Annotated in this window: 35 protein-coding genes (2 of these 35 running past the window's edge); 20 read left to right on the top strand and 15 right to left on the bottom strand. The window is 66.5% G+C overall.

Annotated features, from left to right (window positions below):
• The 3 genes from SM191_RS06050 to SM191_RS06040 form a co-directional block, all read right to left on the bottom strand.
• Positions 1 to 2,244, bottom strand: the 5' portion of a protein-coding gene (locus SM191_RS06050; protein WP_341505387.1) for a TonB-dependent receptor. It extends 369 nt beyond the left edge of the window; the window shows 2,244 of its 2,613 coding nt (coding positions 1-2,244); its start codon is at positions 2,242 to 2,244; its stop codon lies off the left edge, out of view.
• Positions 2,245 to 2,540: 296 nt separating this feature from the next.
• Positions 2,541 to 4,631, bottom strand: a complete 2,091-nt coding sequence (locus SM191_RS06045) for an oxidoreductase (RefSeq protein WP_341505386.1) — start codon at positions 4,629 to 4,631, stop codon at positions 2,541 to 2,543.
• 15 nt (positions 4,632 to 4,646) lie between these two features.
• Positions 4,647 to 6,161: an APC family permease gene (locus tag SM191_RS06040; protein WP_341505385.1), complete on the bottom strand. Its 1,515-nt coding sequence runs from the start codon at positions 6,159 to 6,161 to the stop codon at positions 4,647 to 4,649.
• Between the two features lie 298 nt (positions 6,162 to 6,459).
• Here SM191_RS06040 and SM191_RS06035 point away from each other — a divergent pair, with 298 nt between their 5' ends.
• The 5 genes from SM191_RS06035 (at position 6,460) to SM191_RS06015 (ending at position 13,754) form a co-directional block, all read left to right on the top strand.
• On the top strand, positions 6,460 to 7,380 hold the full coding sequence (locus tag SM191_RS06035) for a LysR family transcriptional regulator (protein ID WP_341505384.1): 921 nt from the start codon (positions 6,460 to 6,462) through the stop codon (positions 7,378 to 7,380).
• A 59-nt stretch (positions 7,381 to 7,439) separates the two neighbouring features.
• Positions 7,440 to 8,996, top strand: coding sequence for a tetratricopeptide repeat-containing sulfotransferase family protein (locus SM191_RS06030; RefSeq protein ID WP_341505383.1), 1,557 nt, complete (start codon positions 7,440 to 7,442; stop codon positions 8,994 to 8,996).
• A 203-nt stretch (positions 8,997 to 9,199) separates the two neighbouring features.
• The gene (locus SM191_RS06025) at positions 9,200 to 10,423 is read left to right on the top strand and encodes a cytochrome P450 (protein WP_341505382.1); all 1,224 of its coding nucleotides are present in this window, start codon (positions 9,200 to 9,202) and stop codon (positions 10,421 to 10,423) included.
• 178 nt (positions 10,424 to 10,601) lie between these two features.
• Complete coding sequence (locus SM191_RS06020) at positions 10,602 to 11,396, top strand: tyrosine-type recombinase/integrase (protein WP_341505381.1); 795 nt, start codon at positions 10,602 to 10,604, stop codon at positions 11,394 to 11,396.
• Positions 11,397 to 12,008: 612 nt separating this feature from the next.
• Entirely contained in the window at positions 12,009 to 13,754 is a 1,746-nt protein-coding gene (locus SM191_RS06015) for a M66 family metalloprotease (protein ID WP_341505380.1), read from the top strand.
• An 8-nt stretch (positions 13,755 to 13,762) separates the two neighbouring features.
• On the opposite strand, the gene SM191_RS06010 is transcribed toward SM191_RS06015, so the two are convergent.
• Positions 13,763 to 14,080: a hypothetical protein gene (locus SM191_RS06010; protein WP_341505379.1), complete on the bottom strand. Its 318-nt coding sequence runs from the start codon at positions 14,078 to 14,080 to the stop codon at positions 13,763 to 13,765.
• Between the two features lie 302 nt (positions 14,081 to 14,382).
• Between SM191_RS06010 and SM191_RS06005 the strand changes: the two genes are divergently transcribed.
• The 3 genes from SM191_RS06005 (at position 14,383) to SM191_RS05995 (ending at position 20,486) form a co-directional block, all read left to right on the top strand.
• Complete coding sequence (locus SM191_RS06005; protein ID WP_341505378.1) at positions 14,383 to 16,575, top strand: alpha-galactosidase; 2,193 nt, start codon at positions 14,383 to 14,385, stop codon at positions 16,573 to 16,575.
• A 121-nt stretch (positions 16,576 to 16,696) separates the two neighbouring features.
• Entirely contained in the window at positions 16,697 to 19,456 is a 2,760-nt protein-coding gene (locus tag SM191_RS06000; RefSeq protein ID WP_341505377.1) for a TonB-dependent receptor, read from the top strand.
• Positions 19,457 to 19,478: 22 nt separating this feature from the next.
• Positions 19,479 to 20,486, top strand: a complete 1,008-nt coding sequence (locus SM191_RS05995) for an aldose epimerase family protein (RefSeq protein ID WP_341505376.1) — start codon at positions 19,479 to 19,481, stop codon at positions 20,484 to 20,486.
• Here SM191_RS05995 and SM191_RS05990 read toward each other — a convergent pair.
• Genes SM191_RS05990 through SM191_RS05970 form a run of 5 tightly spaced genes read right to left on the bottom strand, consistent with a single transcriptional unit; the run spans position 20,481 to position 25,824 of the window.
• Positions 20,481 to 21,197 carry an SDR family NAD(P)-dependent oxidoreductase gene (locus SM191_RS05990; RefSeq protein ID WP_341505375.1) on the bottom strand — a complete coding sequence of 239 codons (717 nt, stop codon included), beginning with the start codon at positions 21,195 to 21,197 and terminating at the stop codon, positions 20,481 to 20,483. The two genes, SM191_RS05995 and SM191_RS05990, sit on opposite strands and share 6 nt — an antisense overlap.
• Positions 21,191 to 22,336, bottom strand: a complete 1,146-nt coding sequence (dgoD, locus tag SM191_RS05985) for a galactonate dehydratase (RefSeq protein WP_341505374.1) — start codon at positions 22,334 to 22,336, stop codon at positions 21,191 to 21,193. The genes SM191_RS05990 and dgoD overlap by 7 nt, the downstream gene beginning before the upstream one ends.
• Before the next feature lies 1 nt (position 22,337).
• Entirely contained in the window at positions 22,338 to 23,318 is a 981-nt protein-coding gene (gene araH / locus SM191_RS05980) for an L-arabinose ABC transporter permease AraH (RefSeq protein ID WP_307002151.1), read from the bottom strand.
• Positions 23,315 to 24,835 (bottom strand): L-arabinose ABC transporter ATP-binding protein AraG, encoded by a 1,521-nt coding sequence (araG, locus tag SM191_RS05975; RefSeq protein WP_341505373.1) that lies wholly within the window; start codon positions 24,833 to 24,835, stop codon positions 23,315 to 23,317. Before araG ends, araH begins: the two co-directional genes overlap by 4 nt.
• A complete protein-coding gene (locus tag SM191_RS05970) occupies positions 24,832 to 25,824 on the bottom strand; it encodes a substrate-binding domain-containing protein (RefSeq protein ID WP_341505372.1) in 993 nt (330 codons plus the stop codon). The genes araG and SM191_RS05970 overlap by 4 nt, the downstream gene beginning before the upstream one ends.
• Positions 25,825 to 25,900: 76 nt before the next feature.
• Between SM191_RS05970 and SM191_RS05965 the strand changes: the two genes are divergently transcribed.
• Both SM191_RS05965 and SM191_RS05960 read left to right on the top strand, forming a co-directional pair.
• Positions 25,901 to 26,758, top strand: a complete 858-nt coding sequence (locus SM191_RS05965; RefSeq protein WP_341505371.1) for an SMP-30/gluconolactonase/LRE family protein — start codon at positions 25,901 to 25,903, stop codon at positions 26,756 to 26,758.
• Between the two features lie 43 nt (positions 26,759 to 26,801).
• Positions 26,802 to 27,530, top strand: a complete 729-nt coding sequence (locus tag SM191_RS05960) for a FadR/GntR family transcriptional regulator (protein ID WP_341505370.1) — start codon at positions 26,802 to 26,804, stop codon at positions 27,528 to 27,530.
• Here SM191_RS05960 and SM191_RS05955 read toward each other — a convergent pair.
• Positions 27,527 to 29,752, bottom strand: a complete 2,226-nt coding sequence (locus tag SM191_RS05955) for a penicillin acylase family protein (RefSeq protein ID WP_341505369.1) — start codon at positions 29,750 to 29,752, stop codon at positions 27,527 to 27,529. The two genes, SM191_RS05960 and SM191_RS05955, sit on opposite strands and share 4 nt — an antisense overlap.
• Before the next feature lie 69 nt (positions 29,753 to 29,821).
• On the opposite strand from SM191_RS05955, the gene SM191_RS05950 reads away from it, so the two are divergent.
• Positions 29,822 to 31,195 carry a hypothetical protein gene (locus SM191_RS05950; protein ID WP_341505368.1) on the top strand — a complete coding sequence of 458 codons (1,374 nt, stop codon included), beginning with the start codon at positions 29,822 to 29,824 and terminating at the stop codon, positions 31,193 to 31,195.
• Between the two features lie 157 nt (positions 31,196 to 31,352).
• Positions 31,353 to 32,540 (top strand): alpha/beta hydrolase-fold protein, encoded by a 1,188-nt coding sequence (locus tag SM191_RS05945; RefSeq protein WP_341505367.1) that lies wholly within the window; start codon positions 31,353 to 31,355, stop codon positions 32,538 to 32,540.
• Between the two features lie 35 nt (positions 32,541 to 32,575).
• Here SM191_RS05945 and SM191_RS05940 read toward each other — a convergent pair whose 3' ends face one another.
• Positions 32,576 to 33,550, bottom strand: a complete 975-nt coding sequence (locus SM191_RS05940; RefSeq protein WP_341505366.1) for an SMP-30/gluconolactonase/LRE family protein — start codon at positions 33,548 to 33,550, stop codon at positions 32,576 to 32,578.
• Positions 33,551 to 33,807: 257 nt separating this feature from the next.
• Between SM191_RS05940 and SM191_RS05935 the strand changes: the two genes are divergently transcribed.
• The gene (locus SM191_RS05935; RefSeq protein WP_445949817.1) at positions 33,808 to 35,178 is read left to right on the top strand and encodes a glycoside hydrolase family 27 protein; all 1,371 of its coding nucleotides are present in this window, start codon (positions 33,808 to 33,810) and stop codon (positions 35,176 to 35,178) included.
• A gap of 71 nt (positions 35,179 to 35,249) precedes the next feature.
• On the opposite strand, the gene SM191_RS05930 is transcribed toward SM191_RS05935, so the two are convergent.
• Positions 35,250 to 36,389: a 1,4-beta-xylanase gene (locus SM191_RS05930; RefSeq protein ID WP_341505365.1), complete on the bottom strand. Its 1,140-nt coding sequence runs from the start codon at positions 36,387 to 36,389 to the stop codon at positions 35,250 to 35,252.
• A gap of 151 nt (positions 36,390 to 36,540) precedes the next feature.
• On the opposite strand from SM191_RS05930, the gene SM191_RS05925 reads away from it, so the two are divergent.
• The 6 genes from SM191_RS05925 to SM191_RS05900 all read left to right on the top strand — a co-directional run bounded on the left by SM191_RS05925 (position 36,541) and on the right by SM191_RS05900 (position 51,926).
• Positions 36,541 to 37,512: a family 43 glycosylhydrolase gene (locus SM191_RS05925; RefSeq protein ID WP_341505364.1), complete on the top strand. Its 972-nt coding sequence runs from the start codon at positions 36,541 to 36,543 to the stop codon at positions 37,510 to 37,512.
• A gap of 189 nt (positions 37,513 to 37,701) precedes the next feature.
• A complete protein-coding gene (locus SM191_RS05920; RefSeq protein ID WP_341505363.1) occupies positions 37,702 to 46,653 on the top strand; it encodes a BapA/Bap/LapF family large adhesin in 8,952 nt (2,983 codons plus the stop codon).
• Between the two features lie 177 nt (positions 46,654 to 46,830).
• Complete coding sequence (locus SM191_RS05915; protein WP_341505362.1) at positions 46,831 to 48,096, top strand: TolC family protein; 1,266 nt, start codon at positions 46,831 to 46,833, stop codon at positions 48,094 to 48,096.
• Complete coding sequence (locus tag SM191_RS05910) at positions 48,093 to 50,234, top strand: type I secretion system permease/ATPase (RefSeq protein WP_341505361.1); 2,142 nt, start codon at positions 48,093 to 48,095, stop codon at positions 50,232 to 50,234. Before SM191_RS05915 ends, SM191_RS05910 begins: the two co-directional genes overlap by 4 nt.
• Positions 50,231 to 51,418 (top strand): HlyD family type I secretion periplasmic adaptor subunit, encoded by a 1,188-nt coding sequence (locus SM191_RS05905; RefSeq protein WP_341505360.1) that lies wholly within the window; start codon positions 50,231 to 50,233, stop codon positions 51,416 to 51,418. The genes SM191_RS05910 and SM191_RS05905 overlap by 4 nt, the downstream gene beginning before the upstream one ends.
• 70 nt (positions 51,419 to 51,488) lie before the next feature.
• Positions 51,489 to 51,926 (top strand): MarR family transcriptional regulator, encoded by a 438-nt coding sequence (locus SM191_RS05900; protein ID WP_341505359.1) that lies wholly within the window; start codon positions 51,489 to 51,491, stop codon positions 51,924 to 51,926.
• 16 nt (positions 51,927 to 51,942) lie between these two features.
• On the opposite strand, the gene SM191_RS05895 is transcribed toward SM191_RS05900, so the two are convergent.
• Positions 51,943 to 54,153: a TonB-dependent receptor gene (locus SM191_RS05895; RefSeq protein ID WP_445949820.1), complete on the bottom strand. Its 2,211-nt coding sequence runs from the start codon at positions 54,151 to 54,153 to the stop codon at positions 51,943 to 51,945.
• Positions 54,154 to 54,264: 111 nt separating this feature from the next.
• On the opposite strand from SM191_RS05895, the gene SM191_RS05890 reads away from it, so the two are divergent.
• Positions 54,265 to 56,754 carry a sulfite reductase flavoprotein subunit alpha gene (locus tag SM191_RS05890; RefSeq protein ID WP_341505358.1) on the top strand — a complete coding sequence of 830 codons (2,490 nt, stop codon included), beginning with the start codon at positions 54,265 to 54,267 and terminating at the stop codon, positions 56,752 to 56,754.
• Here SM191_RS05890 and SM191_RS05885 read toward each other — a convergent pair.
• Complete coding sequence (locus SM191_RS05885) at positions 56,751 to 57,572, bottom strand: IclR family transcriptional regulator (protein ID WP_341505357.1); 822 nt, start codon at positions 57,570 to 57,572, stop codon at positions 56,751 to 56,753. The genes SM191_RS05890 and SM191_RS05885 overlap by 4 nt on opposite strands.
• 63 nt (positions 57,573 to 57,635) lie before the next feature.
• On the bottom strand, positions 57,636 to 57,671 hold the 3' end of the coding sequence (locus SM191_RS05880) for a zinc-binding alcohol dehydrogenase family protein (protein ID WP_341505356.1). 981 nt of this gene lie beyond the right edge of the window; 36 of the gene's 1,017 nt are visible here — the last part of the coding sequence; the start codon falls outside the window, past its right edge; the stop codon is at positions 57,636 to 57,638.

Here is a 57,671-nt window from a genome sequence, read left to right as displayed (position 1 = left end):
ACGGATGGCGACGATCGGCCTGCCGCCATATTGCGGCAGGTCGATGATCTCGAAAGACCGCGTGAGCCGCGCATCCGTATAGGCATAGCCAGCCGATAAGGTGAGCGCGTCGCTCACCCGCGCCGTCCATTCGATCTCGCCCCCGCGACTGCGCGCCTCACTACCATTGAAGACCGCGGGAATCGCCGAGGGCGTCAGCGCCTCGAATTGGAAAGCGGACCAATCGATCTGGAAAAGAGCCAGTGTGAAATCAACACGACGCCGCACCGAACCCTTGAATCCGATCTCGTAATTCCTGGCGAAATCGGGCTCGAACGACTGGTAGGCCGGTAACGACGCGAAATTGCCGCTATTCGCCACCGTATTGGCTCCCCCGCGCCGGAAGCCCTCCGAATAGGTCGCGTACACCCTTATGCCAGGGCTCGGTTCGTAGGATGTGTTGAGCTTCTTGATCGCGCGGTGAAAGGACCGCGTCCGAGAGACGAAGCTGCCGCCCCGTTGCTGGCCAGGTGAAAAGCCATCCCCGCAATATAGCCCGCATATGGGGTATTCCTGGCGATAGCTGTTCGCGAAGCGTTGCCAGAATACGCGCACACCGCCCGTAACCTGCCATTTGGGCGTAAGATGCCAGGTAACCTCGCCAAAAACCGCCTTTTCCTCAAACGTGATCCGCCGGTCCGCATGCCAGTTCAGGTCACCGGCTTCAGGGTTCGCATGAAAGCGGGTCGTGGCATTGGAAAATGCCAAGATTCCCGGGTTGGACTGATGGACGATGTCCCGCTGTCGGTCCTTGGAATAATAGACCCCGGCCACATAATCGATGATGTTCGAACCTTCGGAAGCCAATCGAAGCTCCTCGGTGAAGACCCGATTGCGGCGTTCGTTAAGGGTTGGGGCCATCAGCCGGGGATAATAATTGTAGAATGAGGCCAGCGGATAGCCGCCAGCCGGGTTCGAGACGTTCAGATAAAGATCCGTATTATTGGTCAGGAAATCCACTTGGTTGTCGGCATAGGTCGTTGTCGACGTGACCGTCGCGAAGCCAAGATCCATACTGGCATCGAGGCTGACGAGATCAACATCACGATCATTATATTGCCTGATGAAGCTTGTGCTGCGATACTTTCCTCCATCCGGCAGGAACGTCGCGCCATTGGGATAAAGCCCGCCCGCCGGAGTGGTCGTATCGCGGTTTCGCCCTCTGGAGCCGGGAAAGTTGGCGACGCTGTAATCGACCGTCTGCCCCTGCCAGAAGCTGTTGACGGACTGCGCATCGTCGACCGCCGTCCGCTCATGATGATAGGTCAGATCGACGACGACGGCCTCGCTCGCCTCCCAGCGCAACGTCCCGCGCGCGAACCAGCTGGCGGAGCTGTTGGTATCTTTGCGGGGGGCGAGCACGAAACCGCTGGCGATATCCGACGCGACACGGCGGCTTGGAATGCCGAAGGGATCTTGGGTGTCCGTCGCGACCAGTCCTACGGCATCGATGAAGCCCGCCAGGCGCTGGTATCCCCCGACGGCACGAAGCGTGATGGCGCCCGAAATCGGAAGATTGAAAACGGCGCCGAGGTCGTAATTGGGCGAACCCGCACGCTCGCTCCAGCCGAAGCCCGAACGCGCCTCGGCGAGAAATTGCCCAGATTGCGGCTTCTTCGGGATGAATCGCAATGTGCCGCCGACCGAGCCGGAACCGTAGAGCGTACCCTGCGGGCCACGCAGCACCTCGACGCGCTCGATGTCGTTCATCGTGAGTGCGAAGAAGACAGGAACATTGCCGAAATAGGTCGACACAGGCGACACGGTCTGCGTCGTCCCGCCCGTGCCGATCCGGCTCTGGGACTGGGCATTCAGACCCCGCATGACGACGTTGTTGCCGCTGCCGTATAGCGCTGGCCCCTGATCGTTCTGGACCAGTCCGGGAACGAGCCGGATGACGTCGTTGACGGAAGACGCACCCGTCCTCGACAATGTGTCTGCGCTCAATGCGGTGATGTTGTACGGTACATCGAGAACAGTTTGCGACCGCCGCCCCGCCGTGACGACAATCTCTTCGGATGGCCCCTCCTCTTCCTCGTGCGCCGAAACGACCGTGACTTGCGCCACCGCAGGGTCGGTTCCCAACGAGATGATCGCTGTCGCACACAAAAACCCGAGTTTGCCCGAAACCCGATCACTCCCACGACGCATGCACTTCCCCCAAGCTTTGCGTCCAGACGAACGGGAGGTCCGCCGCCCGCTCACCACATCAAGCGGGCAAGGGATTAATCGGCCACCCTAAAACGTAAAATCGAAAAATCCGAACCAATGCGTAGATTAAACCTAACGCTTCGGGAGAAAGTCGCCATCTCGCGTCACATCAGTTTACAGCCCTTAATATGCGACATCTCCTGCTTATTTTGCGGGGATCAGCTGTCAGCATTGGGACCGGGAGGATCAGCTTTCCACGACGAGAATATCTATTCCTCGGTATGTGTTAGCGACGGCCACCACCGGTTTGTGGATTTTGGTCTAGCGATCAGATCGGCTCTCGCGCGACGTCAGCCCGCACCCGATACCCCCATCAGTTCGGTGATCTCACGCCGAAACGGGATAATGTCTTCAGCGACCGGTGGCGCATCCAGTTCCTCGGCGAAACGGCGGCCGGCATAGGTCGCATGGGCGATCGTCGCAGGTGCCAGAGCGTCGCCGATCATCGTCACCGCTTCGATCCCGGCATCCGCCCATTCGATCTCGCGAGCTTTCAGGTCGAATGCCAATCGATCCTCGGGCAGACGCGCCGTCACCAGGACGACGGCATCCACCTCGATCAGGGTCTCGCGCCCGGTAAACACGCATTTCAGGATCGCGCGCCCCGCCGCGATGCGGTGAAGCGCGAGAAAAGTGCGGATGGCGATCCCCTTCTCCAGCATCCGCTTTTGAATGAAATGCTGCTCCAGCGTGTTGCGCGTCCAGGTGGACGCCTCCGAGGCGGGCGTGGCGTAGATCGTCTCGTAGCCCTCATCAGCCAGCCGTTCGGCGACGACGCCGCCCATGTAATAATGGTCGTCGTCCCAGACGAGCACGCGCTTGCCGACCGGCAGCTCCCCTGCCAGCATGTCGGTCGCCGACAGGACCTCCATCGCCTCGTCGATCGCGATCGGCCGGGTATGAACATGGCCCACGCCATCGCGCCGCCACGTCGAGCCGGTGGCCATCACGATCCGGGGAATGCCGAGGGCCAGAATATGGTCGGCATTCAACCGGCTGTCGAAGAAGACCTCGACATTCGGCAATTTGCGGATCTGGAGCTCCCGATGGTCCCGTACCCGGCGCCACGCCGCAAGGCCCGGCATGCGCGCCTCGAGGGTCACGCGCCCCCCAAGCTCCTTGCCCGCCTCGGCCAGCATGACGTCATAGCCGCGCTTTCCCAGAGCCTGCGCCGCCTCCATGCCCGCAGGTCCCGCGCCGACGATCAGCACGGGCTTGTCCGTGGTCCTCGGCCGGATCGTCTCGGGGTGCCAGCCCTTGCGCCATTCCTCACCCATGGTCGGGTTCTGGGTGCACCGCAACGGCGACTGGGTGAAATCGCCCGACACGCAGATGTTACAGCCGATACACTCCCGAATATCATCGAGCCGACCGTCGCGCACCTTGTTGGGCAGGAACGGATCAGCGATCGAGGGCCGCGCCGCCCCGATCAGGTCGAGCACGCCCTGGCGCACAAGGCTCGCCATGCGGTCGACCGAGGTGTAGCGGCCGACCCCGACGACCGGCTTATCCGTCAGTCGCTTGATCCCGGAAATGAACGGCTCGGAATAGCCCTCCTGCGCGAAACGCGAGGTCGCGCTGTCATTCTCCCATCCCGCAAGCGTGACATCCCACAGATCGGGAAGGTCGCCGAGCAGGCCGATCATGTCCTCGACCTCCTCCTTGTAGAGGCCTTGCTCGCCGATCAGTTCGTCCACCGAAATACGGATCGGGATCGCGCAGCTATCTCCGACGGCCGCCTTGGTGTCCTCGGTGATCTCGCGCAGCAGGCGAACCCGGTTCTCCAGGCTGCCGCCATATTCGTCGACGCGATCATTGTACCGGCGCGAAAGGAAATGATGGAGGAACCCCAGGGCATGGGCGGCATAGACATAGATGAGGTCGAACCCCGCCCGTCGCGCACGCCGAACCGCGTCCAGATGCCAGCGCCGGATATTGGCGATATCCGTCTTGTCCATCCGGCGGGCCTGTACCGGGTCGTAGGTGAAGGTCGCCACCGGCAAGGGTGACGGCGCCATCGGCACCTCGCGCGAGTAGAGATTGGGGCCGTTAAGACCGTTATAGGCCAGTTCTATGCCCGCCAACGCACCATGTTCGTGGATCTTCTCCGCCATACGCGCAAGGGCCGGAATGTCGCGATCATCCCAAAGGCGCAGTTCGATAAAGGGCGTGATATCCGACGAGTAATGAAGTTCGACCTGCTCGGTACAGACGACCGCCCATCCCCCCTCGGCCTTGATACCGCGCATCGCCGCCAGCGCGGTCGGATCACGATATCCCATGCCGTTGCAATGCGGCACCTGGTAAAAGCGATTGCGCGCCGTCACCGGCCCGATATCGATCGGCTCGAACAGAATATCGTGGTGCGGCTCACATGGCATTCGCAACTATTCCCCTCAAATCGTCACGCTCGAACGACGCCCGCCCAAAAGCGAGGTGCGCATATTGTTCATATAGCCAAGCAGAGCGATCACGATGAGCAGAGCCAATGTTCCCAAGGTAAAGACCTCGAAACGAAGCCGTGAAACGCCCCAATTTTCTTCAAAGGCATATTGAAAGCCCAGGATATACTCCAGCGAACCGGGAAGTATGGCGCTCCAGGACCCCAGTATCACCCAGAACATCGCCAGCGCCGCTGCAACGCCCATACCTGCAAGGCCCCCTGGTACGGCATAGGGCCGCGCTACCCGAGGGTAGCGCAAGCGCAACCTGACGGCGGCCGGAAAAACGAACAGCAACGTCAGCAAGAAGGTGGATGTCGCGATCGACAGGACGACCTTGAACGTCGCCTCGCTATCCCCCTGGGAGAAGATCGTCCCTGCGGCCATGAAGAGCAGCGCGACGACAGTGCCCAAGCCACTCACGCGAAGCGGCACCCCGGTGCGTCGCTCGACCTTTCCGAAAGCGGAGAAGAAGGCACCATCTGCGGCCGCCACGGCAAGGGCCCGGTTGGCCGCGGTGGCCCATGCCGCCCCCGTGATCATCAAACACGCGATGAACGCGATCACCGCCCCACCGAGCAGGATCGGCGCGAACCGCCCATAAACACCCAGGACCATCGCCACGGCGGACATGAACCCCGAGATGCCGGTGACGGAAGCCGGGGGAAGCACCAAAAAGAGCGACAGCATCGGCAGCGCATAGGCGAGCACACCGATGACACCGCTCAGCGCCACCCCACGGGGAATGTCACGTTGCGGATTGCGCAGGCCGTCGCCTGCCTGGCTTGGCACCTCGAAGCCCGACAGGGAGAAGACCAGCAACGGCGCGAGCCCGAGAAAGCCCATCATCGTCGGCGTCATCGCGTTAACCCCGGCACCACGGAAACCCGACAGCGCACCATAGATCAACGTGGATGAAATGAACGCGGCCGTCAGCGCAAGCTTAAGGCATGCGCCGATCCTGAATAGTATGATCGACCGCTCCAGCGGGAGCACCGTGATGATAAAGGTCACCAGCACGAATATCGTCTTGAACGCCAGATCCCCCAACGATCCGGGGGTGACGGGATGAATATAGCCGTTCCATGCCTCCACGCTCAGAAACGCAAGGGACCCGCCAATCCAGATCGGGTTGATCGACCAATATAGCATCGTAGCCAGACAGGCCGGCAGCCGGCCGAATGCCAGTTTCACCCAGATGTACAGGCCACCCTCGCCGGGAAATGCGCTCCCCAACTCCGCCATGATAAGACCATAAGGTACCATCCAGAGAACGGCCATCACGATCAGCATCGTAAAGGTCTGTCCCCCGAAGGTCGAAATCTGGCCGACCATGTCCAGGCTGATCAGCGCAGCCAGGATCATGAACGGCACATCCAACCGCTTCAGTGGACCGAGCGGCAGCCCTGCCGGGCCATCCCGCTTCGCTCCGCCGTCCATCACCCCTTCCTCACGCTCCCCAGGCGTCATCGTCTGCCGATCCCTTCATCCATCAGCTCAAACCCCGGGACCGTCCCTCAATCGATTGTCGTGGCCGATCTGGCCTTTTCACTGTGTCTCACGCGCTCCAGCCTGGCTTGATCCCGTTGGGGAATAAGGGCTTAGCCGCGGAGGAAATTTAACCTTTCCACCTGATATTTTTATAATCTATATCAGCATTATAGGAGCAGCAATACGTCAAAAATAAACCTTGTTTACCATATGAGTTAACGCCGATTACTGGCCGATAGCGCTCGCACAGTCTCTGAAACGTACAAAGAAGGACTTCATGCGCTTCACTCTCAAGCAGCTCAGCTATTTCATTGCGGCTGGGGAAGCTCGCAGCATCACGCTGGCCTCGGAGCGGGTACACATTTCCCCGCCCTCCATCTCCTCTGCAATATCCCAACTCGAGAGCGAATTCGGCGTCCAGCTCTTCTTCCGCCATCATGCACAGGGCATGTCGCTGACCCCGGCCGGTGAGCGCTTTTTGATCGCAGCGCGTGACCTATTGGGTCACGCCCAGCGCCTCCATGATCTGGCCCATGACATTACCTCCAGCGTGGCAGGCCCATTGCGGGTAGGAACGTTTCGCACCTTCGCTCCGCTTATCATGCCCGCCTTGTTCAAGGATTTCCTCGACCAGCATCCGCAGGTCCAGATGCAGTTTTTCGAGGACGACGAGTTCGAGCTGGTATCGAAGGTTCGCAGGGCCGAGCTCGACATTGCCATCACCTATGAGCAGGAAGGTATCGATCTTCAATTCGAGCGCCTGGCCTTGTTGCCGACCTATCTGCTCCTGTCGGCGAGCCACCCGCTGGCGACCAGGGAGAGCCTCAGCCTGGCGGAGCTGGCCGACCAGCCCTTCGTCCTGCTCGATCTGCCGGTCAGCCGCGAATATTTCCAGTCGCGGTTCGACCGGCTGGGACTTCGGATGAATGTCATCGCGCGCAGCGCACAACCCGAAACGGTGCGAAGCTTCGTGGCGAGCGGCCTCGGCTTCTCCATGCTGACCTCACGCCCGGCCTCGCGGATTGCCTCGAACGGCGGCAAACTCGCTTATATTCCTATGAGCGATGATACCCCTCCCATGAAACTGGGTCTCGTGACCGCCAAGAATATCCGCAAAACACGCGCGATACTGGCCTTCGAGGACCATTGCCGCAGGCGGATCAGCACCAATGATATTCCCGGTATGGCCCCGCTTTGAGGCGGATCGACATTCACCCTGCACCACCTTCCTGTCTCCGCTGACAGGGGAGAAATAGAATGCGCTCCCGCCAGGCAGGACACCAGTTCGTGGCCCCATCCGACCCACTCGATCCGATCGTCGCGCGCTGCCGGGCCGCGCCCGACGCCCCGCATCTCTGGGTCCAGCTTCTGGACGTCGCGCTGTCATTGGGCAATTTGCGCGTAGCGCGTGCGGCGTCCGATCATCTGCGCGACCTGGCCGTTTCGGATTGGCGGATCGAATTGAAACGCGCGATGCTTCTCGCCCTGATGGGACAACGGCGGCCCGCGCTGGATCAGGTCGCCCACGCGCTCGACCTGGCACAGTCATTGTTCGACGACCATGCGACGTTGGGGCTCATCTATAGCTATTGCAACGAAGCCGCCTTGGCCGAACCGGCTTTCCGACAGGCCCTGACCGAAAATCCCGCCAGTCCGACCCTGTGCTACAATCTGGCGGTGACTTTGCGCATGACGGGCAAATTCCCGGAGGCGCTGGCGTTATGCGCGACGCTCTTGCGCGCCCGCCCCGACCATGTCGACGCCTTGAGCCTACAGTCCGAACTCCGCCGCCAAACCGAAGACGACAATCATGTCGCCACCTTGCAGGCGCAACTGGACGGCGGCGACCTCAGCCACCGGGATCAGATACGGCTCCGATTTGCACTCGCAAAGGAGTTGGAGGACCTCAAACAGGCCGACGCCGCGTTGGAACAAGTGAATCTGGGCTGCGAACTGCAACGCCGTGTCATCGCCTATACCGTCGAGGATGATCTGGAGACGCTCGATCTCATCCGCCGATCGCATGATGCAAGGGGCCTTGCGAGCATGGCCAACGGCCGGACCACCGCCGCCCCCATTTTTCTGGTCGGCCTCCCGCGAACCGGCACGACGCTTCTGGAGCGTATGCTCACCATGCATTCCTCGATCGGCACCGTCGGAGAGACCAACGCCTTTGCGCTCGAACTCATGGCTGAGGCCGGTCGCAAAGGCCGACGGCTCGACAAGAAGACGCTGGTGGAAGAGTCCCTTACTCTTTCCCCCGATAGCCTGGCCGACGCCTATCAGCACGCCGTGGGAGCCGATCTCCATCCTGGTCGCAGGCTTATCGACAAGATGCCCCTGAATTACCTCTATCTCGGGCTGATTGCGCGGGCGATGCCCCAGGCCACGCTGGTGTTCATGGATCGCAGTCCGATGGATTCGATCTTTGCCATGTACAAATCCTTGTTCGCCAACGCCTATCCCTTCTCCTATCAACTGGAAGAGCTCGCTCGCTACTATGTGCACTGGCGTGCTCTGATGACGCATTGGCGCGACACGCTTGGCGATCGCCTCCTGATCGTCCGCTACGAGGATCTCATTTCGCGACCCGAACCGGTCCTCCGCAAGGCGCTGGCACATTGCCGACTGGCCTTTGACGAGCGCTGCCTGAACTTCACCCGAAACCCGATCGCGTCGCAAACCCTCAGTGCCGTGCAAGTGCGCCAACCACTGCATCGGGAATCCATCGGGCGCTGGCGGCAACATGCTGTTCACTTGCAGCCTGCCGTCGCGATTTTGACCGAGGCGGGCATACCGCTCGAATGGGGTTAGGTCTGCTACCCGCGATCGCGGGGTTCCGCGCCAGTTCACCGACTGCCCCTTTTCGAAGCGCGGCCATGAACTTGCGTAGGCCATGGGCAACCGCTTTGGAAATCTCAAAGCCTTCGTTTTGAACTTCAGAATTCTCAACGCCGCTCGGCATCGACTATTAAAATGCCGTCAGGATCAATGACGCTGACGGGGGGGCGTTACCGATGAACTTTCCAGCAAGCTGTAGCGGCACAGACCCGGGCCAATCGGTTCATGATATCGTCGTCGACATCTCGCTGGAGGCACTCGAGAACGATCCTTATCCCTTTTATGATTGGGCACGCCGCGCCTGCCCGGTCGCCTATGTGCCTGCCACCGGCCGGGTGCTCGTCATGACATGGGATCTGTGTCGGCAGGCGGGTGCGAACGACAGGATATTCGGCCCCTCCGCCGCCACGCATGAGGCGGTCTACGGCAAACCCAACATCATGAGCATGGAAGGCTGTGCCCATCGGCATATCCGAACGGCGGTCGCAGCCCCTCTGCAACCCAATGCCATCGCCGCTTATCGCGAGACGGCCATTCGCGACGTCGTCGTGCAATACATCGAAGCGGTACGCAAAAAGGGGGCCGCCGATATCGCCACGGCTATTGCCGAGCCGATCAGCGCGCGCGTCGTGGGCGATCTCATCGGCTTCCGTGACGTTGACGATACCATATTGCGTCGGTGGTTCCGGGCCTATGCCGCCAATCTCGTCGATCATGGACGCAACCCGCTCGTCGCGGACGAAATCGGTATCGTCAAAGCCGAGGTCGCCGACCATCTCGCCCGTCAAGCGGACGGAGCCAGCCGCGCGGCCGGGGACAGCATCGTCTTACGGCTCTTGCGATATGGCGTATCGGCGGGGACCATCCGCTCCGTCGAGGAAATTCTGCCGACCGTCGGCGTCCTGATCGTCGGCGGTTTTCAGGAACCTGCCCATGCCATCGCCAATACCCTGCTCGGCCTGTTCACCGACCCCTGCCAGGCCGCACGGGTTGCGGCCGATCCGCGCGGTCGAAGCGCCGCCGCGGTTCTGGAGGGCCTTCGTTGGCTTCCGCCCTTCGGCATGACCGAGAAGCGCACGACCCAGGACATCGTGCTTGGCCATGTCAGCATCCCCGCCGACACCGAAATCGCCCTCGTCATCGGTTCGGCGAACCGGGACCCGGCACGCTTTGAACGCCCCGACATGTTCGACCTGGAACGCCCGCGGCAATCCACCCTGGCGTTCGGCTTCGGCGGGCATTTCTGCCCCGGCCACAGCCTGGCCAGAACGCTCGCGTCCATCGTCCTGGAAGAGATGTTTCTCCGATTGCCGGGCCTGCGACCAGACCCGCGCGGTTCCGCGGTCGTTCATGGTTGGCTGTCTCGCGGGGTCACGTCGCTGCCGATGGTTTGGGATTGAGGAGATCGAGCCGGAATTGCCTCGCGGCGGCAAGAATCATCGCAGCGCGCCGCTGACCCACGCGGCATAGGCGTTCTCGTTCGGATCATGTGCATCACGACCTGATGCGGCACCATGATCGTCCTCACATCGGGACGGATCATGGTGGTGGAAAAGCGCGCCCGAATGGAGGCGATCGATGACCAGCAGTGTCTTCAATCAATATGGAACGCGCAAATATCTCACCATGGCGGAGATCGACCGCTTCGTGCTTGCCGCCGGCTCATCACCGGTCGAAACCCGCGCGTTTTGCTGGCTGATGGCATTTTCCGGTTGCCGAATCTCGGAAGCGCTATCCCTGACCGCGCAAAGCATCGACTTCACCTCCGGCCAGGTCGTTATCAAATGCCTGAAAAAGCGCGGAAAGACCGTGTTCAGATCCATACCACTGCCCTCCAGCCTTCTCCAACTGTTCAAAAGCTGGTTCGCAACGCGGCCCAACGACGCCGATCTCTTATGGCCTTGGTCACGAATGACGGGATATCGACGCATTCGGGATGTCATGCTGGAGGCCCGGATCAGGGGCAGCCATGCATCGCCCAAGGGGTTGCGGCACGGTTTTGGAGTCCGCGCCATCCAGACCGGCGTTCCCCTGACGCTGGTTCAGCGCTGGCTCGGCCATGCCGATATCAAGACGACGGCGATCTATACGAGCGCGATGGGCCCGGAAGAGCGCCAGATCGCCGAGCGCATGTGGAATGGTCGTGCGCGGCGACCCACCGGGATCGTTCCGCCCGCTCCTCCCGAGGTCGATTGCACAGCGGCTACGCGGCCGCTCGATGCCCATGCGTCCGTGCAACGCCATAGCGAGCCGCCGCCCGCCTGCCAGGGCTCGCCGCTGGCCGGCCCGACGCGCGGGCCACTGCGCAAACTACTGCGTTTTCTTACGACCAATCTGAGTTCTGCCAGTCGAATGCAAACAGCGGGGCCATAAGGGTCTGACCATAAAGGGTGATTGTCGCGTCGTCCACGAAACGACAGCGACTGACGCTGTCTCCTTCAAAATTTTTCGCCGACCGGACAAAGACAGGCCCCGTGCGAATCGTCTGCGGACAATCCTTTTTTACCTTGCGGTCCTAGCCCCGGCCTAGACCGAACAAGGCCGTGTCTAGCGCAAGCAAGGCCCAATCGGGATCCGTCAATCTTCTCGTCAATAAACACATAACGGTAAATACCAATGAGCAAATATATGATCGGGAATGCATTTTATCCTTATTATCGAAAATTTACTGTGATCGGATGCGATATATTTGAAATATTTTTTGCCTATGGTATAACTATGGAACTTATCCAGCCGCTTTAAATGTCATGAACTTACATTAAACGGCGGCTCCGCTGGGAGGCATCGATGTTTAACTTGAAAATCGGCAGCTCCATTGGGATCAAGATCATCGCTGCATCCTCGATATCACTCCTCACCGGCGGCACCGCCTTTCTCGCGCTTTCATCCCAAGATATGGAAACCACGGCGACCGATGGCCTCTCCGGATATGTCCAGGTCGTGACGGGCGCCTCCTCGGGCCCATCCTCGGCGGGCACACTACCGATGACGGTCCTGAGCGCCACGATGGAATTTGCGCAGACGCATGTCCTGCCCGCACAGGGCATCACCTGGACCTCGGAGGACAGGACGACCAACCTCCATCTCATCGCAAATCGCGCCGCATTGGCGATCGTTCGGCTCGGCGCCACCGACGCCGTGTTCCCCTCGATCGAGGCATTGCGCGACGGTGTGGTCCTCGGTTCGGTCGAACTCGCCCCACCCTCGGCCGTGCCCTCGTCCGAAGGCGGCGGCCCGGCCTTTGCCACGGACGCCTGGACCGCCGACCTGCCCCGAAACTGGATCGCCCCGGGTACGCAATTCATCGTCAAGGCGGCGAATTACGCCCCTTCCGCTCCGATCAGCCCCCTCATCGGGGCGGACAGTTCAATGTCGTTACGAGTGCTGCCCTTCTATCTGTTCGGCGGGACAGAGGCGAACACCCAGCCACTTTGGGTGGCGCAGCGGCCCAATCCGGCCATCGAAAGCGAACTGGCCGCCAAATGGCCGGTCGCCAATCTCGAGGTCGCGCCCCATCCTGCGGGCTTCGTCAGTTGGGATCACCTCGTAATTTCACCCAATGACGGTCGGCCCGCCTATGTCATGAGGAACGCCGATCAGGAGCAGGGCGGCTCGGAACTGCTTGGCGCCGTGCTCGGCATTCTGAACGCCTTGCGCAAGGCGAATGGCGAGAGCCGGACCAACAATCAATATTACGCCTCCCTGCTGCCATTGGGTGCCGCCGGGACGTATCGCTGGTCGGGAGGCGGGCTGGGCACGGTCGGTGGCGGCATCGGGGCGGGCACATTCCGCTTCGGCAGCATTTTCTTTCACGAGCAAGGTCATGCGTTCGGGCTCGGGCATGCGGGTCATGAAGACGGCTATCCTTATCCGGCCGGCAGCCTCAAGGGCTCCGCATGGGGCTACGATCCCGATCGGCGACAGTTCCTATCGCCCCTCGTCCCGACGACGGCCTCGAATTACGCGGGCTGTGCGCGGGACCATGAACTCGATGAAACCGGTCGCTGCTACAAGCAGGATCCGATGCAGAACGGCGCGGGCGATCAGGACCCCTCCTATCGCTTCACCATGTTCTCCGATTTCAATACCGCCCGAATGCAGCGCTGGTTGGAGGGGACGACCACGATCGGTTCAGACGGACAACTCCTATTCTCCGGCGGTCGTATCTTCGCGCAGCCCAGCGGCTATGCGCGGTGGAACAGCCTGAGCCAGACATGGTCACCCTTGCCGGACGACAATACCGAGGATCGGGGACTTTACGGGGTCAACCTCAATCTGCCCGTCGAGCGGAACCTGCCCGTCTACGCGATCGTCATCACCTACAGCCTGACGGCAACGCCCGGTGTATCCCAGATTTATCCGGCGTTGCGGTTTACGGGAAATACGATCCGGACCTTCGATCCGACCAACGCCCAGGATCGGGCGGATATCGACATCAGGACAGGAAAGTACCGGCAATATTGCCAGAATAGCGGTTGCGATTACACGCTGCGCGTAACCTATTCCGACGGCTCTATCATCCACCGCATATTGAAGGATGGTTTCCGCGGCTTCATCGGCGCCGACCGGCCCCTGCCCGCCAGAGCAAGCGATCCGACAAGCGACGGAAGCTTCAAGACCTGGGCGATCAATATCCCCGCGACCCATGCCATCAGCAGGATCGAGCTGCTTGAAACACCGACGGCATGGCGCGGCATGCCCGCCGAACCGCGCGTCGTCCTGCGGCAATAGACGCCATATCATCGTTGCAGCAACTTTAACTGTGCAAGCCGGTCGCCAGCGACAACGATCGCGGCGATCGGCATGAACATGCGCAATTCATGCTTTCGAATATCAAACCGTCGAAGCGGCTTTCTTTCAGGCTCATAACCGCAGGAACCAATATAGATAGTTGGTGCGCTCCTGCGGCCGAAACTGTCGACCAGCTTACCGATGAACGACCGCAGCCCGGATACTATCCGCTCGCTAACCTTTCGGGGCATGCCCTGAGGAAAACCTTCTCGATCCAATTGAAGTCGGGGCTGTAGCCCGTCATGGCGAAGGCTGGCGCGGGCCATCCTGCTCGGCCGCGCGCCCGGTCCCTCTTGCAGCACTCCGCTCACCGCGACCCGGTCCAGCTCACGGCACACTCAACCCGGACAACGTCGCGAGGAGGCCTGCGTGCCGCGCTAGGATCATATGTGCATGCGCCTCTGTCCGTCGGTCCGCCGCACTAAGCCTTGGATCGCGAGGGTGCTTGGTCATGGACGCCGGAACCCATCCCCACCGAGATACTATTTGCGCTTCAAATAAATATGATATTAACTCCAGCGCGCGTCCGCCAGGCCGCTATGGATATGAAGGAGAGAATATGCGAGCGATGGGCAAAATAGCGGCTCTGCTTCTACTGGGTACGGCACCGGTTCCGGCGTTCGCACAGGCCAGCTACGATGGCGCGGCGCGTATGTTCCGGCTCGATGGCGGCGACGTGACCTATGCGTTCAAGGTCAATGCACAGGGTATATTGCAGTCGGTCTATTGGGGCCGGCGCCTGCCCGATCGCGTCCCCTTGAGCGCTCCCGAACTGTCGGGCCTGAGCGGATTCGACATCGCCGCCAATGTCGTGCCGCAGGAATATGCCGGTCAGGGCGGCGGGCTCTATGCCGAACCCGCGCTGAAGGTCGCCTATCCCGATGGCAATCGCGATCTGGTCCTATACTATCGCAGCCACCGGATGGACGGCGATGCCGTGCATGTGACGCTGAGCGATCTGGACCGGCCGCTGTTCGTCACCCTGACATACCGGATCGATCGCGGCACCGGCGTCATCGCGCGTTCGGCGGTCATCGAAAATCGCGGCACCACGGACGTCCGGCTCGATCAGGTCGCCGCCGCCGGACTGACGCTGCCGGTCGCCTATGACTACAAGTTGCATTTCTCCACCGGGCGCTGGGCGGCGGAATGGACGATGCGCGAACGCGCGATCACACCGGGCGCCACCGTGCTGGAGAGCCGTCGCGGATCGACCGGAAGCGAGAACAACCCGTGGTTCATGGTGACCCGCAACGGCACCGACGAAGCCAAAGGCCCGGCCTGGATCGGCGCGCTCGCCTGGAGCGGATCGTGGCGGCTGAACTTCAACCAGGATGTGACCGGACGCATCCGCATCGTCGGCGGCTATAACCCGTTCGACTTCGCCTATCGCCTGCAACCGGGCGGGAAGCTGGAAACGCCGATCTTCTATGTCGGCTTTTCCGACGCCGGCAAGGGCGGCGCCAGCCGTATCTTCCACCGGTTCCAGCGCGAACAGGTGCTGCCACGGCATGGCGGTCGCCTGCCCTTGCGCAAGGTCCTCTACAATAGCTGGGAAGCGACCGAGTTCGACGTCAACGAGGCGGGGCAGATGGCGCTGGCCGAACGCGCCGCGACGCTGGGCGTTGAGCGGTTCGTGATGGACGATGGCTGGTTCGGCGGACGCAACAACGACCGTGCGGGCCTGGGCGACTGGAGCGTCAACCGTACGAAATTCCCCAACGGGCTGACGCCGCTGATCGACCGGGTCAAGGCGCTGGGCATGGATTTCGGCCTGTGGGTCGAACCGGAGATGATCAACGCCGACAGCGACCTGTACCGTGCCCATCCCGACTGGGTGATGCAGTTCAAGGGGCGTCCGCGCAGCGAGGGGCGCAACCAGCTGGTCCTCAACCTCGCGCGGACCGATGTGCGCGACTATGTGCTGGCGACGCTCGACGGCCTGCTGAAGACCAACGACATCGCGTTCCTCAAATGGGACTATAACCGCAACTGGTCCGAACCCGGCTGGCCCGACGCCGATGTCGCCGACCAGCAGGCCATCTATGTCGCCTATGTCCGCAACCTCTACTGGATCCTCGACGAGCTGCGCAAACGGCATCCGCGCGTGGAGATCGAGAGTTGTTCGGGCGGCGGCGGTCGGGTCGACATGGGGATCATGGCGCGCACCGATCAGATGTGGCCGTCGGACAATACCGACCCGCTCGACCGGATGGATATCCAGGACGGCTATACCCAGGCCTATGCGCCCGCGACGATGATGGCGTGGGTGACCGACAGCCCGCATTGGGTGAACCATCGCCAGACGACGCTGGCGTTCCGGTTCCTGTCGGCGATGCAGGGCGGGCTGGGGATCGGCACCAACCTGAACAAATGGCAGGAGATCGATTTCACCATCGCCCGTGCCTATATCGCCGCATACAAGCGTATCCGCGAAACGGTGCAGCAGGGCGACCTGTACCGGCTGAACCGTCCGACCGAGGCCGATCCGCGCTGGACCAACCTCTATGTGTCGGCCGATCGCAAACAGGCGGCGTTGTTCACCTTGGTCGCCAACACCCACAAGCTGGACGTGATGCCCGCCATCGCGCTCACCGGGCTCGACCCCGATGCGCAATATCGGATCGAGTCGATGGACGGGCAGAAACTGCCCGCCACCGTGCCGCCCGTCGCCAGCGGCGGCTATTGGATGCGGCATGGACTGGACGTCACGCTGAGAGGCGACTTCCAAGGGGTCGGCGTGATCCTGACGCGGCAATGATGCATCGCAATAAGTAATACAAAATTTTCGCTTAGCTGAGATAAACCCTGAAAAAATGCTGGACAGCCGTTTTAAAGTAATATTTATTGTGGGCCAGTCACAACAAAATGGGGGGATCGTCATGCGAAAATTTCGTCATAATGCGGCCTTGCTGCTGTCGGGAGCATCACTGCTGCTGGCCGGAACCGCACCCGCGCTGGCACAGGAGGCGCCGACCGCGCCCAGCCGAACGACGGAAGACGATCCCCTCAGGGAAGGCGACGAAATCGTCGTCACCGGCATCCGGGCCAGCCTGGCCAACGCGCTGGAGGTGAAGCGCGACACGATCGGGGTGGTCGACGGTATTTCGGCCAAGGATATCGGCGACTTCCCCGACGCCAATATCGCGGAATCGCTGCAACGCATCACCGGCGTCGCGATCAGCCGCACCAATGGCGAAGGTCGCGGGATCACGGTTCGTGGCCTGGGGCCGGAATTCAATACGGTCCTGCTCAACAACCGGCTGCTGTCGACCGATGCGGGTGGCCGGTCCTTCTCGTTCGACATCCTGTCGTCCGAACTCATCACCGGGGCCGAGGTCTATAAATCGTCGGAAGCGCGGTTCCAGGAGGGCGGCATCGGCTCGACGGTCATCCTGCGCACCGCGCGCCCGACCGACCGCGCCGGTCTGCGCTTTTCAGGCAGCGTCCAGGGGCGGCACGACAACACATCGGACACCATCACCCCGGTCGTGTCGGGCGTCATCAGCCATAGCAACGCCGATCGCACCTTCGGCGTGCTCGCCAGCGTGATCTACGACAAGCGTCGCTTCGCGCTGCGCAACATCTCGACCGATGGCTGGATCGTCAACCAGCGGGTCGACACCGATGGCGACGGCGTGCGCGAAAGGGCCGGGGTGGCGCTGCCGCGCACATTGAACTTCACCGCCAGCGAAACGAGCCGCGAACGCATCGGCGGCACCTTCGCGCTGGATTATGTGATCTCGGACAAGGTGCGCTTCGAGCTGGACGCGCTCTATACCCAGCAAAAGGCCGACAGCCGGACCAACCAGCTCGGCTATTATGTCGATCCGGCGCGGATCACGTCGGCGACGATCAACGCGAACGGCACCGCCACGCAGTTCACCGTGCTGCCGGCGACCGCCACCGCAGGGCTGGCCGCCGACCATATCGTGTCGACCGCGCCGCAGGATGCCCGCACCTATCAGATCGGCGCGCGCATCAAGTGGAAGCCGACCGACACGCTCTCCATCGATTTCGACGCGGCGCATTCCAATTCGCGCAATGCATCGGACCAGTTGTTCTATGTCGTCGGCGTGCGTCAGACCGGCGTGACGCCGACCTTCGTCCTGAACGGGCCGGACGGCCTGCTGACCATGACGAACATCCTGCCGACCAACGACAATTCGGCGGTGCGGCTGCATTGCTGTTCGGAACGCGGCGGGCGCAACGGCGATACGGTGAACCAGGGCGCGGTCGATCTGACTTGGGACCGCAACGGCTTTCTCGACAAGATCCAGGCGGGGCTGCTGTTCACCAACCGCAAGAAGATCACCGTCGCGCGCGAATCGCCGGAACCGCTCGGCTGCTTCTATTGCGGCTATCAGGCGCTGGCACCATCGTCGCTGTTCACCAATTTCAACGCCAATGTCCTGGGCCGCAACCTGACCTGGCTGAACTATGATCGCGACGCGCTGGTCCGCTATTGGGGATCGGCCGAGGCCGCCAACCAGGTCGGCGGATCGTCGCAATCGGCGATCGACGCGCGCAACCGGTTCCTCGCGGTGTTCGCCGGGAACAACAACAGCCTGAATCCGATCGACCTCGAACGTGGATCGGGTACCGTGCGCGAGAACACCTATGCCGGCTATGTCCAGGCGGCCTTCGCGGGTGAGATGGGCGGCGGCCGCTGGACCGCGATGGCGGGCGCGCGGCTGATCCACACCGATCTCTATGCCACCGGCTATTCGGTCACGCTGCTCAACGTCATCAAGAACCCGGCGGACCCTACGGCGGCGCAACCGGTCTATAGCCCGAACATCCCGGTCGATGCGCGCAACAACTATACCTATGTCCTGCCGTCGCTGAACTTCCGCTTCGACGCGACCGACCAGTTGACCTTCCGCCTCGCGGGGTCGCGGACGATGACCCGTCCGACGCTCAGCCGGTTGGGGCTGTCGCAGTCCTTCACCTTCCGCCCGCCCGATTCCAGCTCGGTCAGCGGCGGCAACCCCTATCTGCTGCCGTTCCTGGCGTGGAACGTCGATGCGTCGGCCGACTATTATTTCAGCCGGACCAGCTATGCGAGCATCGCCGCCTTCTACAAGAAGTTGCAGAACTTCATCATCTCCGCCCAGCGCGAAGAGGTGTATTTCGGCGAACGCTTCCTCGCCAACCGACCGTTCAACGCACAGAACGGCGATGTGTACGGGGTGGAAGCGGCGGTGCAGACGGTGTTCGACTTCCTGCCCGCGCCGTTCGACGGCTTCGGCGCATCGGCCAACTATACGCTGGTCCGCAGTTCGATCCGGTTCGATCCGACGCTGAGCAATCAGACGTTCAACGTCGAAGGGCTGTCGGATACCGCCAACCTCGTGCTGTTCTATGAAAAGGACGGTTTTTCGATCCGTGGCGCCTATAACTGGCGTGCGCCGTTCCTCGCTGCGACGTTCGGGGCGCAGAGCCAGCCGACCCAGGTCTTCGCCTATGACCAGATCGACCTGTCGGCATCGGCCAAGCTGAACGACTCGATTTCGGTCTTTGCCGAGGTGCTGAACCTGACCGACAACCGCTACCAGGATTATTCGCGGTTCGAAGAGCGGCGGATCACCGTATCGACGCAAGGCCGCCGTATCGGGGCGGGTATGCGGTTCAACTTCTGATCGGCTATGGAGGGGGGAGACCATGACGGCTTCCCCCTCCCCTTCACCGTTCATGTCCAGGATCGACAGCTTCATCCTCCACCGCGACGGCGGCATCCGCGTCACGCTGACCAATCTGGGCGCGACGCTGATGGCGATCGAAGCGCCGGACCGGCATGGTCGCCATGCGAACGTGCTGCTCGGCCATGCGCGGGTGCGGGACTATCCCGCCGCCGGTGCGCCGGGGCCCGACGCCTATATGGGGGCGACGTGCGGGCGCTATGCCAATCGGATCGCGGGCGCGACCTTCCCGCTGGACGGCGGGATCGTCCGGTTGGTGGCGAATGACGGGCCCAACCATCTCCATGGCGGCATACCCGGCTTTCACCGGGCGATCTGGCGGGTGGAACGGGCGGAGGCGACGCGCCTCGTCCTGGCGCACCACAGCCCGGATGGCGATGCGGGCTGGCCCGGCGCGCTGCATGTCACCGCCACCTTCCTGCTCCCCACGCCGGACCGGTTGCGGGTCGAGTATCGGGCGACGACCGACCGTCCGACGCACGTCAATCTGGTCGGCCATCCCTATTTCAACCTGTCGGGTGATCCAGCGACGACGATCCACGATCACCGCCTGCGCATCGCCGCCGACCATATCCTGTCGACCGACGAGGCTGCGCTGCCGACCGGGGAGCGCCAGCGCGTCGAGGGTACCCCCTTCGACTTTCGGACCTCGCGACCCATCGGTCGAGAGGTCCGTCCCGGATACAACCATAATTACTGCCTGGCCGGGGACGGCCTGCGCGAAGTTGCCTGGCTCGACCATCCGTCCAGCGGCCGCAGACTGACGATCGCGACTGACCGGCCGGGACTGCAATTCTACGACGGATACGCCTTGTCGGGCGCGTTCGCACCGCATGAAGGGCTGTGCCTGGAGGCGCAGGGCTGGCCGGACGCGGTTCACCACCCGCAATTTCCCTCCAGCCGCCTCGATCCCGGTGATCGCTGGCAGGCGGTTACCGAATGGCGCTTCGGCGTGACCCCGGCGTCATAACCGCCCCATCCTGCCGCCATCGGCAACCAGCTCCGCGCCGGACACGAAGCGCGCCCCATCCGAGGCGAGGAACAGCGCAAGCGAGGCGATATCCGCCGGTGTGCCGATATCGGCGGGATCGATCACCTCGATCCCCGCCGCGATGTTCGGGCTGGCGCGCAGCAGCGGCGTGTCGATCGCGCCGGGCAGGATCGCGTTGCAGCGGATGCCGCGCGCCGCCCCCTCGATCGCGGTCGATCGCGTCAGGCTGACCAGCGCGGCCTTGGATGCGGCATAGGAAGCGACCTCGGCGGAGGTGCGATGGGCATGGATCGACGCCACGTTCACGATCGCCCCGCCCGACGGCATGTGGCGCAACGCGTGGCCGGTGAACAGCGCCGGCGCGATCAGGTTGACCGCCAGCAAGCGCTGCCAGTCGGCGGCATCCTGTTCCTCGATCGGCTTGTAGATCATGATCCCGGCGACGTTGACCAATATGTCGAACCGCCCGAACCGGTCGAGCGTCGCCGCCACCGCCCGGTCGACAGCGCCCGGATCGGCGATGTCGCACGCGATCGCCAGATGGCGGTCGTCGTGGCGCAGTGCATCGGCAGTGCGGTCGACCATCGCGACCGCCGCCCCCGCGTCCGCCAGCGCGGCGGCGATCGCCCCGCCGATGCCGCCGCCCGCACCGGTGACGATCGCCACCCTGCCATCGAACCCCGTCACCATTCGCGTAGACTCCCATCGGTGCCGCGCCACACCGGATTGCGCCAGCGATGCGGAACCCGTGCCGCGTCGCGCACCCGCGCCTCGTCGATCGTCACGCCCAATCCCGGTCCGCGCGGCACGGCGACGCGGCCATTGCGCACCGTCAGCACCTCCGGATCGCTCAGATAGGTCAGCAGATCGGCATCGGCCTGGTTATAATGGATGCCGAGCGAGATTTCCTGGATCACGAAATTGGGCGTCGTCGCCGCGACCTGGAAACAGGCGGCCAGCGCCAGCGGCCCCAACGGGCAATGCGGGGCGAGCGCCACGTCATAGGCCTCGGCCATGGCGGCGATCCGGCGCCCCTCCGAAATGCCACCGGCATGGGCCAGATCGGGCTGCGCCACATCGATGACCGCGCGCTCGAAAAAGGGTTTGAAATCCCACCGCGAATAAAGCCGCTCCCCCATCGCCAGCGGCACCGTGGACTGGGCCGCGATCTGCGCCAGCGCTTCGGGGTGTTCGCCCAGCAGCACCTCCTCGACGAACAGCGGGCCGAGCGGGGCCAGCGCGTCCACCAGCCGCCGCGCAACCGGTTTGTGGACCCGGCCGTGGAAATCGATGCCCACGTCCATCCCCGTCTCGCGGACCATCGCCAGCCGTTCGACGGCGGCATCGACGGCACTGGGGCTGGCCAGCCATTCCATCTCCTCCGACCCGTTCATCTTGATCGCGTCGAACCCTTGCGCCTTGCGGGTAAGCGCGGCGGCGGCGACGTCGCTCGGCCGGTCGCCGCCGATCCAGGCATAGACGCGGATGCTGTCGCGCACGCGCCCGCCCAGCAGGTCGTGGACCGGCACGCCCAGCGCCCGCCCGCGCAAGTCCCACAAGGCCATGTCGATGCCGGAGATCGCCGACATCAGCACCGGGCCGCCGCGATAGAAGCCCAGGCGATAGAGCATCTGCCACGCATCCTCGATCCGGTCGGCGTCATGGCCGATCAGCCGGTCGCGCGCGGCGTCCAGCGCCCCCGCCACCGCCTCCGCATGGCCCTCCAGACTGGCCTCGCCCCAGCCGACGCTGCCGTCGTCGCACTCGATGCGCACGAACAGCCAGCGCGGCGGCACGAGAAAATGTTCGATCCTGGCAATGCGGGCCATGTCAGCGAATGCTCCGTTCGGGGGCCGCGCGCGTCAGCGACAGGCGCGGCAGGCGCCCCGTCTGGCGCAGCCGGTCGGCGATGACCGCGATCAGCAGGATGCCGCCGCGCACGACATATTGATAGAAGGTGGGGATGTTCAGCAGGTTCAGCGCATTTTGCGCCGCGCCCATGATGAGGACGCCGATCATCACCCCGCCGATCGTCGCGACCCCGCCCGACAACGACACGCCGCCCAGCACGCAGGCCGAGATCACGGCCAGCTCCAACCCGATGCTGGTATTGGGCTGGCCGCTGGTGATGCGCGCCGCCAGGATGATACCGGCCAGCGCCGCCATCAGCCCCTGCAACGCGAACACGATGATCCGCACCCGCGTGATCGGCACCCCCGCCAGCCGCGCGGCCTCCGCATTGCCGCCGATCGCCAGGATGTTGCGGCCGAACACCGTGCGGTTGAGCACGACGCCGAACAGCGCGAACCCGGCCACCATGATCCAGATCGGCCAGCCGATGCCCAGCATCCCGCCCGACCCCAGCGTGTAGAAGCGCTGGAGCGGGATGGCGACGCTCTGTCCGCCCGAGGTGAGGAAGGCGAGGCCGCGCACCATTTCCATCGTCGCCAGCGTGACGATCAGGGAATTGACCTGGAAACCGGCGATCAGCACGCCGTTCACCAGCCCGACCGCCAACCCGCCGCCCAGCCCGGCCAGCACGCCCAGCGTCACGCTGCCGGTCGCGCCCATCGTCACCGCCGCCAGCACGCCCGAAAAGGCGACCGTCGAGCCGACCGACAGGTCGACTTCGCGCATCGCCAGCACGAGCATCATCGTCGCGGCGATGGTGCCGACCAGCGTGACCGACAATAACAGGCCCTGTGCGTTGCGTACCGACAGGAAGTCGGGAACGAACAGGCCGAGCGCGGCGAGCAGTAGGACGAGCAGCAGCAGCGGCCCTGCGCGTGAAAGGATCGAGGAAGGCGTCATACGGGCATCGGCTCCCTGACAGATGAAGTTGTGGATTCGGGCAGCGCTAGCCGCAGCAACGTCTCGGCATTCGCCTGTTCGCGGGGGATGACGGCGGCCAGCGTGCCTTCGCGCATCACGGCGATGCGATCGGCGACGCCCAGCACTTCGGCCATGTCGGACGAGGCGAACAGGACGCTGCCGCCCGCTTCGGCGAAGCGGTACAGCCGGTCGTAGATTTCGCTGCGCGCGCCGACATCGATACCGCGCGTCGGTTCGTCGAGCAGCAGGACGCGGGCCTCCGCCATCAGCCAGCGGCCGATCACCGCCTTTTGCTGGTTGCCGCCCGACAATTGCGCGATCGGCGTCTCGGCGCTGGCGGTCTTGACCCGCATGTCGGCGATCACCGCCGCCGCGCCGTCACGTTCGGCACGGCGCCGCAGCCACGGCGTACCGCCCCGCAGGTTACGCCAGCCCATCGCGATATTCTCCCGCACCGAGGCCAGCGGGATCAGCCCGGCGTCCTTGCGATCCTCTGGGCACAGGCCCAGGCCGGCGGCGATCGCCGCGCGTGGATCGCCGGGCGGCAGCGCGACGCCATCGCGTAGCACTCGCCCCGCGCTCGGTCGTGCCGCGCCGTAGACCAGCCGGAACAGTTCGGAACGCCCTGCCCCGACCAGCCCGAACAGGCCCAGTATCTCTCCCTCCGCCACCTGCAACGACAGCGGCGCGCGGACCCCCGGCCCCGTGATGGCATCGATCGTCAACGCCTCGCGCCCCTTTGCGCGGGGGCGATAGTGATAGATGTCGGCGATCTCCCGTCCGGCCATCGCGGCGATCAGCCGGTCGGCGTCGCTGGGGCCGATCGGCGAGACATCGGTCACGTGACGCCCGTCGCGCAGCACCGTGGCGCTGTCGGCCAGGGCATAGACCTCTTCCATCCGGTGGCTGACATACAGGATCGCCGCGCCCCCCGCGCGCAGTTCGCCGATGATCGCCATCAGCCGATCCGTCTCCCGCGCGCTGAGCGAACTGGTCGGTTCGTCGAATGCGATGATGCGGGCGTCGCGCAGCAGCGCGCGGCCGATCTCGACCATCTGACGCTGGCCGATCGACAGGCTGCCGAGCCGCGTGTCCGGCGCGATCTCCTCGCCCAGCCGGGCCAGCACCGAAGCGGCGCGGGCGTGCAGATCCGCGCGATCGACCCAGCCGCCCCGCGCGGGCAGCGTACCGAGCATCAGATTCTCGGCGACCGACAGGTCGGGCACGAGTTGCAATTCCTGATGGATGATCGCGATTCCGGCATCCTGCGCGTCGCGTGGCCGGTGGAACGCACAAGACCGTCCATCAACCGCCAGCGTACCGGCATCGGGGCGATACTGGCCAGACAGGATTTTCAGCAGCGTCGACTTGCCCGCGCCATTCTCGCCGATCAACGCGCGCACCTCGCCCGCCGCGACGGTGAAGGATATGTCGTCGAGCGCGACAACGCCGGGAAACCGCTTGCCGACATGATCGAAGCGTAGCCTTTCGCTCATGCCATCGCCTCCTCGGCCAGGATGCGGCGGAAGTTGCCGCGATCGAGCAGGACGCCGCTGGTCAGCGTCAGCGGCGGCGGCGCCAAACCGTCGCGAACCCAGCGCGCCACCGCCGCCGCCGTGTCATATCCGTGCCGCCGCGCGCTGAGCAGCACGGTGGCGAAGAAGCCGGTCGGGATCGGCTTGGCCAGTTCGGCGATCGCCGCCTCCGATCCGCCGATACCGATGCCGATCAACGCGGCGGGCGACAGGCGCAATCCTTCGGCGGCGCGCACCCCGCCGACGACCGTCTCGTCATTGAGGCCGAGGATGATCCAATGGTCGATATCGGAATGCGCGGTCAGCACCGGTGCGGCGGCGGTGAACGCCCCCTCGGTATCGGTGGTCCGTTGCGGCGCATCGAACACACGCGCGAAGCCCGCCGCCCGCAACGCGCCGACCGCGCCCGCCGTGCGTTCGCGCCCGGTGTCGAGACTGTCATAGGCGATGCGCAACACGCCCGTGGTCGCGGGGGACCAGCCACGCCGCCCCGCCTCCGCCGCCGCCGCACGCCCTGCGACTTCGCCGATCGCGGTCGCCGAAATGCCGACATGCGGCACCGATTCGATCGGCTGTCCGTCCGCGCCGATCAGCCGGTCGTCGACCGATAGCAGCTTCATTCCCGTCCGCGCGGCGAACCCCGCAATGGCCGGGCCCAGCCGGGGATCGGGCGTGCAGATGACCAGGCCCCCGGCATAACGCGCATAGAGGGTCCACAAGGCGGAGAGCAGCCGGTCGCCATCCTCCGCGCCGATTTCGATGACCGAAAAGCCCAGATCGCGCGCCGCCGCGCGGGCGAAGCGCCACTCGTCCTGAAACCATTGTTCCTGCGGCATCTTCACGACGAAGCCGATCCGCACGCCGTCCGCTGCGGCAGAACAACCGCCCAGCGTGCCGCCCAGCGTCGTGGCGGCCAACGTGCCCAGCATCGCCCTGCGCGTGCTTATCATCGTGCCGCCCCCTCTCCTATCGGCTTGCATCCTGCTCTTCGTTATATATCATATTTATTGAAGGGAAAGGGCCAAGATGACCGATTTCGAGATCGTGGCGCGCGACGGCGTCGATCAACTGGGCGAAGGACCGCTGTGGCGGGTCGCGGACCAGAGCCTCTGGTGGGTCGATATCGTCGTCCCGGCGCTCAACCGGCTGACGGTGGCGACCGGGGTGGTCGAGCGCTGGGCGATGCCCGAACCGATCGGCTGGGTGGTGGACCGCGCGGGCGGCGGCCTGCTCGCCGGGTTCCGCAGCGGGATCGCGGCGCTCGACCCCGACAGCCTTGCGATCGACTTCTGGGTCGCGCCCGAGCCGGACCGGCCGCACAACCGGCTGAACGACGCGAAGGTCGATGCGACCGGACGGCTGTGGTTCGGGTCGAAGGACGATCGCGATCTCGACGACAGCGGCGCACTCTATGCAATGGGCTCGGACCGCCAGCCGAAGCGGCATGACGACGGCTATCGGGTCGCGAACGGCCCCGCCTTCTCCCTCGACGGGCGGTTCCTCTACCATGCCGACAGCGGACGGCGTGTCGTCTATCGCTTCGCCGTCGATGAGGATGGAGCGCTCGCCGAACGCACCCCGTTCGTCACCTTCGACCCGGCATGGGGCTATCCCGACGGCATGACCGTCGATGCGCAGAACTGCCTGTGGGTCGCACATTGGGGCGGCGGCGCGATCAGCCGGTTCGATCCTGAGGGGCGACGGATGCAGACGGTGGCACTGCCCGCGACCAATGTGACCAGTTGCACATTCGGCGGGGCGGGACTCGATCGGCTTTACGTCACATCGGCGGCGATGACGTCGCCGGGGACGCCGGCGGATGGGGCGCTGTTCGTGCTGGATGTCGGCGTCGGCGGCCGTCCCGCCACGGCGTTCGCCGGGTAAAGCCCGCTTGGCGCATTCTTGTCGCATGCCCTATGGGAAGGAGATGACAGAGGAATCCGGATCGCATGACGGCCGCAACCTGACCGCAAAGATCGTCGACGATCTCGGCCTGGCCATCGTCACCGAGCATTTCCGGTCGGGATCGCCCTTCCCGACCGAAGCGGAATTGTGCGAACGCTATGACGCCAGCCGCCCGGTCCTGCGCGAGGCGGTGAAGATGCTGGCGGCCAAGGGGCTGCTGGTCGGGCGCAAGCGGGCAGGGACTCTGGTCCAGCCGGAAGACAATTGGAACCTGCTCGACCCCGATGTGCTGCGCTGGATGTTGCAGCGTGACTTCTCGATCGACCTGTTGATCGACTTCACCGAAATCCGCCTCGCCATCGAACCGCGCGCCGCGACGCTGGCGGCGCATTCGGCGTCGGGGCCGCAGCGCGCCGCGATCATCGCCGCGACCGAACGCATGGCCGCCGCCGACCGGGGAGAGGAGGATGCGCTGGAGGCGGATATCGCCTTCCACATCGCGGTGCTCCGGGCGAGCAACAACCGGTTCCTTCGCCAGTTCACCGACCTGACGGAGACGACGCTGCGCTTCTCGATCCGGCGGACCAACGAATATAAGGGCGTGCCCCGCGCCAGCGCACGCGACCACAAACGCGTCGCCGATGCGATCGTAGAGGGCAATGCCACACTGGCGGGCACGCGGATGTACGAACTGATCTACGGCGCGCTGGAGTTGCTGCTGGTGGCGGGAAAGCACCCGCTGCGCCCCTAACCGCAGGGCGCGCCAGGGGGTGTCGGGGCGCGCGCCGGGGCGGCGGGACGCGGTTCGCCCGGGTGATAGGCGCGGCCCGCAATCGGTCCCAAAGGGATGGCGCGCAAATCACCGGCGGCATAGCGCACCGCCTGGTCGTCGAAATGGGGTGAAGCGGGATCGCCGCTCTGCCCGCCCGCCGATACCGACCAGGCGCGCGGCCCCTGCGGCGTGAATTCGACCATCGCGACGAAGCTGTTGCCGCTGGTCCCATAGAAACAGCGCTGCCCCGCCTGCCGCTCCACGCCGAACGACGCGAGCGACCCGAAATTGCCGCTGGTGAAGGGCACGGGAACGCTCGGCGCGCGGTCGTCGAAACGCGATACGATCGCCCCGCTCAGCCGCTGGAACCGGTTGACCCGCCCCCAGGCGATCGGACCACCGAAATCGGCATTCAGCCGCCGCCACCCATCGGCCAGCGCGGCGATCCGGTCGGCATCGCTGGTGCTATCGGCCAACCACGCAAAGATCGGGCGGCCCGCCGCCCGCGCCTTCGGCCCCTCTCGCCGCCAGAGCGCCTCGCCCCAATAGACTGCGACCGTCGTCGCCACCGACTCCAGCCCCCAGCGACGGTCCCATGCGGTCAGCAGCGCCATCGCCTGTCGAAGCTCTTCGCGGCGTGGATCGCCCGGCGGCAAGGCGGCGAAACCACGGGCCAGCAACGGGATCTGCTGATCGAATAATGGCAGGAAGGAATCGAACGCCGCATCGCGCAGCATGGTCGGCGTGAACCGCCGATCCCCGGACAGCAGAGCCGTGGCATGCACCCCGCGCGGGTTCTCACCGAACTGGTCCATATAGCGCGGATAGTCGGCCGGCCGTGGACTATCGGCACCGGAGGCGGTCCATGGCGCGTCGTTGACGTTCATCACCCAGCCGCTGCGAGGCCGCACGACCTGCGGCAGGTCGGCGAGACGGTGCAGCCCACGCCATGCCGTCGCCGGATCGCTGCCATCGACGGGACGGGTATAATCGAACCGGTCGTCGCGGACCGGCACGAACTGCGGATGGAGATAGGCGATCGTCCCGTCATCGGCGGCGAGAATGGTGTTGTTGGACGAATTGGCCTTGCGGTCGGCGACCCGCAAATAGTCGGCCAGCGTCGTCGCCTTGGTCCGCAGCCAGCTCTGCTCCAGCGCCGGACGCGGCGCGTTCAGCATCGCCACCGCGACCCAGCGCCCGCCTTCGCTGCGGATGATCGGCCCGTGCCGCGTCGCCAGCGTGATGAAGACCCGTTCGCGCAAGCCGCCATCGGTCGCACGTACCAGCAGCCGCACCGTGCTTCGGGCGAAGGGCCGCCACACGGTGCCGTCGCGCCAGCGGGCCGCATCGTCCCGCCCGCGCACCTCGACCGCAAATTCATCGATATTGTCCACGCCGCTCGACGTATGCATCCAGCCGAGCCGCCGGTTGAACCCCTGATAGACGAAGAACTGGCCCCAGGTCGCCGCGCCATAGACCGACAACCCCTCGTCGCTGCTGACCTGTTGCTCGGAGCGGAAGAAGAAGGATGTATGCGGGTTGATCCACAACAGGGCATGGCCGCTGGCGCTGCGCGACGGGCCGATGGCGATGCCGTTCGACCCCTTGGGCTCGACCAGCCGCCCGGCATCGGCCAGCATCGGGTCCGACGCCCGACGCGCGCCGGGCGTGCCGTAAAAGGCGGCGAGCGCGGTCGGATCGACCCCGCGTTCGATATCGCCGCCGATGCTGCCTTCGGAAAAGGCCAGCGCCATCCATGGCTCGAACCGGGTGATCCGCGCCGGGCGTACCGCAGGGTGATCGGCAAGATACTGGTTCAGCCCCGCCGCCCATGCATCCATCAGCCGCCGCAGCCAGGCCGGGCTGCGACGATATTCGGCGGGCAGGCGGGCAGGATCGACGAACAGGCGCTGACGCAGGTCCAGCCACAGGGCCGCTTGCCCCTCCACCTCCGCCAACCGACCCAGCGCGGTCAGATAATTGCGTTCGATCCGGGGAAAATCATCCTCCGCCTGGGCATAGATCATGCCGAACACCGCATCGGCATCGCTTCGGCCATGGACATGGGCGATCCCCACCTCGTCCCGGACGATGCTGACCCGTGCGGCATGGGGCGACGGCGCCGCCGCGCAGGGTAGCGCGCACGTCAGCGCCGCGCCGATCAGGAACAGCCTATGGAGGGCATGGATGCGGTGCTTCATTCGGTTCCCCTTTGCATCGCCATAAAATCATATATATTGGAACAGCGCAAGAATATGCAGGGAGCGTTCATGTCCATTCGCCTGTCCCCCGTCACCATCCCCGATTTCGGCCCGATCGACGAACCGCCCCCCCTGCCCGCCGAGCGTTACGCCGCGCGGTGCGATGCGGCGCTGGCGACGGCGGGTACGGACTGGCTGATGGTCTATGCCGATCGCGAGCATATGGCCAACGTCATGTTCCTGTCGGGGTTCGAGCCCCGGTTCGAGGAGGCGCTGTTGCTGCTGGGCCCGAGGGTTAAGCGGATCCTGATCACCGGCAACGAGTGCATTCCCTATGCCGCCCGCGCCGCGCTTCCGGGGCTGGAAGTACGCCTGTCGCAGACGATGAGCCTGCTGGGCCAGGATCGCACCGCCGCGCCGCGCCTGACCGATGTGCTGCGCGACGCTGGGGTGCGGCGGGGGGCGTCGGTCGGGATCGTCGGGTGGAAATATCTGGGCGAAGAGGAATGGGACCGCGACGTGGACGGACCGCCACCGCCTTTCCTGCCCGCCGCCTATCTCGGCGCGATCGCCGCCGTGGCGGGGGCGGACGGTGTGTGCGACCGGACCGAGGTTCTGCTCCATCCCGAACGGGGGCAGCGGTCGATCATCGATGCCGATCAGATCGCGGTGTTCGAGGCCGCAGCGGCACGCGGCTCGGCGATGGTCTGGTCGATCCTGTCGGGACTGCGCCCCGGCGACAGCGAACGGGCGGGCGCGGCCCGGATGGGCTATGGCGGCGATCCGTTCAACGTCCATGCCATGCTCGCTTCGGGCGGGCCGTCCGACGGATCGGTGATCGGGCTGGCCAGTCCGGGCGCGCGCGTGCTGCGCAAGGGGGACGGCGTATCGACAGCCATCGGGCTATGGGGGGGCCTCAGCGCGCGTGCCGGGTTGCTCGACGATGCGAACGACGCCTTCGTCGCCACCGCCTCCGCCTATTTCGCGGGGCTGCTGGCCTGGTATCGCCATGCCCGTATCGGTTGCACCGGAGCGGCCCTGCACGATGCGGTGGTGGAAACACTCGCCGCCGGTGGGTTGCGATCGCTGCTGAATCCCGGCCATTTGACCGGGCATGAGGAATGGTCCCACACCCCCGTGCGCCCCGGTTCGACCGATCGCTTTCGATCCGGCATGCATGTCCAGGTCGACGTGATCCCGACGCCGATGGCCGATGGCTGGGCGCTGAACTGCGAAGACAGCATCGTGCTGGCCGATGCGGCGCTGCGCGCCGATCTGGCGGAACGACATCCGACAGTGGCTGCGCGGATCGCGGCACGGCGGCGTTTCATGATCGACGTCATCGGGGCGGAAGTCGATGAAGCGGTGCTGCCCCTGTCGACGACACCGCTCTGCCTTCCCCCCTTATGGTTGCGCAGCGACGAGTTGCTCGTCCGCGCATAGCGTCCGGGCGGCGGTAACGCTCACCTCCCGGGCGCGATCGGCTCCTTTATCGGATGGATTTGCGGCAGGGCTTGTCTCCTGTCGCCAATCGGCTCACCATGCTTGGCACAAGGCACGGTCGGAACGGCTGGCCGACAATCACATGGGAGGATGGTCGATGAGGGTGATCCATGCCGCATTGGCAGCAATGATGATAGCGGTACCGCAGGCTTATGCGCAGACGGCACCATCCCCGAACGCCTCCGCCCCCATCGTCGAGGATTTCAAACCCTCCTCGCTCAACCAGCCGGGGCAAGCCTATCCGCAGGTCAATTCGCAGGGCTATGCCCGTTTCCGCATCGTCGCCCCCGATGCAAAGGCGGTGAAGGTCAGCCTGGGTCTCGGGGGGCGCGGCGGGACCGTGTTGACCAAGGGGCCCGACGGCACATGGGTCGGCACGTCCGAAGGGCCGCTGGACGAAGGCTTCCATTATTACCACCTGACCGTCGATGGCGGGACGTTCAACGATCCGGGGACGCTCAACTTCTATGGCTCGACCCGGTGGGAGAGCGGGATCGAAATCCCGGCGCATGACGCCGATTTCTATGCGCTGAAGGACGTGCCCCATGGCCACGTCGAACAGATATTGTTCCCCTCCCCCAGCACTGGCGCACAGCGGCGCGCCTTCGTCTACACCCCGCCCGGCTATGACCGGAATGCGCGGGAACGATATCCGGTCCTCTATCTCCAGCATGGCTGGGGCGAGGACGAGACCGCCTGGTCGAACCAGGGCCATGCCAATCTGATCATGGACAATCTGATCGCCGCCGGAAAGACGCGGCCGTTCATCATCGTCATGACCTATGGCATGACCAACGACATTCGCCCCGGCCAGCCCGGCGGATTGGCGGCATTCGATATCCGCCCGTTCCAGACGGTGCTGCTGAACGAGTTGATCCCCTATGTCGACGGGCATTTCCGCACCCTGCCGGACCAGCGCCACCGCGCCATGGCAGGCCTGTCGATGGGCGGGTTCGAGACCAAGCTGATCGCGCCCAAAAATCTCGACCGCTTCGCCTATATCGGGTTGCTCAGCGGGGGCACCGTCTCGCTGGACGACGTCAAGGCGACGCCGGGCTATCGCGACAAGGTCAAGCTGACCTTCGTCAGCTTCGGCAGCCGCGAGTTGGAGGGGGGCCGCTCGGGCCCGCCCGGTGGTCCGCGCAGCGACCCGCGCGCCAATGCCGAGGCGCTGAAACAGGCGGGGCTGAACAGCGTGTTCTTCGTCTCGCCCGATACGGGGCATGAGTTCCAGACCTGGCGGCGCAGCCTTCAGGCGATGGCGCCTTTGCTGTTCCGCGACTGAACCGGGTCGGGGCGGCTGACCCGTGCCCGCCCCGATCAGAGGATGCCCGGCGTTCGCAGGGCGATGGCATGGACGCTGTCGGTCGCGCAGAGATAGAGCGTCCGACCGTCCCGCCCGCCAAAGGCGATGTTGGCGCACGGCTTGGGCGTCGGGATGGTGCCCAGCCGTTCGCCATCCGGGGACCAGACCCCCGCCCCCTCGGCCACACCGGCATAGACGCGCCCCGCCCGGTCCACCGCCAGCCCGTCGGGAATACCGCGTTCCAACCGTGCGAAGACCCGGCGGCGGGCCAGTTTCCGCCCCTCCACCACGTCGAAGGCCAGGATCTCGCGCGGGCCATCGGGCTTCAGCGCCCCGCCCGTCTCGCTGACATACAGGGTGCGGCCATCGGGGGAAAAGACAATGCCGTTGGGCTGGTCCATATCCCCCTCGACCATGGTCAGCGCACCCGAGGGATCGATGCGATAGACGAACCGGCCCGGCTGCTCGGACTCGGCGCGTATCCCCTCATCGGGCACGGTGATGCCGTAGATCGGATCGGTGAACCAGACCGCACCATCGGCGGCGACCGTCAGGTCGTTGGGCGAATTGAGCCGCTTGCCCCGATAGCGATCGGCAAGAACGGTAATCCGTCCATTCGCCTCCTGCCGCACCACCCGCCGCGTCCGCTGCTCGCAGGTCAGCAGCCGCCCGCGCGCGTCGAAACAATTGCCGTTGGCGTTGTTCGAAGGCGAGCGGAAGATGCCGACACCCTTGGCATCGACGCGCATCATGACGTTGCGCTTCACGTCGCTGAACACCAGCGCGTTCCCGCGGCGGTCCCAGGCCGGTCCTTCGATCCAACGCCCACCGCTGTAGAGGGTCCGCAACGGCGCGGCGGGATCGACGATATCGGCCATGGCGGGCTGCGCCATGGCGGGGCTGGCGAAGGCCAGCAGCGAGAGGCCGGTTCCCGCCATCATCGCCCGGCGGTTGAGGATCGGACCGTCAAGGCCAGGGTCGGAATTCATCGGCATCGCATATCCTTGCGAGACTGGAGAAGGACCGCGCGGCGCGCACCGGCCGGTCGGGATGATCCTGAAAATCCACCGTAAAGACAAGCCGGACCGCACCCAAAGCCCATCCGACCCCAAATTATCCAATGTCGGACTTATCGCCCCCGCGAGAGCCAGCTTTTCCGTCCCTAATATGGGCAAGCAAGACTTGCCGTCGCCATGATCCTCTCTACAATTGTTCGACTATAAGCGAACGACATAGGGAGTGGAGCATGACCGAAACCGGCGCGGGGATCAGCCGCAGACAGGCGCTGGCCGGGGCGGCCTGGACGGGAACCGCGATGCTTGCCAGTGGCCCGGCGCAGGGCGCGGCCCAGGCCGGATCAAGGCCCCTCGCCCAGCGGCCGCCGATGGGCTGGAATAGCTGGAACAGCTTCGCCACCACCATCACCGAGGCGCAGGCGCGCGAAACGGCGGCGATCATGCGGGAAAGGCTGCTGCCCTTCGGCTATGACATCTTCACCGTCGACATCCAATGGTATGAGCCGGAGGCGTCGAGTTACACCTACAACGCCGCGCCGGTGCCCGCGATGGACGGCCATGGCCGGTTGATCCCCGCGCCCAACCGCTTTCCCTCCAGCGCCGACGGATCGGGCTTCACCAAGCTGGCCGCCGACGTGCACGCCATGGGGATGAAGTTCGGCATCCATCTGATGCGGGGCATTCCCCGGCTGGCGGTGAAAAAGAACCTGCCGATCCTCGGTACGCGCTACCGCGCCGCCGACATTGCCGATACCGGCAGCATCTGCACCTGGAACCCGGATATGTACGGCGTCGACATGACGAAGCCGGGGGCGCAGGCCTATTATGACAGCGTCTTCGCGCTCTATGCCTCCTGGGGTGTCGATTTCGTCAAGATGGACGATATGAGCCGCCCCTATGACGCGCACGCGCCGGAGATCGAGGCGGCGCACAAGGCGATCGGCGCGACCGGTCGCCCCATCGTCCTCAGCCTGTCGCCCGGCGAAACCCCCGTCATCCGCGGCCCCCATGTCCGCCGCTTCGCACAGATGTGGCGCATCTCGGACGATTTCTGGGATGAGTGGGCGATGCTGGAGGCACAATTCACCCGGCTGGAGAATTGGACGCCCCATCGCGGACCGGGCGGCTGGCCCGACGCCGACATGCTGCCGCTCGGGCGACTGGCACTCGGCAAGCGGGATACCAAGTTCACTCCCGACGAGCAGCGGACGCTGATGACGCTCTGGTCGATCGCGCGGTCGCCGCTGATCATGGGGGGCGATCTGCGCTATCTCGACGCGCCGACGCTGGCGCTGCTGACCAATCGCGCGGTGCTGGCGGTGAACCAGGCCTCGACCGACAACCAGCCGCACTTCGTCGAGGACGGCACCCGCATCTGGTCCGCCAAGCCCGAAGGCGCGGGCGGCGACCGTTACCTGGCGCTGTTCAACACCACCGACAATCCGAAGGAGGTGGCGATCTCGCTGCGGCAACTGGGCCTGACCGGTGCGGTGACGGCGACCGATCTCTGGGAGGGCAGGAGCCTGGGTCGCATCACGGGCCGGATGGCGCGGACCCTGCCCGCGCATGGCGCGGGGCTGTACCGGTTGCGGGCGGGCTGACGACATTCAGCCCCCTCCCCCCTGGACAGGGGAGAGGGGCGATGAGAGGTTGCACACGTACGACCTATGGATCACCGCACCGCCGGAACCACCCCCTTGGGCGCCGCCGCCAGCCGCCGGATCAGGTCGGTTTCCGCCTGGCGATAGGGCGTGCCGTCGGCGCGGAAAACCTCGTGGAACCAGATGGTGGGCTCCTCCAGCACATAGGGCTTCTTCCAGCTATCCCAGGGCAGCCGCGTCTGCGTCTTCCCGTCGACGAAGCCCCAGTTCATCATCGCCACATTGTACCGCTTGGCGATGGGCAGCGATCCGTCGAAGGTCGATCCGTTGCCGCGCGCCATATATTCGGTGCACAGGATCGGGCGCTTATAGGGCAGCAACTGCTTCACCCGCCGCTCGAACGTCTCGGGCCAGCTATAGTCGTGGAAGGTGATGACATCGGACTGCGACAATTGCAGCCTGTCCATCGCCGAGGTCCGCCCGCCGCCACTTCCATCGGGTGTCCAGTCATCGCCCTGCCACACGCCCGACGTCAGCGGCTGTGAAGGCTCCGCCGCGCGCGCCCAGTCGAACACCTGCGCCAGCAGTGCGCGGACCAGCGGCTCCTTGCCCTCCTGCCCCTTATACTGGTCCGCGCCATTGTCGGGCTCGTTCCACAGGTCCCAGCCCAGGATGCGCGGATCGTCCTTGAACGCGCCGATCACGCCTTGCACATAAGCGCGGTATTTCGGCCAGTTCGCCCGGTCGCGAAGTCCCGCCATGCCCGGTCCCTGCACCCAGCCCGAATTATGGACGCCGGGGATCGGCGGATGCTGCGGCCCCAGCACCGGGTTCGGATCCCAGCAACTGTCGAACAGCACGAACAGCGGGCGGATGCCGTGCCTTTGCGCGATGGTCAGGAATGCGTCGATGCGTCGTTTGAACCCTTCGGGGTCCTGCACCCAGAGCTGGTCGTGCAGGAACACGCGCATGGTGTTCATCCCGATCCCCTGCGCCAGCCCCAGTTCGTGATCGATCCGCTTGGGGTCCCAGCTTTCGACCTGCCACATCTCCAACTGGTTGATAGCGCTGGCCGGAGTATAATTCGCGCCGACCAGCCAGGGCTGGCGGTCATGCCAGGCCTTGGCCTGCGCCTCGGTCCAGCGGCCCCGCGCCTCGGCGGGCCCGGTCGCCAGCATCGCGACGATCGCCGCCCCCATGAACAGACGCATCCTCATCCCATCTCTCCCGCTTGGACGCCCGTGGTTCATGCCCGGGCTGTTGGTACGAATGTCCTTGATAAAGTCGGACTTATCAAGTGATGTCGCGATCGGAACGAGGCACGGCCCGGCACAGGGCACCCGTTGGAACGAGAGGATGCGGATGAGAGTGATCCCCTGTATCGCCGCCGGACTGGCGCTGGCCATGACCGGATCGGTCGCCGCGAAGAACCCGCAATTCGAAGGCGCCGATCCCCATGCGATGATGATCGGCGACGAGTTGTGGATCTTTCCCACCGGCGGTCCGGGGGGAAGCTGGGCGGCGGACCGGTTCGGCGCCTTTTCCAGCCGCGACCTGAAGAACTGGCGACCACGCGGCGAGTTGATCCGGCGCGACCAGATCGGATGGATCAAGCACGACGGCGCGCCCGAACATTTCCTCTGGGCGCCCGGCGTCGCGACGCGGAACGGAAAATATTATCTCTATTACTCGGTCGGCCCGCAGAACCCGACGCCCAGCCGGATCGGCGTCGCCGTCGCCGACAAACCGCAAGGCCCCTATCGCGACAGTGGTCGTCCGCTGATCACCGGCAACCAGGGCTTCGAAGCGATCGATCCGATGGTCTTTCCGGATCGCAAATCGGGGAAGACCTATCTCTATGCGGGCGGCAGCGCGGGCGCGAAGCTGCGCGTATGGGAGCTGAAACCCGACATGGTCACCATCGCCCGCGAGGTGACGGTGCCCAATCCGCCCGCCTTCACCGAGGGGGCGTTCATGCATGAGCGCAACGGCACCTACTACCTGTCCTACAGCCATGGCCGCTTCGACGGACCGGACTATTCGGTCCATTACGCCACCGCCCCCTCCCCCATCGGACCGTGGCGCTATCGCGGGCCGATCCTGACCAGCGACGACCGGCATCAGGGGCCGGGGCATCACAGTTTCGTCAGGACGCCGGACGGACGCTGGCTGATCGTCTATCACCGCTGGGACCGCGCGCCGGGGCCGGGACCCTTCCAGGGCGAGCGCGTCGTGGCGATCGACCGGATCGACTATGCCCCGGACGGCAGCATCCGTGCCGTCCGGATGACCGATGCGGATGCGCCCATCCTGAAAGCGGCACGATCCCGCTGACGCGACGCTTAAACTTTCATTAACCAATTGAATCAATTCCGAAATCGGAATTTCGGCATCGCATCCCGGTCCGCCGTGGTTCCGGCCTTCGCATAGGGGGAGGTCGCGAGCCCATGTGCGCAGATACGTGCGTGGCCTTCCCCGCCCGTCCCCGAACCGGGGACGGACATGTTATGGGAGGAACAGGCCATGCAGACCGAGATCATCGCCAAGGCGAGCCGCGCCACGACGACGACCAGCGCCGACGTCATCGAACTCGACACCCCCAGCATCGTCCGGTTGAACCTGGACCGCGCCCAGGTCGCGGCGATGGAGCGGCAGGGCGACGACCTGATCCTTCGGCTGGCGGACGGCAGCACGCTGCGCATCGATAACTTCTATCAGGCGCAACAGGGTGCGGTCAGCGATCTGGTCCTGCGCGACGAACAGGGCGGGCAGTGGCTGGCCCATCCCTCGGCGACGGGGGCGGGCCGGTTCACGGCGCTGGGCGACCTGGACGAGTTGCTGGGTGCCGGTGCGGCGGCGGAAGGCGCGAGTTCCTCCTTCATCCTTCCCGCCGTGCTGGGCGTGGCGGGCGTCGGCGGTCTGGTCGCGGCGGTGTCGGGCGGGGGCGGCAATGGCGACGGCCGGACGCCCGAGCCGCCCGCCGATACCGTGGCCCCCGGTCGTCCCACCGCCGTCTTCGGCACCGCCGGAAGCAGCGTCAGCGGGACCGGCGAGCCCGGCGCGACCATCCGCGTGACCGATGCCGCAGGCGTGGTGATCGGCACCGGCACGGTCGGCGCGGACGGCAATTTCACCATCCCCGTCAATCCGCCCCAGACCAACGGCCAGCCCGTCACCGTGACCCAGTCCGACGCGGCGGGCAACACTTCGCCCGGCCTGAGCGTCAACGCCCCGGACACCACGCCCCCGATCGCACCGACCGCAACCCTGACGGGACAGGGCACGACGATCACCGGCACGGGTGAGGCCGGTGCGACCGTCACCGTGCGCGACGCCGCCGGGCAGGTGCTGGGCACCGCCGTCGTCGGCGCGCAGGGCGGCTATACGCTGACGCTGAACACGCCGCAGACCAATGGCGGCACCCTGACCGTCGCTCAGAGCGATGCGGCGGGCAATGTCTCCCCCCCCACCACCCTGACCGTCGCCGACACCAGCGCGCCCGCCGCGCCGGTCGTTGCGCTGGGCGATGGCGGCGCCACCGTCTCCGGCACCGGCGAGCCCGGCGCGACGGTGCGGATCACCGGCCCCGACGGACAGGTGCTGGGCACCGCCACGGTCTCGGCGGACGGCAGCTTCGCCGCGCCGCTCTCCGCCGCTCAGACCAATGGCCAGACGCTGACGGTCACCCAGTCGGATGCGGCAGGCAACACCTCCCCCGCCGCCAGCGTGACCGCCGCCGACACCACGCCGCCCACCGCCCCGACCGCCACGATCGACGGACAGGGTACGGCCATCACCGGCACCGGCGAGGCGGGTGCGACCGTCACGGTGCGCGACGGCACGGGCCAGCCGCTGGGGCAGGCCACGGTCGATGCGCAGGGCAATTACAGCATCCCGCTGACCACTCCCCAGGCCAATGGCGGCACCTTGACGGTGGTGCAGAGCGATCCGACCGGCAACGCCTCCCCGGCCACCACCATCGCCGCACCCGACATCACGCCGCCCACCGTGCCGACCGCCATCGTCAGCGCGGACGGCACGACCCTGACCGGAACCGGCGAGCCGGGCGCGACGGTCAGCGTCACCGATGCGGGCGGCCAGCCGATCGGCACCGCCACCGTGGGCGTGGATGGCGGCTTCACCGTCGCCCTGCCCGCGGGCGCGGCCAATGGTCAGACCCTGTCGGTCGTGCAGACCGACCCTGCGGGCAATCTTTCGCCCGCCGCGAGCATCGCCACCCCCGATCTCGTCGCGCCGTCCGCGCCCACCGCGATCGTCAGCACCGACGGCACCAGCATCAGCGGTACGGGCGAACCCGGCGCGACCCTGGAGGTGCGCGACCCCGCCGGAACGGTGATCGCCACCGTCCTCGTGTCCGCTGCGGGCACCTATGACGTCGCGCTCACCACGCCGCAGGCCAATGGCGAGACGCTGACTGTGACGCAGACGGATGCCGCCGGAAACGCCTCCGCCGCCGCGACCGTCGTCGCGCCCGATATCACCCCGCCCGCGCCGCCGAGCGCGATCCTGTCGGCGGACGGCAGCTCGGTCTATGGCAATGGCGAACCCGGCGCGACGGTGCGTGTGGTCGATAGGAGCGGCAATGTGCTGGGCACCGCCGTGGTCGGCGCGGATACCAGCTTCACCCTGCTCCTGACCCCGCCGCAGACCAGCGGCCAGACCCTGGCCGCCGTGCAGGCCGATCCGGCGGGCAATGTCTCGCTGCCCAGCCAGGTCGGCGCGCCCGACCTGACCGCGCCCGATGCCCCCCTCGCCACCATCTCGCCCGATGGCACGAGCATCACCGGCACCGGCGAGCCCTTCGCCACCGTGACGGTCCGCGAGGCGGACGGTACGATCCTGGGCCAGGCGGTGGTGGGCGCGGATGGCGGCTTCACCGCGACGCTCTCGCCCCCTCAGGCCAATGGCGAGACGCTGTCGGTCGACCAGAGCGACCGGGGCGGCAACCTGTCGCCCGCCGCGACGCTGACCGCGCCCGACATCACCGCGCCCATAGGACTTACGGCTGCCGTCAGCGGTGACGGCGTCTTCGTCACCGGCAGGGGCGAAGCCGGGGCCAGCATCACCATCCGCGACGCGGGCGGCAATGTCATCGGCACCGCGACGGTCGCCGCCAACGGCGTCTACACCGCGACCCTGACCACGCCGCAGACCAATGGGGAAGCGTTGCAGGTGACGCAGGCCGATGCGGCGGGGAATGTCTCCGCCCCCGCCACCGTCATCGCGCCCGACATCACCGCGCCGCTCGCGCCGACCGGATCGGTCGTCGACAATGGCGCGACCCTGTCGGGGACGGGCGAGGCGGGCGCGACCGTCACGGTCCGCGCCACCGACGGCACCGTCATCGGCAGCGGACAGGTCGGCGCGGACGGCAATTTCGCCGTCATCCTGACCCCGGCCCAGGCCAATGGCCAGCCGTTGCAACTCGTGCAGAGCGATGCGGCGGGCAATTCGTCGCCCGTCGTTACCGTCACCGCGCCGGACACGACAGCGCCCATCGGCCTTACCGCCGCGATCAGCGCGGATGGCGGCATCGTGACCGGTCTGGGCGAGGCGGGAGCGACCGTCACGGTCCGCGATCCGGCGGGTGCCACGATCGGCACCGCGCTGGTCGGCTCGGACGGCAGCTATGCCGTCGCCCTCACTCCGGCGCAGCGCAATGGCGAGACGCTGCAAGTGACCCAGGCCGATGCGGCCGGCAACGCCTCCGCCCCCGTGACGCCCATCGCCCCGGACCTGACCGCCCCCGCCGCGCCGCTGGGGACGCTGGCGACGGACGGCACATCCGTAACCGGCACCGGCGAGGCGGGCGCGACCGTCACCGTGCGCGCCGCCGACGGCACCGTGCTGGGCAGCGTCGTCGCGGCGGCGGACGGCAGCTTCACCGTGCCGCTGTCCACGCCGCAGGTGAACGGCCAGGCCCTGTCGGTGGTGCAGGCGGATGCGGCGGGCAATGTCTCGCCCACGCTCGCACTGACCGCGCTCGACACGACAGCGCCGGTCGGGCTGACCGCAACGCTGGACGGCGGCGGCACGATCGTCAGCGGCCAGGCGGAGGCGGGCGCGAGCGTCACCGTGCGTGACCCCGGCGGACAGGTGATCGGTACTGGCACCGCTTCGGCGACGGGGGCCTATGCGCTGGCGCTGACCACGCCGCAATTGAACGGCCAGCTGCTTCAGGTGACTCAGGCCGATGCCACCGGCAATGCGTCCGCACCTGTCTCCGTCACCGCGCCGGACGTCACCGCGCCCGACGCACCGCTCTTCACGCTCGATGCGACGGGCGCCAATGCGAACGGCACCGGCGAAGCGGGCGCGACGGTTACCATCCGCGATGCGGGCGGCAACGTCATCGGCACCGGCGTCGTGGCTGGGGACGGCAGCTTCAGCGTGCCCCTGACGACCGCGCAGGCCAATGGCGGGACGGTGTCCGCGACGCTGACCGATGCGGGCGCGAACGTCTCGGGTGCGACCATCGTCGCCGCGCCCGACATCACCCCGCCCGCCGCGCCCGCCGCGACGCTCGATGCGACAGGCACCATCGTCACCGGCACCGGAGAGGTCGGCGCGACCGTCACCGTGCGGGATGCGGGTGGCGGTGTGCTGGGCACCACCGTCGTCGGCCCGCAAGGCAATTACGCCGTCACCCTGTCGGCGGCGCAGTTGAACAGCCAGGTGCTCAGCGTCACCCAGGCCGATGCGATCGGCAACCCCTCCCCCGCCACGATCGTCACCGCGCTGGACCAGACGCCTCCGGCGGCCCCCGTCGCGACCGTCTCCGCCGATGGCGCGACCGTGTCGGGCACCGGCGAGATCGGCGCGACCGTGACGATCACCGACCCGGTCGGGCTGGTGCTGGCCACGGTGCCGGTGGGCGCGGACGGCGGCTTCAGCGTGACGCTGGGTACGCCGCTGACCAACGGCCAGGTGCTCACGCTGACCCAGGCTGATGCGGCGGGCAATGTCTCCGCCCCCGGTACGGCGAACGCACCCGACCTGATCCCCAACGACACACCGCTCGCCCCGACCGCGACCGTCGCCCTCGACGGGGCGAGCGTCACCGGCACGGGTCAGCCGACGACAACCATCATCGTCCGCGATACGACCGGCGCGGTGATCGGCACGACCATCGTCGCCGGGGACGGCAGCTACACCGCCCTCCTCACCACGCCGCAACTGAACGGAGAGACGGTCCGCGTGACCCAGACGGATGCGGAGGGTGATGTCTCGCCCCCCGCCACCGCCATCGCGCCCGACCTCACCCCGCCCGCCCTGCCGGTCGCCGCGATCGATCCGACCGGCACGATCGTCAGCGGCTCGGGCGAAGTCGGTGCGACGGTGCAGGTCACCAACGCGGGCGGCACGGTGCTGGGCACCGCGACGGTCGGGGCGAATGGCAGCTATGCCACGATCCTGACCCCGCCGCTGACCAATGGCGAGGCATTGACCGTGGTGCAGATCGACGGCGGCGGCAATGCCTCCCCGCCCGCCGCCGTCACCGCGCCGGACCTGACCGCCCCTGCGGCTCCGCTGGGCATCGTCGCGGTCGACGGCACCAGCATCACCGGCACCGGCGAGCCGGGCGCGACCGTCACCATCCGTGGTGCCGGTGGTGCGGTGATCGGCACCGCGCTGGTCGCCCCGGACGGCAGCTATACCGCGCCCCTGACCCCGGTTCAGGCCAATGGACAGGTGGTGACGCTGACCCAGGCGGACGCGGCGGGCAATGTCTCGGTCCCCGTGCAGGCGACCGCGCCCGACATCACCGCGCCTACCGGCCTGACCGCCGCGATCAACAGCGCGGGCAGCCTGATTACCGGTCAGGGTGAGGCGGGCGCGACCGTCACCATCCGTGACGCGGGCGGCACGCTGCTGGGCACGGCGACGGTCGCCGCCAGTGGCAGCTATGCCGCGATCCTGACCACGCCGCAGGTCAACGGACAGGCGCTGTCGGTCACGCAGGCCGATGCGGCGGGCAACGCCTCCATCCCCGCCGCCGTCACCGCACCCGACCTGACGCCCCCGGCGGCCCCGATCGGCCTGGTCTCGGGCGACGGCACCACCCTGACCGGCACCGGAGAGGCGGGCGCGACCGTCACCATCCGGGGCGTCGGCGGGGCGGTGATCGGCACCGCCGTGGTGGCAGCGGACGGCAGCTTCACTGCACCGCTGACCCCGGCACAGGCCAATGGCCAACTCCTGTCGCTGACCCAGTCGGACCCGGCGGGCAATGTCTCGCCCGTCGCTCAGGCACCCGCACCCGATATCACCGCCCCCATCGGCCTGAGCGCCACGATCAATGGCGCGGGCACCGTCGTCACCGGCCAGGGCGAGGCGGGCGCCACCGTCACCATCCGCGATGCGGGTGGCGCGGTGCTGGGCACCACGGTGGTCGCCGCCAATGGCAGCTATGCCGCGATCCTGACCACGCCGCAGATCAACGGCCAGGCGCTGAGCGTCGTGCAGGCGGACGTGGCGGGCAATGCCTCCACCCCCGCCGCCGTCACCGCGCCCGACCGCACCCCGCCGCTGGCCCCGGTCGGCACGATCGCGGGCGACGGCACGAGCCTGACCGGCACCGGCGAGCCCGGCGCGACCGTCACCATCCGTGGGGCGGGCGGCGTCACGCTGGGCTCCGCGCTGGTCGCGGCGGACGGCGGCTTCACCGCGACCCTGACCCCAGCGCAAGCCAACGGACAGGTGGTGACGCTGACCCAGGCCGACCCGGCAGGCAATGTCTCGCCGGTGGCGCAGGCGACCGCGCCCGACATCACCGCCCCCATCGGCCTGACCGCCGCGATCGACGCGACCGGCGTGATCGTCACCGGGCGCGGAGAGGTCGGCGCGACCGTCACCGTGCGGGATGCTGGCGGCGCGGTGATCGGCACCGCCATCGTCGCGGCGAACGGCGCCTATAGCGCCACGCTGACCACGCCGCAGGCCAATGGGCAGGCGCTGACCGTGACCCAGGCGGACGTGGCCGGGAACGCCTCCGTGCCGACACCGCTGACCGCGCCCGACATCACCCCGCCCGCCGCGCCGACCGCGCTGGTCAACGGCGTCGGTACCATCGTGACCGGCACGGGAGAGGTCGGCGCGACCGTCCGCATCCTCGATCCGCAAGGCACGCTGGTCGGCACCGCGCTGGTCGGGGCGGACGGCAGCTACTCCGCGACGCTGACCACGCCGCAGGCCAATGGCCAGACGCTGACCGTGACCCAGGTCGATGCGGCGGGCAACGGGTCGCTCCAGACCCCGACCCTCGCCCCCGACATCACCCCGCCCGCGCCGCCCGCCGCCGCGATCAACGGGCTGGGCACCATCGTCACCGGCACCGGCGAGCCCGGCACCATCGTCGAGGTCCGCAATGCCGGCGGCACCGTCCTGGCCAGCGGCGGCGTGACGGCGGGCGGCACCTTCGCCCTCACCCTGCCCGTCCCGCAGGTGGCGGGCGAGACGCTGAACGTGGGCCTGCGCGATGCGGCGGGCAATGTCTCGGCCACGGTGTCCGTGATCGCGCCCTTCGACATCGTCGCCTTCGACAACACGGCCACCGCGCTGGTCGATCTGGTTCCGGTCCAGACCAACCAGAATCTGGGCAATGCCAATTACACCGCGCTCGTCTCGCTCGGCCTGGTCAATCTCGATGCGCAGGTGCTGGCGATCCCCAATGTCCAGTTCACCGTCCAGCCGGGTCATACGCTGGATGCGACCTTCACCTATGACGCGACGCTCAACCTGGGCGTGGCGAGCGGTTATTCGGTGGTGGTCCAGCGGTTCGACGGCACCAATTGGGTCGCGGTCAATGGCGGGAGCGGCAATTCGACGCTGCTGGAGGTCGGGCTGCTGAACGGCAATCTGGTCGCCAATGCCGATCTGGGGCCGGGCCAGTATCGTGCCTTCGTCTCGTTCGACAATACGCTGGGCGTCGGCCTGCTCGGCGGGTTGAGAGTCGCCGGGGTCGATTCCGACTTCACCGATATCGGACAGGTCATCCCGGCGCTGACCACCGGCAACGTCATCACCGATGTCGGACCCGGCGGACAGGTCGATGTGGTCAGCCCGCAGACCCGGGTCGAGAGCGTCACCCTGAACGGCGTGACGACCGCCGTCGTCGCCGACGATACGGTGATCGTCGGGCAATGGGGCACGCTGACCATCGATCGCGACGGCAGCTACAGCTACACGCCCAATGCCAGCGCCACCGTGCTGGGCAAGGTGGACAACTTCACCTACACGCTGCTCGACGCCAGCGATGGCGAGCGGGAGAGCGCCACGCTGTCCATATCGATCGGCAGCCCCGATGTGACCGGTGCGCCGATCGCGATCAACGATACCGCCATCGCCGCCGCGACCTTCGCCAATGTCGTGGAAACCCGCGCTCCCGCGATCGACAGCAGCTTCGCCACCCCCACGGCGGCGGTGCTGAACGGGCCGCAGACCGGGCGGATCGTCGACAGCTTCACCGTCGAGCCCAACAGCGTCGCCAACGTCACCCTGTCGGCGGTGATCGCACCGGGGCTGTCGGTCCTGCCCAACTATACGATCACCGTCACCAATGCGGCGGGCACCGTTGTCGGCACCGCCAACGGCGTCGCGATAGCGGGGGTCGGCGGGCTGCTGGGTTCGGGGATCAGCGTGACGCTGCCCAATCTGCCCTCGGGCACGTACAACTACACCGTCACCAGCACCAACATATTGGGGGCGGGCTATACCACCAATGTCTATGTCGGCGAAACCATCACCCATCTCGACCAGTTCACCCTGACCGGCACCACGCCGGTCAGCGGCGACCTGCTCGCCAACGACACGCTGGGCAGTCCCTTCCTGGGCATCAAGCTGCTCAGCGGCGGCGCATTCGTCGAGGTCGGCGATACGCCGCTGACCCTGAACGGCGCACACGGCACGCTGACCATCGATGAGGTCGGACGGTACAGCTATCAACCCTTCTCGACGCTGACCTATGCCGCGACCGATCCGGTGGACCGCTTCACCTATCAGATCGTCCAGCCCGACGGACAGGTTTCGACCGCCCGGTTGGACGTGGCGATCGACCTGAACAACGGCGTCGCGCCGGCCTTCCCGACCGCGACGATCACCAGCCTGTCGGTGCATGATGCCGTCACGCTGGACGCCGATGTCGTGCCCCTGTCGCTGACCGCGCAGACCGCCAACCATATGACCGCCGACCATGCGACGCCGGACCATGCCACCGATGCGCAGGTCACCCTGTCGCTGATGGAAGGACAGGGCAGTCTGGAGGACGTGCTGTCGCGCTATCTCGACGCTCAGCAAGGCATGGCCGAACCGGCCCCGACCGACTCAAGCCTGCACAACGTGCCGACCGTCCCCGACACCCCGCTCGTCGCGTCGGAGCCGATCGATCCGCTCGGCTATCTGACCGTTTCGGTCGATCCCGAACATGACCGAACGACGCAAATGCACGCCATCTGACCGTCTTGGCCAGCGATCCGGAAACGGAGTTGATTTCCAGTGCCGAAGGGGTTTCCCTTCGGCACTAATTTTCAATCTGTTAAATATGTTAGCCGGAACCTCCGCGGCAATTGATAAGAAGAGGCCGTGATGGAACCGCAGTGGCGAGACCGCTACCATTTGCGATCGGGGAGGATCATGACGGCTATGCTCGCCTTTCTGGTCACCACAGCGGCGGGCGCTGAGCCCGCCGTGACGATGGAAAGCGCGATGCATGAGGTGCTGCAATGGCACCCCGCCGTCACCCAGGCCGCCGCGACCGTCGAGGCGCGGGGTGAGGATGTCGAGGTCGCCCGCGCGGGCTATCTTCCCCGGATCAGCGCCGGGGTCGGCAGCGGCTATGACAGCCGCCTGGGCAGCATCTGGCGTCCCCGCCCCCAGGTCTCGGCATCGCAGATGCTCTTTGATTTCGGCAAGGTCGCGGGCGCGGTCGATGCCGCGCGCGCGGGCACCCGGATCGGGCGCGCCGACATGCTGCTGGCGGTCGACGGGCTGATCCGCGACACCGGCTATGCGATGATCGAGGTGCAGCGCAACGCCGCGCTGCGCGACATCGCGATCGAACAACTGGCGCGCATCCGCGAGATCGGCGATCTGGTCGAAAAGCGCTTCGGCAAGGGCGCGACGACCCGCTCCGACGCGCTCCAGGCCCAGTCGCGCGTCGCCGCGGCGGAGGCGACCTTGACCCGGATCGAGGCGGAGCAGCGGCGCTGGACCACCGGCCTGTCCTTCCTGCTGGGTCGCGACACGGCCCCGGCGGTCGATCCGGGCGTCCCCGACTGGCTGATGGCCAGTTGCACCCGCGCCGCGACGGTCGAATGGGCGGACGTCCCCGCGATCATGCGCGCCCGCGCCCAGTTCGAGCAGGCGACCGCCGAGAGCCGCCGCGTCCATGCCGCGCGCCTGCCCACCGTCGCGCTGGCGGGCGATGCGGCGGCGGATGTCAGCTCGCCCTTCTCCGACCGAAGCCTCTATAATTTCGGGCTGAACGTCAGCAGCGACGTGTTCGGCGGCAATGCCGTGCGCGCCCGCGTGCGCAGCGCCGATTACGGCGTCCGCGCCGCCGAGGCCGCCGAACGCCAGGCCCGCAACGAGGTCGCCTCGCAACTGGCCGAAGCGCAACAGCAGATTGCCGGGCTGTCCCAGCTTCTCAGCACGCTGGCGGCGCGGCAGGACAATATGGTCGAGACGGGCAAACTCTATCGCCTGCAATATCTCGACATGGGCACGCGCACGCTGGTCGACCTGCTCAATGCCGAGCAGGAATTGCAGCAGGCGCGCTTCGACGCGGTCAATACGGTCCACGACCTGCGACGGCTGGCGATGGAGTGCCTCTATGTCTCGGGCAAGGCGCGGGACGATTTCGGGCTGACCGGCACCGCGATCCGGGGCGTCACCCTGTGACCGCCGCCACCCTGCCGCCGACCGGCCCGCTGGCGTGGATCGACATGCTGGGACAGGTCGCGCGGCATTACCGCATGCCCTTTGCCGAGCAACGCGCGCGGCTGACCGCCTTGTGGCAGGGCGACGACGGGGAGGAGACGCGCGTCCGGGCGATCGCGCGCGCCTCCGGCCTGTCGGTGCGTTTCGTCGCGCCGGGCGCGATCAAGCTGACGAGCTGGCGGCTGCCGGTCATCGCCTGCCTGACCGATGGCGAGCTGGCGCTGGTCACCGGGATCGATGCCGAGGGGCAGGTCGAGTTCATCGTCGCGGGCGAGGACGGACAGGCCGTGCAGCGTCCGCTGACGATGCTGGTCGAACAGACCCGCCTGTTCGTCGTTCCCCGTCCGGCGCGATCGGCGGCGGATGTCCGGGTCGACAGCTATATCCGCCCCTTCGAGGAGCATTGGCTGCGCAGCCTGCTGCTTCAGGACGCGCGCAGTTATGGCAATGTCGCCATCGCGTCGGTGGTGACCAACTGCCTGGGGCTGGCGGGCGTGCTGTTCTCGATGCAGGTCTATGACCGGGTGGTCCCCGCTCAGTCGATGCCGACGCTCTATATCCTGTTCCTGGGCGTGCTGCTGGCGACCGGGTTCGATTTCGTGCTGCGGCGGCTGCGGGTCGGGATCACCGATATTCTCGGCAAGCGCGCCGATCTGCGGCTGTCGGACCGGGTGTTCGGCCATGCCCTGCGCGTCCGCAATCGGGCACGGCCGACCTCGACCGGCACCTTCATCGCGCAGCTTCGCGATCTGGATCAGGTGCGCGACATGCTGACCTCCACCACCGTCGCGGCGGTGGCGGACCTGCCCTTCTTCCTGCTGTTTCTGGTCATCCTGGCCTTTATCGGCGGGGTGCTGGCGCTGGTGCCGGTGGTCGCATTGATCGCGCTGCTGCTGCCGAGCCTGCTCGCCCAGCGCCGCCTCCGCGCCTATGCCACGGAGTCGATGCGCGAAACTTCGCTGCGCAACGCCCTGCTGGTCGAGGCGGTGCAGGGGATCGAGGATATCAAGGCGCTTCAGGCGGAGGAGCGGTTCCAGCGCCAGTGGAACCATTGCAATGCGGTGGCGGGCGAGGCGCAATTGCGGCTGCGCGGCCTGACCGCCAGCCTGTCGACCTGGGCGCAGAGCGTGCAGAACGCCGTCTATGCCACCGTCATCTTCGTCGGCGCGCCGATGGTGATCGCAGGCGACATCACGACCGGCGCGCTGGTCGCCACCTCGATGCTGGCCAGCCGGATGATGGCGCCGATGGGGCAGGTGTCGCACCTGCTCGGCCGCTATCAGCATGCCAAGGTCGCGGCGAACAGCCTGGACCAGATCATGGCCTTGCCGGTCGACAACCCGGACGCCGAACATCGCATCCCCCTGCCCTCCGCGCGCGGCGGCTTCACCCTGCGCACGGCGGTCTTCTCCTATGCCGATCCGCAATCGCCTCCGGCACTGACCGTCCCCCGGCTGGAGATCGCGGGCGGTGAGAAGATCGCGGTGCTGGGCCGCAACGGGGCGGGCAAGTCGACCTTGCTCCAGGGCCTGTCGGGCATGTTGCAGCCGGTCTCGGGCGAGGTGCTGCTCGACGACCTGGCGCTGCATCAGATCGACCCGGCGGATGTCCGGCGCGAGGTCGCACTGCTGACCCAGAACAGCCGCTTGTTCCACGGCACGCTCCGCGAGAACCTGACCATGGGCGCGCCGGTGGCGGGCAATGACGCGATCCTGGCCGCGCTGGAGATGGTCGGCGCAGTCGATTTCGTCCGCCGTCTTCGCGACGGGCTGGAACATGTCGTGCTGGAGGGCGGGCGCGGCCTGTCGGGGGGCCAGCAACAGGCGTTGCTGCTCGCCCGGCTGCTGATCCGCCAGCCGCAGGTGATGCTGCTGGACGAACCCACCGCCGCGATGGACGAAGCCTCCGAGCGCCAGTTCATCGCGCGCTTCCAGGAATGGAGCCGCGACCGCACCGTGGTGGTCGCCACCCACCGGATGCGGGTGCTCGACTGGGTCGACCGGGTGATCGTGATCGACAACGGCCTGATCCTGCTCGACCAGCCCAAGGCGCAGGCGCTCGCGACGCTCCAGGGCGCGGCGCGGAGCCAGGCGGCATGAGCGCGACGGCGACCTTCGACGACCGGCCCTTTGCCGATGAGGGCGGCGCACAGTTGCTGGCCGCACGGCGGATGCTGTGGGTGCTGACCGCGCTGTTCCTCGTGGCGCTCGTCTGGGCCTGGTTCGCCGAACTGGACGAAGTGGCGACCGGCACGGGCCGGGTCGTGCCGACCAGCCGCGAACAGGTGCTGCAATCGCTGGAGGGCGGCATCCTGGCCAAGATGCTGGTGCGGCAGGACGATATCGTGAAGCCGGGGCAGGTGCTGGCCCAACTCGACCCGACCCAAGCCGGATCGACCGTCGAGGAGAGCGCCGCCAAGTATCGCGCCGCACTGGCCGCGCAAGCCCGGTTGCAGGCGGAGGTGAACGGCACGCCCCTGACCTTCTCGCCCGAGTTGAACGACTTCCCCGCGCTCAAGGCGGAGCAGCAACGCCTCTATGACGCGCGCCGTCGCAGTCTGGCGAGTTCGCTGGGACTGATCGACGAATCCCTCGCGCTGATCGGGCGCGAGGTCGGGATCGGCGAGTCGCTGATCGAGGTCGGCGCGGCGAGCAATGTCGAGGTGCTGCGCCTGAAGCGCCAGCGCGCCGATCTGGACCTGAAGAAATCCGACCTGCGCTCGCAATATACCGTCGAGGCGCGGCAGGATCTCGCCAAGGTCAGCGAGGAGGTGGAGGCGCTGGCCCCCGTGGTGCGCGGCCGCTCGGACACGCTCAGCCGCCTGACCCTGCGCTCGCCGGTGCGCGGCGTGGTCAAGAATATCGAAGTGTCGACCATCGGCGGCGTCATCCCGCCGGGCGGCAAGATCATGGAGATCGTGCCGATGGACGAACGCCTGCTGGTCGAGGCACGAATCTCGCCGCGCGACATCGCCTTCATCCGCCCCGGTCAGCGCGCCAGCGTCAAGATCACCGCCTATGACTATGCGATCTTCGGGGGGCTGGAAGGCCGGGTCAGCAGCATCTCGCCCGACACCATCCGGGACGAGGTGAACCCGGACGTCTATTATTACCGCGTCTTCGTGCGGACCACGGCGGACTCGCTGGTCAACAAGGCGGGCAAGCGCTTTCCGATCGTGCCCGGCATGATCGCGACCGCCGACATCCACACCGGCAGCAAGACCGTGCTGCAATATCTGCTCAAGCCCCTCAACCGTGCGCGCGAAGCGATGCGCGAGCGATGAGCCGCACCCTTTCCCATCCGCCGCAATCCAAGGGCATGGATCGCCCATGGCCTCAGCTCAGGATATTCGCATGCCGAAAACCATGGCCGCGGGCCACCATGTTTCCAACGGATTCGGAAGGGTCCCCGGACTGCGTTCCCAGGGGGAGGGCCGCGCCACCCTGGTCGATCTGGCGCGGCAGACCCAGGCCATGCGCGCCAATGTCGCGGAGTTCTTTCCGCGCGACATCTTCCGCGATTCCGCCTGGGACATGATGCTGGAACTGTTCATCGCCGAGAAGGAGAGCCGTCCCCTCTGCGTCAAGGAACTGATCCTGGTCTCCGGCGAAAGCTCGACCAGCGCGCTGCGCCGGATCGACCGGCTGGAAAGCGCCGGGCTGCTGCGCCGACGGACCGACCCCGCCGATCACCGGCGGCTGGCCGTCACCCTGACGCAGCGTGGCACCGACGCGATGACCGCGATGCTCCGCCACCTCTATCTGACCATGGGCGACGGCGACGGCCATTAGGCCCTGCCGGGACGCCCTACCAACGCGCGTCCCATCCCAAGGTGAAGGTCCGGCCCCGCCCGGCGAAGAAGGCGAAATTGTCGTTCGGCAGGCGCGTGTCGCTGTTATAGTCGATATAGAAGCGGTTGAAGATATTCTGCGCGCTCAGCGAAAGCCCGCCGAATCGGGTCTGGTAGCGCAGATAGGCGTCCGTCACGGTATAGCCGCCGAAATTGTTGCGCGGATCGGGCTTCGCCTTGCCGTGGAAGCTGCGCGACAGATACATTTGCGTCTGCACCCGCGCCGTCACCGGCCCGGAGGCGAAGTCGGCGGCGGCGTTCATCCGGTCGGGCGAGATGTTGGTGCCGTCCAGATCGGTATCGACGATCCCGTCCGGGTTGCGCGTATCGCTGTCATAGCGGCCGATCAGATGCGCATAGCCGGTCGTGACGCGTAAGCCCGGGACCGGGGTACGCAGGCCCAGATTGATCTCCAGCCCCTGTATCTCCACCCTCTGGCGCTGCACCTGGAAGATGCCGTTGCCCAGTGCCAGCAGCACCTGGCCGTTGTTGCTGGTCGACCAGAAATAGGTGGTGCTGGCATCGAACGGCCCGCGCTTCACCTCCACCCCGATCTCGCGATTGTTGGAGATGACCGGATCGATCGCGCGGAAACTGCTCAGGTCGGTGCCGGGCGTATCGACCGCGCGGGTGATCCGCCCGATATCGGCCATGGTGAAGCCCTCGGCATAGCTGGCATAGGCGCGGATGCCGGTCAGCGGTTCCACGATCACGCCGCCATTGGCCATGATCCGGTTGAAGCCCGGTTCGCCGCCCTTGACGCTGACCCCGCCATAGGTCGCCAGGTTGCGGCCGTCATAGGTGTTGGAGGCCAGCGTGCGGTAATCGGCGATGCGGACCTTCGCATTCTCCCACCGCGCGCCACCGGCCAGCCGCACCACGCCGTCGAACAGCTTCAGATTGGCCTGGACGAAAGGGGCCAGGCTGCGGAAATCGGCGGGCGGCACCCAGACGCGGTTGGTCGCGATCAGCCGCTGTTCCGACTTGTCGGCCAACGCGTCGAAGCCGATCGTCGCCACCAGCGCCTCGAACCCCGGCACCGCACGCTCATAGCTGGCGCGCAGGCCCAGCTTGCGCGAACGGTTCTCCGACTGGTCGAACAAGGTGCCGACCGGGGCGATCGCCGGGTCCTGGAAGGTCGGGATCGGGTTCGGCTCGCCGCCGAACGTGTCGTAGGTGCGGTTGAAGAAGAGTTGCGCGACCAGATTGCCGCCCGCCACGTCATGATCGGTATAGGATAGCGACACCGCCTCCGCCAGGTTGGCGGCGGGCTTGCCCGGCGGGTCGCCACGCACCGCGCTGGTCGGCAGGCCGGTCAGGCGGTTGCCCGCCAGCGGGACGAAGCGCCCCTCCCCGTTCAGTTCGTAGCGATTCAGGATCAGGTCGAACCGCCCGCTGTCGCGCACCTGCGCGCCCAGTCGCGCAAAGACGTCGGTGGCGCGCGAATCCTGCGTCTCGCCCTGGGTCAGGTTGATGCCGATCCGGCGACGACGCGCATCGTAGAAGACGCCGCGCCGTTCATAGGACGCGCCCACCGTCGCGTCGAACATCCCCGCCTTATACTGGACCAGCCCCGCGACCTTGCCGCCCGGCGAGTCCGACTCGAACCCGTTGGCGACGGTGCCCTGCACCAGCGTCCGGCCCGACAGCCCCTCGGTCGTCGGCGGGCCGACCGTCACCTGGTTGACGATACCGCCGGTCCCGCCAATCCCCTGAAGCGCGTTGGAGCCATAGATCAGCTCGACCCGATCGACGAAGAAGCCGTCGATGGTGAAGCCGTCCCGGCTGCCGTCGCGAAGCGGCGTCGTCTGCGGAATGCCGTTGATCGCATAGAGGGGCGAGCGACCGCGCAGCGTCTCCCCCGCACCGGACAGCTTGCCACGCGTCGGCGAGAAGCTGGGCGTCAGCGTCGCGACCGCGTCGGTCACGCTGCCCGAGATCGCGATCTGGCGGTCCAGCGCCTCCTTGTCGATGATGTCGATGGTCAGCGGCAGGGCATTGGGCGGCAGGACGGTGCGCGCGGCGGTGACGACCACTTCGCGGTCCTGCGGCATGTCGGTCCGCTCATCGGACGCGACATCGGTCTGTGGCTGGCTCTGCGCCAGCGCGCCGGAGGCCCCCGCCATCAACGCCGTCAGCGATGCTCCGAACACCATGGTCCGGCGCATTCCATAGGCCACGCTCTTCCCCCAATGCTTCATTCCTACCCCGTAACCATTGACGTTATCCGCACGGTCGCCTAACGCAAGTGATTATCAATAACAAGGGCTGACAGGCCGGTGATTTCGACCCGCACGATCCTGTTCCAGATTCACTGGTTCCTGGGGATCACCGCCGGACTGGTGCTGGCTGTGATGGGCGTCACGGGTGCGCTGATCAGCTTCGAGCCGGAGATATTGGCGGCGACCAATCCCGGCATCGTCACGGTGGCACCGGGGCATAGCGCGCCGCTTTCCGCCCCAACACTGATCGCCCGGATCACCGAGCAGAGGCCGGACGCGCGCATTGCCCGGCTGGTGGTCGAGAGCGACCCGACCAAGGCGGCCTTTGTCGGCTATACCTTGGGCGAGGATAAGACGCGGCTGAACGCCTATGTCGATCCGACGACGGGCCGAATGCTGGGCGAGCCGCGCGGCGCGGGTTTCTTCGAGACGGTGGAGGAACTGCATCGCTGGCTCGCGCTGCCCGGCAAAGGGAACGGCATCGGACGCCAGATCACGGGTTTCGCCGCGCTGTCGCTCATCTATTTCGCGCTGTCGGGTCTCTATCTGCGCTGGCCGCGCAAGCCACTGGACTGGCGCAACTGGTTCGTGCTCGACCTGCGGATGACCGGGCGCAACCTGTACCGGGCGCTCCATGCGGTCATCGGCGGCTGGGTGCTGATCTTCTATCTCATCAGCGCGGGCACGGGGCTGTGGTGGTCCTATGACTGGTACCGCACCGGGGTCCGGCACCTTCTGTCCAGCGAACAGGCCGCGCATGGCCCGCGCGAGGGCGGCAAGGGCGGTCGGGGCAAGCAAGCCGCGCCCGTCGACCTTGCGACCATCTGGCAGCGTTTCGATCAGGCGACCGACCATCATCCCTATGAGCGCGTCACCGCCTCGGTTCGCGACGGCGTCGTCCAGTTCCGGGGCAAGCTGGCCGATGGGCGGCATGACCGCGTCTCCGATGAAGTCAGCATCGACAGCAGGACCGGGCGCGTCACCTCCAACCAGCCCTATGCGAAGCGTCCCTTGGGTGATGATATCGTCACCAGCGTCTATGAAATCCATCGCGGTGCCTATTTTGGTCTGGTCGGGCGGATCGCCATGACGCTGGCCAGCCTGACCATGCCGCTGTTCACCATCACCGGCTTCCTTCTCTATTTCGCACGGCGGCGGCGGAAAGCGGCCCTGGGCGCGATCCTCACCGATACGGCTCCGGTCCCGACAAAGGCGGCGGCCACCCTGGTCGCCTATGCGAGCCAGACGGGCTCCGCCGAGCGGATCGCCCGGCTGACCGCACAGGCACTGCCCGGCGCCGCCGCGCTGCCCATCGCCTCGCTGACCGCCGAGCAACTGGCGCGGATCGACCGGCTGTTCGTCGTCGCCAGCACCTATGGCGAAGGGGAGCCGCCCGACGCCGCGCGCGGCTTTGCCCTGACCATGGCACGGACGCCCGCCGACCTGTCGCACCTCTCCTATGCCGTATTGGCGCTGGGCGACCGCGAATATCCCGACTTCTGCGCCTTCGGGCACCGGATCGACCAGTGGCTGCACAGCGGCGGCGCGCAGCGGCTGTTCGACGCGATCGAGCAGGATGGCGAGGATGCCGATGCGCAGCGCCTGTGGCAGCAGCAACTGGCCGGGCTCGGCGCGCGCACCGACCAGCCCGATTGGGCCCCCGCCGCCATGGCCGACTGGCGGCTGGTCGAGCGGCGCCTGCTCAATCCGGGCAGCAGCGGCGGTCAGACATGGCACATCGCGCTGGAACCGCTGGCGGGGCCCGCCGACTGGGCGGCGGGCGACATATTGGAGATCCTGCCCCGACAGGACCGCCGCCGGGTCGACGCCTTTCTGGCGGCCACCGGGCTGGCCGATACGCCGGAACTGCGCGAGCGGCTGATGGACAGCATCCTGCCTTCGGAGGCGGGGCCCGGTTTCGACTCCACCGCGCTGCGTCCCCTCGCCCACCGCGAATATTCGATCGCCTCGATCCCGGTTTCGGGCCGCGCCGAGCTGATCGTCCGGCTAGCGGAGGCGGAGGATGGTCTGCCGGGGCTGGGATCGGGCTGGCTATGTCATGGCGCGCCGCTGGGCTCGGTGGTGCGGGCGCGGGTCCATGCCAATGCGGCGTTCCACTCGCCCGCCGATCCGGCCACGCCGATGGTGCTGATCGGCAACGGCACGGGCCTGGCGGGCCTGCTCGCCCATCTGCGCGGACGCGCGGCGAGCGGTGGCGGACCCGTCCTGCTGTTCTGGGGGGAGCGGCATCCCGAACATGACGATTATCACCGCGAGGAACGCCGGGCGCTGCTCGATGCCGGTGTGCTGTCGGGCATGACCACCGCCTGGTCCCGCCTGGGCCATGGTCCGCGCTATGTGCAGCACGCGCTGACTGACGCGGCGGATGTGCTCCGCGACGCGGTGGCGGCGGGCGCCGCGCTCTATGTCTGCGGCAGCCTGAAGGGCATGGCGGGCGATGTGCACCGCGTGCTGACCGATATCCTGGGCGACGACATGCTGGAGGATATGGCGGCGACGGGCCGCTACGCCCGCGATATCTATTAACCCGCCGCCCCGTCATCGGGGCGATAGCCCAGTTGCTGCGAAATGCGGGCGGTGGTCTCGGCCAGGATGCGCCGCGCCTCCTCGATCGTCACCGATTGCGAGCCGTCGATCGTCTCCAGGAACGGGATGGTCAGCGCCGCCATGCAGTCGCCGCCGAACCCGAACACCGGATAGCTGATATCGGTGACGCCGCGCGTGATCGGGCTTTCGCGCAGTTCATAGCCTTGCGCGCGCACCCGTTCCAGATCCTCGATCAGGCGGGTGCGCCCGATCGGCCTGCCCTGCGCCAGTTCGACCCGGTCGACGATCCGCCCGAACTGGGCGCGCGGGGCGAAGGCGAGCAGCACCTTGCCCGAGCAGCTGGTGACGATATCGATCGACGCGCCCATGCGCAGCGCAAAGCCGCGCGTCCCCGGATTCTCCTCGCGCGCGATGACCAGCCCCGCACCGCCCTCGATCACCACCAGGTGACAGGACTGCCCGACCGTCAGCGCCAGCGACTGCATCTCGGGCAGCGCGGCGGCGGTCAACTGGCGCGCGGGCGTGGCGCGATAGGCTATGTCGAGGAATTTGTACGTCACCCGGTACCGATCGTCGATCGGCGACTTTTCCAGATAGCGCGCCTCTTCCATCACCACGACGATGCGGAACAGCTCGCCCAGCGAGCGACCCAGCGCGGTCGCCATCTCGCTGACCAGCATGCCCTGCGGATGGCTGGCGAGCAGTTCGATGATGAGAAACGCCTTGTCCAGCGCGGGCGCGGCATAGCTGCCCTTGCGGACACGCCCCTCGACCGTCTTGCCGCCCTCACCCGTCATGCCATCCCCTTCCATCGTCATCGGATTAGGACGACGCCGGATGGCGGGCAATAGGGCATGGGGTCAGGCGATGGTGACGATCGCCTTCAGCACCGAATC

This window comes from Sphingomonas sp. 2378, assembly GCF_038084995.1.
In the GTDB taxonomy this organism is placed as follows: Bacteria; Pseudomonadota; Alphaproteobacteria; order Sphingomonadales; family Sphingomonadaceae; genus Sphingomonas.
The sequence above is the reverse complement of the archived record's forward strand: the minus strand, read 5'-3'. Positions and strand labels throughout refer to the sequence as shown.

Bases quoted from the DNA above. Each gene is read 5' to 3' on its own strand.
- SM191_RS05970 (WP_341505372.1), bottom strand. From the start codon at position 25,824: ATGATAAGCACGCGCAGGGCGATGCTGGGCACGTTGGCCGCCACGACG.
- SM191_RS06005 (WP_341505378.1), top strand. From the start codon at position 14,383: ATGGGCAAAATAGCGGCTCTGCTTCTACTGGGTACGGCACCGGTTCCG.
- SM191_RS05955 (WP_341505369.1), bottom strand. From the start codon at position 29,752: ATGAAGCACCGCATCCATGCCCTCCATAGGCTGTTCCTGATCGGCGCG.
- SM191_RS05945 (WP_341505367.1), top strand. From the start codon at position 31,353: ATGAGGGTGATCCATGCCGCATTGGCAGCAATGATGATAGCGGTACCG.
- SM191_RS05960 (WP_341505370.1), top strand. From the start codon at position 26,802: ATGACAGAGGAATCCGGATCGCATGACGGCCGCAACCTGACCGCAAAG.
- SM191_RS06040 (WP_341505385.1), bottom strand. From the start codon at position 6,161: ATGACGCCTGGGGAGCGTGAGGAAGGGGTGATGGACGGCGGAGCGAAG.
- SM191_RS05905 (WP_341505360.1), top strand. From the start codon at position 50,231: ATGAGCGCGACGGCGACCTTCGACGACCGGCCCTTTGCCGATGAGGGC.
- SM191_RS05965 (WP_341505371.1), top strand. From the start codon at position 25,901: ATGACCGATTTCGAGATCGTGGCGCGCGACGGCGTCGATCAACTGGGC.
- SM191_RS05925 (WP_341505364.1), top strand. From the start codon at position 36,541: ATGAGAGTGATCCCCTGTATCGCCGCCGGACTGGCGCTGGCCATGACC.
- SM191_RS06015 (WP_341505380.1), top strand. From the start codon at position 12,009: ATGACGGTCCTGAGCGCCACGATGGAATTTGCGCAGACGCATGTCCTG.
- SM191_RS05915 (WP_341505362.1), top strand. From the start codon at position 46,831: ATGACGGCTATGCTCGCCTTTCTGGTCACCACAGCGGCGGGCGCTGAG.
- SM191_RS05990 (WP_341505375.1), bottom strand. From the start codon at position 21,197: ATGGTGACGGGGTTCGATGGCAGGGTGGCGATCGTCACCGGTGCGGGC.
- SM191_RS06045 (WP_341505386.1), bottom strand. From the start codon at position 4,631: ATGCCATGTGAGCCGCACCACGATATTCTGTTCGAGCCGATCGATATC.
- SM191_RS05920 (WP_341505363.1), top strand. From the start codon at position 37,702: ATGCAGACCGAGATCATCGCCAAGGCGAGCCGCGCCACGACGACGACC.
- SM191_RS06000 (WP_341505377.1), top strand. From the start codon at position 16,697: ATGCGAAAATTTCGTCATAATGCGGCCTTGCTGCTGTCGGGAGCATCA.
- SM191_RS06035 (WP_341505384.1), top strand. From the start codon at position 6,460: ATGCGCTTCACTCTCAAGCAGCTCAGCTATTTCATTGCGGCTGGGGAA.
- araG (WP_341505373.1), bottom strand. From the start codon at position 24,835: ATGAGCGAAAGGCTACGCTTCGATCATGTCGGCAAGCGGTTTCCCGGC.
- araH (WP_307002151.1), bottom strand. From the start codon at position 23,318: ATGACGCCTTCCTCGATCCTTTCACGCGCAGGGCCGCTGCTGCTGCTC.
- SM191_RS05930 (WP_341505365.1), bottom strand. From the start codon at position 36,389: ATGCGTCTGTTCATGGGGGCGGCGATCGTCGCGATGCTGGCGACCGGG.
- SM191_RS06010 (WP_341505379.1), bottom strand. From the start codon at position 14,080: ATGGCCCGCGCCAGCCTTCGCCATGACGGGCTACAGCCCCGACTTCAA.
- dgoD (WP_341505374.1), bottom strand. From the start codon at position 22,336: ATGGCCCGCATTGCCAGGATCGAACATTTTCTCGTGCCGCCGCGCTGG.
- SM191_RS06030 (WP_341505383.1), top strand. From the start codon at position 7,440: ATGCGCTCCCGCCAGGCAGGACACCAGTTCGTGGCCCCATCCGACCCA.
- SM191_RS05940 (WP_341505366.1), bottom strand. From the start codon at position 33,550: ATGAATTCCGACCCTGGCCTTGACGGTCCGATCCTCAACCGCCGGGCG.
- SM191_RS05900 (WP_341505359.1), top strand. From the start codon at position 51,489: ATGCCGAAAACCATGGCCGCGGGCCACCATGTTTCCAACGGATTCGGA.
- SM191_RS05935 (WP_445949817.1), top strand. From the start codon at position 33,808: ATGACCGAAACCGGCGCGGGGATCAGCCGCAGACAGGCGCTGGCCGGG.
- SM191_RS05995 (WP_341505376.1), top strand. From the start codon at position 19,479: ATGACGGCTTCCCCCTCCCCTTCACCGTTCATGTCCAGGATCGACAGC.
- SM191_RS05895 (WP_445949820.1), bottom strand. From the start codon at position 54,153: ATGCGCCGGACCATGGTGTTCGGAGCATCGCTGACGGCGTTGATGGCG.
- SM191_RS05950 (WP_341505368.1), top strand. From the start codon at position 29,822: ATGTCCATTCGCCTGTCCCCCGTCACCATCCCCGATTTCGGCCCGATC.
- SM191_RS05885 (WP_341505357.1), bottom strand. From the start codon at position 57,572: ATGACGGGTGAGGGCGGCAAGACGGTCGAGGGGCGTGTCCGCAAGGGC.
- SM191_RS06020 (WP_341505381.1), top strand. From the start codon at position 10,602: ATGACCAGCAGTGTCTTCAATCAATATGGAACGCGCAAATATCTCACC.
- SM191_RS06025 (WP_341505382.1), top strand. From the start codon at position 9,200: ATGAACTTTCCAGCAAGCTGTAGCGGCACAGACCCGGGCCAATCGGTT.